The sequence below is a fragment of the Streptomyces sp. TBY4 genome (genome assembly GCF_024213195.1).
Taxonomy (GTDB): domain Bacteria; phylum Actinomycetota; class Actinomycetes; order Streptomycetales; family Streptomycetaceae; genus Streptomyces.
This window is the reverse complement of record NZ_JANAVF010000017.1, coordinates 54961-112148: the sequence shown is the minus strand read 5'-3', so window position 1 is coordinate 112148 and position 57188 is coordinate 54961. Positions and strand designations below refer to the sequence as shown.

Here is a 57188-nt window from a genome sequence, read left to right as displayed (position 1 = left end):
GGCCACCCTCGTCGACCGCTTCGAGGAGCAGGCCCGCATCCGCCCCGATGCCCGCGCACTCGTCTTCGGCGAGGACGAACTCACGTACGCCGAACTCGACGCCCGTTCCAACCGGCTCGCCCATCACCTCGCCGAACGCGGCCTCCGGCGCGGCGACTTGGCCGGTGTGCTCCTCGACCGCGGCGCCGACTTCGCCGTAGCGCTCCTCGCCGTCCTCAAGACCGGCGCCGGATACGCCCTCCTCGACCCCGAGTTCCCCGACGAACGACTGGCAGGTACCGCGCGGGACGCGGGGGTGGGCGTTCTGGTCACCGACTCTCTGCACCACGCCCGGGTGCCCGGACCGTGGGACTGCGTGCTCGTGGACTCCGAGGCCGACGCCATCGGCCGGCAGCCGGCCACCGGCCCGGGTGTCACCCTGACGCCCGCCGATGTGGCCTGCGTGATGTTCACCTCGGGCTCGACCGGACGCCCCAAGGGCATCCTGTCCTCCCACCGCAACCTCGTCTCCACGATCACCGCCCAGACCTACGCGCACTTCGGCCCGGAGGAAACCTTCCTTCAGTGCTCCCCCGTCTCCTGGGACGCCTTCAGCCTCGAGTTCTGGGGAGCCCTCCTCCACGGCGGCACCACCGTCCTCCAACCCGGACAACGACCCGAACCCGCACTCATCGCCGCACTGTCGCAACGTCACGCCGTGACCATGCTCCAGCTGTCCTCCAGCCTCTTCAACTACCTCACCGACGAACACCCGGACACCTTCGCCACCACACGGATCGTCTACACCGGAGGCGAGCCCGCCTCCCCCACCCACGTCCACCGCCTCCACACCCGCCATCCCCAGCTCACCATCACCAACGGCTACGGCCCCGCCGAATCCATGGGCTTCACCACCACCCACCCCATCCCGGCCACGGACGAACCGGCGGGCACGGTCTCCATCGGCCGGCCGCTGACCAACAAGCACGCCTACGTACTGGACACCCGACTGCGGCCCACGCCCCCCGGCACGATCGGCGAGCTCTACCTCACCGGCGACGGCCTCGCCCACGGCTACCTCGCCCAACCCACCACCACAGCAACAAGCTTCGTCCCCAACCCCTACGGACCCCCCGGCACCCGCCTCTACCGCACCGGCGACCAAGCCCACTGGGACGGCGAAGGCAACCTCCACTACGCCGGCCGCACCGACACCCAGATCAAGATCCGCGGCTTCCGCGTGGAGACGACGGAGATCGAGACCGTCCTCACCAGTCACCCGGAGATCGCCCAGGCCACCCTCTCCACCCACCCCGACCACCACAACACGCCCCAGCTCGCGGCCTATCTCGTCACGACCGCGCCCGGTCTCTCCGGCCAGGACGTCCGGCTCTGGCTGCGCACGCTGCTGCCGGACCACATGGTCCCGGCGTTCGTGGTCCTGCTGGACCGGCTGCCCCTCACCCCGAACGGGAAGATCGACAAGCGGGCGCTGCCCGTCCCCGAGGCGGCCGCCGTCGTCGGCGGGCGCGCCCCGCGCACCGAGCTGGAGGCGGCGCTCCTCGCCCTCTTCGTCGATGCCCTGGGCACGGCGGCTCCGCTCTCCATCGACGACGACTTCTTCGACCACGGCGGCCACTCCCTGCTCGCCGCCCGCCTCACCCACCGGATCGGCGCCTCCCTCGACGTCCCCCTCACCCTCCGCGACGTCTTCCAGCACCCGACGCCCGCCACCCTCGCGCAGCACATCGAAAGACTGCGCGGATCCGTGCCGGCGGCGCCCCGCCGGGCTCGGCCCGCGCTGCGCCGCCGCACTCCCGACCAGGAACGGACTTCCTCATGAGCAACGACACGTACCCAGACTTCACGCCCGCGCCCGACGACGTGGTGTGGGACCTGCCGGGTGACGGCCCGCAGCGGACCTCGCTTCTGGTCCTGCCGCACGCCGGCGGAAACGCCCACGCGTACGCCGAATGGCGCCAGTACCTCCCCGCCGACGTCCGGCTGCTGATCGGCCAGTACCCGGGCCGGGGCGCCCGCTTCGCGGAGGACCTGCCCCGTACCATCGCCGACCTGGCCGGTCCCGTCGTGGCCTCGCTCCCGGCGGGAACCACCGACGACCTCGTGGTGCTCGGGCACAGCATGGGCTCGCTCGTCGCCTTCGAGGTGGTACGGGCACTGCAGGCGACGGGCCGGACCCCGCGGGCCCTGGTCGCGTCGGCCTGCCGGGCCCCCTTCCTCGCCAACCCGTGTGCCGTGCACCCGGAACGCCTTGACGACGACGAGCTGGTGGCCGCCATCAAGGAGCGAGGGGGCACCGACGACGGCATCCTCGACGAGCCGGAGCTGCGGGAGATCATCATCCCGCCCATCCGCGCCGACTTCGCGATCGACGACGTCTACCGCTGCGAGGAGTCCGAGGCCCGCGTGGACTGCCCGCTGACGGTGATCGGCGGGGACGCCGACCCGGTCGCGCCGGCCGCCTCGCTGGACCGCTGGGCCCGGATCACCGACCACTCCTTCGCCTCGTTCGTGCTGCCCGGCGGCCACTTCTACTTCCAGCAGCAGCTGCCCGAGTTCTTCGCCGTTCTCGACTCCGTCCTCGGCTCCGCCGTCGACGGCCGGGCCACGGCGGGATCGGCCGCCTGATCCGCCTGCCCTTCCCTCCTTCTCAACTCCGCACCGTTTTAAGGACTTTCCATGACCACGTTCGCAGACGCTCCCACCGAGACCGGCATCCGCCCGATCCGCGAGGCGGGCAAGCCCGTCGTCGTCCAGACCCCGGCCGGCGCCGACCTGGAGACGGCCGTCGCCTGGCTCAACGCCCACCGGGCCGACATCCAGGCCGAGTTGCACCGCTCGGGTGCGGTGCTGCTGCGCGGGCTGCCCGTCTCGGACGCGACGACCTTCGCCGCCGCCCGTGACGCCCTGATCCAGCAGCGCGCCGGCTACAAGGAGAAGGCGACCCCGCGCACCGACTTCGGCGAGGGCGTCTTCTCCTCCACCGACCTGCCGGCCGTGCAGCCGATCCGCCTCCACAACGAGAACAGCTACACCCTCGACTTCCCCGGCGTGCTGCTGTTCGGCTGCGTCATCGCCCCCGAGGAGGGCGGCGCCACCACGGTCGGCGACATGCGGGAGGCGCTGCGCCTGCTGCCGCCGGAGCTGGTGGAGCGCTTCGCCCGGGCCGGCTGGCTGCTCGTGCGCAACTACTCGGAGCTCGCGGGCCTGCCCTGGTACAAGACGTTCGCCACCGAGGACAAGTCCGTCGCGGAGGCCTACTGCGAGGAGAACACGGTCGGCTACGAGTGGGTCGAGGAGGACGACTCGATGATCACCCGGCAGCGCCGGTCGGCCATCGTCACCCACCCCGTCACCGGCGAGAAGACCTGGTTCAACCACTTCGCCTTCTGGAACAGCCGCACCCTCGACCCCGACATCCGCGAGGTGCTCGTGGAGACGTACGGCGAGGACGGGCTGCCCTTCAACACCTACCTGGGCGACGGGACGCGCCTGACCGACGCCGAGGTCGACGCGATCAACGAGGTGTACGACCGGGTCACGGTCCGCGAGACCTGGCAGCAGGGCGACCTGATGCTCGTCGACAACATCCTGTGCGCCCACGGCCGCGAGGCCTACAAGGGCGACCGCAAGATCCTGGTCGCCATGGGAGAGCCGGTCGCCCTGGCCGACTGCGCTCCCGCCACCCAGCCGTCCACCACCGTCTTCGTCGGGGAGTGACCGTCATGACCGCCGTGCTTCCCGAGCGTCCCCGTACCTTCGAGTCCCTGCCGGACGAGGCCCCCACCGCGGCGGCGGACCTGCTGGACCGGCTCGCGCTGGTCCCCGCCGCCCGGACCGCCGTCGTCGCGGCGGACGGCGAGCTGACCTTCGGCGCGCTGCGCGCGGAGGCCATGCGGATCGCCTCCCGTCTCGCGGCCCGCGGCATCGGGCCCGAGAGCGTGGTCGCCCTCGCCCTGCCGCGCGGCGCCGGTCTCGTGGCCGCGCTGATCGGCACCCTGACGGCAGGAGCCGCCTACCTCCCGGTCGACCCGAAGCTGCCCGCCGAGCGGCGCCGCTACCTGGTCGAGGACTCCGGCGCCGACCTCGTCGTGACGGCCGGCCCGGACACCGAGCACCTCGCCGCCGGTGCGGCGCACCTGTCCCTGGACGAGCTGACCGCGCCGGACGGAGCCTCCGACGCCGCGTACGCCCCGGTGGCCGTGTCCGCCGGGACGCTCGCCTACGTGATCTACACCTCCGGTTCCACGGGCCGCCCCAAGGGCGTGGAGATCGGCCGGGGCGCCGCCTCCGCGCTGCTCGCCGAGTTGGAGGGCGCGGACATCGCGGTCACCGACGGCGGCCGGGTCGGCTGGAACGCCTCGCCGTCCTTCGACGCCTCCGTGCAGCAGTGGGTGCGGATCTGCCGCGGCGACACCCTGGTGATGATCGACGAGGAGACCCGCGCCGACCCCGCGCTGCTGGCCCGCTTCATCGACGAGCAGGCCCTGACCGACCTGGACATCACCCCCTCCCACGCCGAGCCGCTCCTCGACCTGCTGAGCACGCACGGCGGGCCCCGGCCGCTGACACTCCTCATCGGCGGCGAGGCGATCGGCCCGGAGCTGTGGCGGCGCCTCGCACAGAAGGGGGCGCAGGGCGTCCTGCGCACGGTGAACCTCTACGGGCCCACCGAGTGCACGGTGGACTCCACAGCGGGCTGGATCGACGGCTCCGACGAGCCGCACATCGGCAGCGTGCTGCCCGGCCTGCGCATGCGGGTCCTCGACGAGAAGCTGAACCCGGTCGCCGAGGGCGGCAGCGGGGAGCTGTACCTGGCCGGCCCCCGCGTGGGCCGGGGCTACCGGCGACGGCCCGCCCTGACGGCGGAGCGGTTCACCGCCGACTCGGGCCGAGAGGCCTCGTACGGCGGGCGGATGTACCGCACCGGCGACCTGGTGCGTCTGCTGCCGGGCGGCCGGCTCGGGTATCTGGGCCGGGCCGACGGGCAGGTCAAGCTGCGCGGGCACCGCATCGAACTCCCGGAGATCGAGGCCGCGCTGACGGCGGTCGACGGGGTCGCGGAGGCGGCCGTCCTGCTCCTCGACGAGGTACACGGGGCGCCCGGGCTCGTGGCGTACTACCGCACCGCGTCCAGTGCGGCCGGCGCGGTCACCGAGGGCGTGCTGCGCGAGCACCTGGGGGTGAACCTGCCCGCCTACATGCTCCCGGCGGCCTTCGTCGCCCTGGACCGCTTCCCGACCACCACCAACGGCAAGCTGGACCGGGCCGCGCTGCCCGCTCCGGCCGCCGGCTCCCCGGCGCAGGCCCCGGTCACCGAGGGGCTGACCCGGTCGCAGTCCCTGATCGCGGGTGTGTGGGCGGCGGTGCTCGGCGCCCCCCGCATCGGGCCCGACGACAACTTCTTCAAGCTGGGCGGGCATTCCCTCCTCGCGATCAAGTTGGTGTCGCGGGTGCGCGCCGAGCTGGGCGTCGCCCTGCCGGTGAAGGCGGTCTACGCCAACCCCCGCCTGCGGGACCTCGCCGCCCATCTCGACACGCTCGTCACGGCGACCGCCGGGGCGGCCTCCGACGCCACCCCCGACGCGGCCTCCGCGCGCCAGGACAGTTAGGACAGCCAGGACATGACCGAGATCCCGTTGTCGTTCGCCCAGCGCAGGCTGTGGTTCCTGGGCCGCCTGCACGGTCCGTCCGCCACCTACAACGCCCCCGTGGTCGTGCACCTGGACGCGGTTCCCGACTCCGCTGCCCTCGCCGCGGCGCTGGCCGACGTAGTGGAGCGGCACGAGGTGCTGCGGACCGTGCTGCGGACCGGGGCCGACGCGGAGCCGTACCAGCAGGTGCTGGAGCCGGCCGCCGTGCCCGGGCTGACCACCGCGGACTGCCCGCCCGGTGGACTGGACGCGGCCGTAGCCGCCTTCACCCGGCAGGCGATCGACATCACCGCCGAACCGCCGCTGCGCGCCCGGCTGCTGCTCCCGGGCGACGGGACCTCGGTACTCGTCCTGCTCATCCACCACGTGGCCACCGACGGGTGGTCGCTGCGCCCGCTGCTGCGCGACCTGTCCGAGGCCTACGCGGCCCGCCTCGCGGGGCGGGCACCGGACCGGGAGCCGCTGCCGGTCCAGTACACGGACTACAGCCAGTGGCAGCACGAGCTGCTCGGCGACCCCGCCGACCCGGAGAGCCTCGCCCACGAGCAGGCGGAGCACTGGCGGGCGGTCCTGGCCGGGGCCCCGCCTGTCCTCGCTCTGCCCGCCGACCGGCCCCGCCCGGCGGAACCCTCGGGCCGGGGTGCCGTCGTAACCTCCCGGCTGGACGCGTCCGGCCACCGCGGGCTCCTCGCCCTGGCCCGCGGCCACCGGGCGAGCCTGACGATGGCGGCGCGCACCGCACTGGCGGCGGCCCTGTCGGCCACCGGGGCGGGCGACGACGTCGTGATCGGGACCCCCGTGGCAGGCCGGCCCGACGAGGACCTGTACGACCTGGTCGGATTCTTCGTCAACTCCCTCGCCCTGCGCACGGACCTGTCCGGGGACCCCTCGGTCGGCGAACTGCTGGGGCGGGTGCGGGACGCCGACCTGGCGGCCTACGAGAACCAGGAACTGCCCTTCGACCTGCTGGTGGAGCAGCTCGCACCGGAACGGGCCCTGGGCCACCACCCGGTCTTCCAGGTGATGCTGACCGTGGACTCGGGTTCCGGGGCGTCCGGGGCGTCCGGGCGGGTGGAGCTGGCCGGCGGGATCGGCGGCCGGCTGGAGGACGTCGGTCTGGACACGGCCAAGTTCGACCTCACCTGGTACTGCGCGGAGCGGCACACCGCGGACGGTGCTCCCGACGGCATCGACGTCTCCCTGCAGTACGCGACGGACCTCTTCGACGCGGACACGGCGCAACTGCTGCTGGACGTGTACGTGCGGGCCCTCGCCGCCTTCGCCGCCTCGGCACAGGACCCCGGCCGGCTGCTGGGCCGGCTGGACCTGGTGACGGCCGGGGAGTCCCGGGCGCTGGCCGCCCGGCACGCCGCGGCCGCCCCGGAAGCGGGTGCTCCGGCGCCGGCCGGGCCGGTGCGCCGCGACGTCCTGTCTCCGCGCGAGGAGATCCTGTGCGGACTGTTCGCCGAGGTGCTGGGCCGCGAAGCCCTCGACGCCGAGGCCAACTTCTTCAAATCGGGCGGGCACTCGCTGCTGGCGAGCAAGCTGGTCAACCGGATCAGGGGGGCGCTCGGCCTGGAGCTCGGCATCCGCGACCTCTTCCTCGCTCCGACCCCGACCGCGCTCCACCGCCGCCTCGCCGAACTGGACGGCGAGGTCAGGAGCAGGCCCGCCCTGACGGCCGCGGCCCGCCGGCCCGAGCGGCTCCCGCTGTCGGCGGCGCAGCGGGCGCTGTGGCTGCTGGACCGGATGGAGGGGCCGTCCGCTACCTACAACGCCCCGCTGGTGCTGCGGCTGGCGGAGGTCCCGGACCGGGCGGCCCTCGCCGCCGCGCTGGGAGACGTGGTGGGACGGCACGAGGTGCTGCGCACCGTGTACGGCTCCGAGGGCGGTGACCCGTACCAGCGGGTGCTGGGCACGGACGGGACCGTACTGGAGACGGCGGCCCTGGAGGTCGCGCCGTGCGCTCCGGAGGAGCTGGAGAGGCTGGTCGCCGGCTTCGGCCGGGAGCCCTTCGACCTGGCGCTGCGCCCGCCGCTGCGGGCCCGGCTGTTCCTGCCGGGGGACGGCACCGCGGTCCTGGTGCTGCTGGTGCACCACATCGCCACCGACGGGTGGTCGATCGCCCCGCTGCTGCGGGACCTGGGCGAGGCGTACGAGGCCCGGCGCGCGGGCCGGGCCCCGCAGTGGCGGGCGCTGCCGGTCCAGTACGCCGACTACACGCTGTGGCAGCGGGAGCTGCTGGCGGATCCGGCGGCGCTGCTCGGGTTCTGGAGGACGGCGCTGGAAGGGCTGCCCGCCCGGACCGTCCTCCCCGCGGACCGGCCCCGGCCGGCCGAACCCTCGGGGCGGGCGGTGACGGTGTCGGCCGGGCTGGACGCCGCCGCGCACCGCGGGCTGCTCTCCCTGGCCCGCGACCGCCGGGCCAGCCTGTTCATGGTGGCCCGCTCCGCACTGGCGGCGGCCCTGTCGGCGGCGGGTGCCGGGGAGGACCTGGCGATCGGCACCCCGGTGGCGGGCCGGCCCGACCAGGACCTGCACGACCTGGTGGGCTGCTTCGTCAACTCCCTGGTGCTGCGCACCGATCTGTCCGGGGACCCGGCCGTCGGAGCGTTCGTCGAGCGGGTACGCGACGCCGACCTGGCCGCCTTCGACCACCAGGACCTGCCCTTCGACGTCCTGGTGGAGCAGCTGGCCGAACCGGGGCGGGCGCTCGGCGAACACCCCTTCTTCCAGGTGATGCTGACCGTGCAGGAGGCCGCGGACGACGCGGTGCTGCTCGGCGGTGTCCGGGGCCGGGCCACAAGCACCGATCTCGGCGCCGCGAAGTTCGACCTCTCCTTCCACTGCGCGGCGCGCCGGAGCGCGGACGGCACGCCGGACGGGCTGGACGTGCACGTGCAGTACGCCGAGGACCTCTTCGACGGGGAGACGGCGCGGCTGCTGCTGGAGGTGTACGTACGGGCGCTCCGTGCGTTCGCGGGGTCCCCGCAGGCCCGGCTGGGCGCGCTGGAACTGGTGACGGCCGAGGAGGAGGCGGGCCTCGTCCGGCGGCGCGAGCAGCTCGCAGCGGCCGCCGCGGCGGCGGCCGACCGGCCCGCTGCTGCGGCGCCTACGGCGCTTTCGCCCCGGGAGGAGATCCTCTGCGGGCTGTTCGCCGAGGTGCTGGGCCTTGAGGAGATCGGCGCCGACGCCAACTTCTTCAAGTCGGGCGGGCACTCGCTGCTCGCCAGCAAGCTCGTGAACCGGATGCGAGCGGTGCTGGGGGTGGAGGCGGGCATCCGGGACCTGTTCCTGGCGCCCACGCCCGCGGGCCTGCACCGGCGGCTGGCCGCGGCGGGTCCGGCGGGCGCCCGGGCGGCCCTGGCTCCCGCGGAGCGGCGGCCCGAGCGGCTTCCCCTGTCGTCCGCGCAGCGCCGGCTGTGGTTCGTGGACCAGCTGGAGGGCCCGTCCCCGGCCTACAACATCGCCCTGGTGCGGCGCCTGGACCGGCCGCTGGACCCGGCGGCGCTCGCCGACGCCCTGGCCGACGTGGTGTCCCGGCACGAGGTACTGCGCACGGTGTACGGGGCCGAGGGCGGAGAACCGTACCAGCGCGTGCTGGAGCGGGCGCGGCCGCAGCTGGAGCTGGCGCGGCCCCAGGACGTCGGGGCCGCCGTGGACGAGGCGGCCGGGCACGTCTTCGACCTGGCCCGCGATCTGCCGCTGCGGGCCTGGCTGTTCCTGCCGGACGGGGAAGGGCCGCAGACGCTGGTCCTCCTGCTGCACCACATTGCGGCCGACGGCTGGTCCACGGGGCCGCTGCTCGCGGACCTGGCCGCGGCGTACGAGGCGCGGAGGGCCGGCCGGGCCCCGGAGTGGCCGGCGCTGCCGGTCCAGTACGCCGACTACACCCTGTGGCAGCGGGAGCTGCTCGCCGACGCCCGGCCCGAACTGGACTTCTGGCAGCGGACCTTGGCCGGCATGCCGCCGCTGATCGATCTGCCGACCGACCGGCACCGGCCGGCCGAGCCCTCCGGGCACGGCGCGCTCACCGCCTTCTCGGTGTCCGCGGACACCCACGCCCGGCTGACCCGCTTCGCGCACGGCCAGGGCGCCACGCTCTTCATGGTGGTGCAGGCGGCGCTCGCCGCGGCCCTGACCCGGCTCGGCGCGGGCACGGACCTCGCCCTGGGCACGACGGTCGCCGGGCGCGGCGACGACGCCCTGTCGGGACTGGTCGGCTTCTTCGTGAACACCCTGGTCCTGCGCACGGACACGAGCGGCGACCCCACCTTCGCGGAGCTCCTCGGGCGGGTCCGGGAGGCGGGCCTGGCGGCGTACGCGCACCAGGAACTCCCCTTCGACCTGCTGGTGGAGCACCTGAACCCGCTCCGGTCCGCGGCCCACCACCCGCTGGTGCAGGTGATGCTCCAGGTCAACCGGGCCGACGGGGGCGCGGACGCCGCCGCCGGGGGGCCGCTGGCGGGTGCGGAGCTGCCGTACGGCTCGGCGACCGCCAAGTCCGACCTGACGTTCGCCCTGACGGAACGCGCCGACGGCGGCCTGTCGGGCGTGCTGGAGTACGCCACCGACCTGTACGGGGAGGCCGGGGCCCAGCGCCTGGCCGGGCTGCTCGTAGCCGCGCTGGAGCTGTTCGGCGCCGACCCGGGCCGACGGGTCGGGGACCTCCCGGCTCCGGCGGACCGGCGGGGGGCTCGGCCCTTGGCCGGCGGCTACCGGATCGACCTGGACCACGTCGCGGCGGTGCTCGCGGAGCATCCCGCGGTGGCGGGGGCGCGGGTCCGCGTGGTGGAGGACCGGCTGGTCGCGGAGGTGCTGGACCGGGAGGATCCCGTGGCCGCGCAGCTGACGGAGGCGGCCCTGCAGGAGTGGGCGGCGGAGCGCCTGCCGGAGTACGCCGTCCCCTCCGCGGTGCACCTCCTGTCGGGGGCGGGGCCGGCGTCCTCGCCGGGACCGGTCCCTGCCCCGGATGCGGGCCCCGCGCGGCCCGCGTCCGAGTCCGGGTCCGCGGCACGGGCTTCGGCGGACCGGAACCGGGCTTCGGACCGGGACCGGGGCGCCGCCGGGCGGGCTGACGGCCCGGCACCCGCCGCGGACGGCACCGGCGGGCTGGCTCCTGCACTGCTGCGGCTGTTCGCCGAGGTGCTGGAGCGGGGGCAGCTCGGTCCGGACGACAACTTCTTCAAGTCCGGCGGGCATTCCCTGCTGGCGGTCCGCCTGGTCAACCGGATCAGGGCGGAGCTGGGCCGGGAGCTGACCCTGCGCGAGGTGTTCCGGCACCCGACCCCGGCCCGGCTGGCGGCGCTGCTCGCGTCGGCGCCCCCGGTCCCGCCGACCCCGCCGCCGGCCCTGCGCCGGCGCACCCGCGCCGGCTCCCGGGTCCACCAGCCGTAGCGAGGCGCCTGCCCCGGAACCTCCCCCGAAGGCCCTCCCCGACGCCCCGTCGGGGAGGGCCTCCGGGGCGTGCGGACCGGTCCGGGCCCCGCGCGACCACACACGGCCATGACGCCGGGCCGAACGGGCGGCCGTGAAGCTGCGCGCGGCCGACCGCGGAGCGGAGTGCGGGACGCCCCAGAGCGGCAACCGCCCCGCCGTGAAGCGGCGCGCGGGACGACCGCACTACCGGCCTGACGGCCGCGGCGCGACTCTGCCGGACGCGACGCAACCCCGGGGGCCGGGCCACGGCCCACTGGGGTGCCCCAGCCCGGGGACCGGCAGTTCGGAGCGGCAGTACGGGTGCCGGGGAGCTGCCGCGGGGACTGCCCGGCGGAGTGGGGCGGGGTGCATAGCGTGGGGCCACGGACTCCGCTCCGCACCCCATCCCCCGCCTGGAGGCTCCCGCGATGCCCTCGACCGCCCCCTCCGCCTCCGCCGTCCTGGACGGCGGCCCGGCGATCACCCCGGCGCCCCGCGTGCTCGACCGGATCGACGCCCGGGTCGCCGACGGCGCCGAGCGGCTCGCGCTGGTGCACGGCGAGCGCCGGATGACGTACGGGCAGCTCGCCCTCGCCGTGGCTTTCCGCGCCGAGGAGCTGGCCGCCGAAGGTGCCGGGCCCGGGCGCCTGGTGGCCGTGCACCGGCCGCGCGGGATCGACGCGATCGTGGGGCTGCTGGCGGCCCTGCGGACCGGCGCCGCCTACCTGCCCCTGGACCCCGGCGCCCCGGAAGCCCGTACGGCCGCGATCCTCGCGGACTGCGCCGGGCAGGAAGTGCGCGCGGCGGAGGGCGAGTTCGTCCTGCCCGGCCCCGGTGTCCCGCAGGACGCCGCATACGTGATCTACACCTCCGGGTCGACCGGAACCCCCAACGGGGTGGTGGTCGGGCAGGACGCCCTGGCCCACTTCACCGCCGGGGCGACCGTCCGCTACGGCATCACCGCCGAGGACCGGGTGCTGCAGTTCGCGCCGCTCCACTTCGACGCGAGCGTCGAGGAGGTGTTCCTGACGCTGGGGGCCGGTGCCACCCTCGTCCTGCGCGACGAGGAGATGCTGGACGTCCCCGGGCTGCTCGCGGGGTGCGCCGCGCACGGCGTGACCGTACTGGACCTGCCCACGGCCTACTGGCACGAGCTGACCCACGCACTCGCCACCGGGATCGCGGAACTCCCGGCCTCCGTGCGCACGGTGGTCATCGGCGGCGAGGCCGCGCTGCCCGAACGGGTCGCGCAGTGGTGCGGGGCCGTCGACCCGGACCGGGTGCGGCTGCTGAACACCTACGGGCCGACCGAGGCCACCGTCGTCGCCACCGTCGCCGACCTCTCCCGGCACCCGGGCGGCCCGGTGCCGATCGGGGAGCCGCTGCCGGGGGTGCGCGCGGCCGTCGTGGACGGCGAGCTGTGGCTGCTCGGCGGAGGTCTGGCCCTCGGCTACCTCGGCCGGCCCGAACTGACCGGGCGGCGCTTCGCGGCGCTGGGCACCGAGCGCGCGTACCGGACCGGTGACGTGGTGTTCGTACGGGAGGACGGGCAGCTGGGCTTCCGGGGGCGGGCCGACGACGAGGTCAAGATCAACGGCCACCGGGTGGACCCGGCGTCCGTGGAATCGGTGCTCACCGCCCACCCGGGGGTCCGCGAGGCCGCCGTGGTGCCGCAGGAGACCGCGGACGGCGTGAAGCGGCTGGCCGCCTTCGTCGTCGCCGATCCGGGGGTGGACGCCGACGCGCTGCGCGCCCGCGCCCGGGCGCAACTGCCCGCCGCCGCCGTGCCGTCGGTGGTGGCGCTGGTGGAGGCCCTGCCCCGGACCTCCTCGGGGAAGATCGACCGCAAGGTGCTGCGCTCCGCGACCGCCGGGGAACGGCTGCCCGTCGAGGCGGTGTTCGACGGGTCGGTGCTGCCCGCCGAGGACCGGATCCCGCTGTCCTTCGCGCAGCGCCGGCTGTGGTTCCTGGCCGGGCTGGAGGGCCCCTCGACGACCTACAACCTGCCGCTGGTGCTGCGGCTGGACGCCGTCCCCGACCGGGATGCGCTGACCGCGGCCCTCGCAGACCTGGTGGAGCGCCACGAGGTGCTGCGCACGGTGTACCCGGCCGTCGATTCCGAGCCGTACCAGCACGTCCTGGATCCGCTTCCGGTCCCGCTGACGGCGCATGAGTGCGGTCCCGATCAACTCGACGCGCTCGTAGCGCGGTTCACCGGCGGAACCTTCGACCTGTCCTGCGAACTCCCGATCCGCGCCCGGCTGTTCACCACGGGCGACGGCGGCGCCACCCTCGCCCTGCTGACCCACCACATCGCCACCGACGGCTGGTCGGTGGGCCCGCTCCTGGCCGACCTGGACCGGGCGTACGCGGCGAGGCTGGCCGGCGCCGGGCCCGACTGGGAGCCGCTGCCGGTGCAGTACGCGGACTACACCCTGTGGCAGCACGAGCTCCTGGAAGATCCGACCGGGCTGCTGGACCACTGGCGGGCCGCCCTGGACGGGATGCCGACCGTACTGGACCTTCCCACGGACCGGCCGCGGCCCGCCGAGCCGACCGGACGGGGCGGCGATCTCGTGGCACGGCTCGACGCCGATGCGTTCGGGCGGCTCACCGCGCTGGGCGCGGAGCGCGGTGCCAGTCTCCTGATGGTCCTGCAGCCTGCCCTTGCCCAGGCGTTGGCCGCCGTCGGCGCGGGAACGGACATCGCGATCGGCACCCCGGTCGCGGGCCGCGGCGACGAGGCCCTCGACGGCCTCGTGGGCTTCTTCGTGAACACTCTGGTGCTGCGCACCGACGTGTCGGGGGACGTCCCGTACGCGGAGCTCGTGGACCGGGCCCGGGACGCCGACCTGGCCGCCTACGCCCACCAGGAACTGCCCTTCGACCTGCTGGTGGAACACCTCGCCCCGGACCGCGCACTCGCCGTCAACCCGTTCTTCCAGGTGATGCTGACGGCCCAGGAGCAGGAGGCACAGCCCCCGGAGCCGGCCGGTGCGCTCACCGGACGCTTCGTGGAACCGGGCCTGAGCGCAGCCAAGTTCGACCTCAGTGCCGCCTGCGTCGCCGCTGCGGACGGCACCCTGGAAGTGTGGTGGCAGTACGCGGCGGACCTCTTCGACGAGGAGACGGCCCGGCTGCTGCTGGACGTGTTCGTACGGGCCCTGGCGCGCGCGGCCGCCGATCCCGACGGGCTTCCCTCCGCGAGCCCGCTGCTGGACGGGGCGGAGCTGCGGGGGCTCGCCGAACGCCGGGCCCGTGTCGCCCTCGCCCGGGCCGCCGAGGCCGAGGCCGAGGCAGTGCGGGCCGTGCAGGCCCGGCCCGCCGGGGGCTCCGCGCCGGTAGAGACGCTCTGCTCCCTGTTCGCCGAGGTCATCGGCATCGACCGGGTGGCCCCGGACGACAACTTCTTCTCGGTCGGCGGCCATTCGATGATGGGCGTGCGGCTGGTGAACCGGATCCGTGCCGTGCTCGGCCTGGAGGCCCGCATCCGCGACCTGTTCCTCGCCCCGACCCCCGGCGGGCTGGCCCTGCGCCTCACCCGGGCCGGCGCGGGCACCGGACGGGCGCCACTGCTCCCGGTCGCGGACGCCGACCGGCCGGAGCGGGTACCGCTGTCGTACGCACAGCGCCGGCTGTGGTTCGTCGACCAGCTGGAGGGCCCGAGCCGCTCCTACACCATCCCGTTCGCCCTGCGGCTGGACCGGCCGCTGGACCCGGCCGTACTGGCCGAGGCCCTCGCCGACGTGGCGGGGCGGCACGAGGTGCTGCGGACGGTGTACCCGGCGGTGGACGGGCAGCCGTACCAGCGCGTGCTGGATTCGGTGCGGCCGGTGCTGGAGCAGGTTTCGGCTCCGCCGGGCGGGCTGGAGACGGCCGTCGACGCGGCGGCCGGGCACGTCTTCGACCTGTCGGCCGAACTCCCCTTCCGGGCCGCGCTGATCGATCCCGCGGACGGAGAGGCCGACGGGGACGGGCAGGTGCTGGTGCTGCTCGTGCACCACATCGCCGCCGACGGCTGGTCGACCGGCCCGCTCCTGGCCGATCTGGCCGCCGCCTACGCGGCCCGACGGGACGGGCGCGCTCCGGGCTGGCAGCCGCTGCCCGTGCAGTACGCCGACTACACCCTGTGGGAGCGGGCCGCCCTCGACGGCGAGGCCGCCGCCGCGCACATCGCCCACTGGAAGCAGGCCCTGGCCGGCGCGCCCCCGGTCCTGGAGCTGACGGCTGCCCGCACCCGGCCCGCGGAGGCCACGCACCGGGGCGCGGCGACCCCACTCGCCCTGGACTCCGGGACGCACGCCCGGCTGGAGCGCCTCGCCCTTGAGCACGGCGCCTCGGTGTTCATGGTGGTCCAGGCGGCGCTGGCGGCGACGCTGACCCGGCACGGCGCCGGCAGCGACCTGCCGCTGGGCACGGTCGTGGCCGGGCGCGACGACGAGGCGCTGAACGACCTGGTCGGCTTCTTCGTCAACACGCTGGTACTGCGCTGCGACACCTCCGGCAACCCCTCGTTCGCGGAACTCCTCGAGCGGGTCAGGGAGACCGACCTCGCCGCGTACGCCCATCAGGACCTCCCCTTCGACCTGGTGGTGGAGCAGCTCAACCCGGCGCGCACCACCGCCCACCACCCGCTCGTGCAGGTCGTGGTCCAGGTCCATCCCGCCGAGGCGCCGAATCCGGCGGACGCGGCGCTGGCCGGGACCCCGCTGGGGACGGCCTCCGGGTTCACGAAGTTCGACCTGACCGTGTCGCTGCGCGAGACGCGCACGGCGGACGGCGCCCCGGACGGGCTGGAGGGCGTACTGGAGTACGCGACGGACCTCTTCGACGAGGGGACGGCGGCCCAGCTGGCCGCGCACCTGGCCCGCACGCTGCGGGCGGTCGCCGAGGACCCCGGGCAGCGCATCGGGGACATCTCCCTGCTCTCCGCCGAGGAGGAGTTCCGCCTGGTCACCGAGTACAACGACACGGCGACCCCGAGTGCGGCCTGCGGGCTGGTCCACGAGCGGTTCGCCGCCCAGGCCCGCCGTACCCCGGACCGGATCGCGGTCTCCTACGAGGACGAGACGCTGACCTACGCGGCCCTCGACGCACGTGCCAACGCGCTCGCGCACCGGCTGCTGGCGGCCGGCGTGGCCCGGGACGGTGCGGTCGGCGTGCTGATGGACCGTACGCCGGACCTGCTGGTGGCGGCGCTGGCCGTGCTCAAGTGCGGGGCCGCCTACGTACCGCTGGACCCGCGGCTGCCCGACGCGCGGGTGCGCATGGTCATGGAGGACGTGGCGGCGCGGGTGCTCCTGACGCAGGAGTCGCACCTGGAGCGGCCCGCCGTGCTCCAGGAGGCGGCGGCCGGGATCAGGGTGATGGCGACGGACCGGGCACCGGACGCGGACGGCAGCTCCGATCCGGGGATCGCGGTCGGCGAGGACGCCCTGATGTACGTGATGTTCACCTCCGGCTCGACCGGCCGCCCCAAGGGCGTCGGGGTGACCCACCGCAACGTGGTGGAGCTGGTCACGGACCGCTGCTGGAACCTGGCCAACCACCGGCGGATGCTGGTCCATTCGGCGATCGGCTTCGACGCCTCCACCTACGAGCTGTGGGTGCCGCTGCTGAACGGCGGGCAGCTGGTCATCGCGCCCGGCGACGGCACCGACGTCGCCGAGCTCGACCACACGGTCCGCACCTACGGCGTGAGCGCGGCCTACTTCACCATGGGCCTCTTCCACATCATGGCCGACGAGGGCCTGGACACCCTCAAACTCCTCGACGAGGTCTGGACCGGCGGGGACGTGGCCTCCCCGAGCGCCCTCCAGCGGGTCCTCGACCACTGCCCGGACACCGTGCTGGTCCACTCGTACGGCCCGACCGAGACCACCTTCGCCTCCCACCAGCAGCGGATCCCGGCGGGACGGCGCACGCTGCCCGGCGTGTTCCTGGGTGCGGCCCTGGACAACACCCGGGTGCACGTCCTCGACGAACGTCTGCGCCCGGTCCCCATCGGGGTCGCCGGCGAGATGTACATCGCCGGCACCCAGGTGGCCCGCGGATACCTCGGCCGGCCGGGGCTCACGGCCGAGCGGTTCGTCGCCGACCCGTTCGCCGCCGACGGCGGCCGCATGTACCGCACGGGGGACCTCGTGCACTGGACCCCGGAGGGCGAACTGCGGTTCGTGGGGCGGGCCGACGGCCAGATCAAGCTGCGCGGCTTCCGCATCGAGCCCGGGGAGATCGAGGCGACCCTGGCCCGGCACCCGGGGGTCGGACAGGTCGCGGTGGTCGTCTTCGAGGACGGCCCCGGCGGGAAACGGCTCGTCGCGTACGCCGTGCCGCGCGCCGGCCACGGCCTCGACGCCGAGGGGCTGCTGCGCTGGGCGGCGGACGAACTGCCCGAGCACATGGTCCCTTCGGCGGCGGTGCTGCTCGACTCCATCCCGCTCACCGTCAACGGCAAGCCGGACCGCAAGGCCCTGCCGGCGCCCGCCCCCGCCGTACGTCCCTCCGGGCGGGCCCCGCGCAACCCGCGCGAGGAGATCCTGTGCGGCCTGTTCGCCGAGGTCCTGGGCGTGGAGGGGGTGGGCATCGACGACAACTTCTTCGGCCTGGGCGGGCATTCGCTGCTCGGGGTGCGCCTGGTGAGCCGGATGCGCACCGTGCTCGGGCTGGAGCGGGGGGTCCGCGACCTGTTCCGCACCCCGACGGTCGCCGGGCTGCTGGGCGACGAACCCAGCGGCTTCGACCCGATGGGCGTGGTGCTCCCGCTGAGCACGCGCGGGAGCCGGCCACCGCTGTTCTGCATCCACCCGGGAACCGGCGTCGGCTGGCCGTACGCGGGCCTGGCCCAGCACCTGGGCCCGGACCAGCCGCTGTACGCGATCCAGGCCAGGGCCCTGAGCGAGCTGGGCCACTCCCCCGCCTCCGTGGAGGAGATGGTGGAGGACTACCTCCCGCTGATCCGCGAGGTCCAGCCGCACGGCCCGTACCGCTTCCTGGGCTGGTCCTTCGGCGGAACGGTCGCCCACGCCCTCGCCGTGCGGCTGGCCGACCTCGGGGAGCGCACCGAGCTGCTGGCGATGATGGACGTCCACCTGCTGCCCACCGAACCGGTGCGGCGGGCGATGACCCCCGCGCAGAAGCGGGACATGCTGGTCGGAGACGCCTCGGACGAGCCGGCCGACGCGCCGTTCGACGTGGACGCGCTGATCGGCCTGGTACGGCTGAAGGACCCGGTGCTCGGGGCCTTCTCGGACGGGGAGATCCGCTCCGTGATCGGAGCGTCCATCAACCACGCCGAAATCATGAACCTGTACGCCCCGCGCCCCGTCGCCACCGACATGCTGTTCCTGGCGGCCATCGAGGACGGGGAAACGGAGAACACTCTCGCGCAGCACTGGATTCCCTACGTGGAAGGCAGCGTCGAGAATCACATCATCGGGGTCCCGCACACCAGAATGGGCGAACCCGAACCGCTTGCACTCATCGGCCGTATCCTTTCCGAGAAATTGAGGAGCCTGTCATGACCAATCCTTTCGACGACACCGAGGGCACGTTCCACGTCGTGGTCAACGCCGAGGGACAGCACGCCCTGTGGCCCACATTTGCAAGCGTTCCCGCAGGCTGGGACGTGGTCTGGGGTGCCGGCCCGAGGGCGGAGGCCCTCGCCTACGTGGAGCAGAACTGGACGGACATCCGGCCCAAGAGCCTGGTCGCCCAGTACGCCTGACCCCTTTCGGAAAGCCCAGGAAAACCGTGTCCCGCACCGCGGGGCGCGGTTTTCCGTTTCCCCCGGGCACATTCCTCCGGCATTCCCACTGCCTGGCATACTGCCGGTCCAACTTCCCCTCGGCGCACCCGTCCCTTCCTATATTCGTCCGTATGCGACGACGGAATGCGAAAATCCTTCTCACGGGTACGGCTTCTGATTCCCACACATGGAACCTGGTCTATCTGCAGCTGCTCCTGGAGGAGCTCGGCCACCCGGTCCGCAATCTGGGTCCCTGTGTGACGGACGAGCTGCTGACGGCGGCCTGCGCGGCCGAGGAACCCGGCCTCGTGGTCATCAGCAGCGTCAACGGGCACGGCTACCGGGACGGGCTGAGCGCCGTGCGCGCCGTCCGCCGGACCGGCCTGACCCTCCCCGTCGTCATCGGCGGCAAGCTGGGCGTGGCCGGCGCGGCCGACCCGGAGCAGCGGGCACGGCTCCTCGACGCGGGCTGCGACGCCGTCTTCGACGACGGTGACGTCGGCGCCCTGAAGGCCTTCCTCGCCTCCCTCGGGACCCCGCGGGCCACCCGTCTGGCCGTCGTGTGAACGCCGCCACGCTCGCCGCACCGGACGTGGCCGCCTCCTCCGCTCCCTCCGTTTCCTTCGGCTCGTTCGTCGCGGGCGCCGCCGCCTCCGGACAGCTCGTCGTCCAGCCGCGGATGGGTTTCGGCGATCCGCACCGCATGCGGGGCGGCCTGGAACGCACCAAGTCCGCCGTGGCCACCACGGTCGGCACCCTCACCATCGACAGTTACACCCGGGTCGGCGACCACGCCGCGGCCCGCGACGCCCTCGCCGAGGGCACCCCGCTCAACGGCTACCCGATCACCACCCACTCCGCCGAGCTCACCCGCGGCCTGCTCGCGGGCGTGCTCGACGCCGGCTTCCCCGTCCAGGTGCGCCACGGCTCGTCCCGGCCGGAGCCGATCGTCCGGGCGCTCGCCGCCGCCGGGCTGGACGCCACCGAGGGGGGACCGGTCTCGTACTGCCTGCCCTACGGGCGCACCCCGCTCGCCGAGTCCGTGGAGAACTGGGCGCACTGCTGCGAACTGCTCGCCTCGCTCGTCCCGGCGCCGCGGGTGGCGCACGTGGAGAGCTTCGGCGGCTGCATGCTGGGCCAGCTCTGCCCGCCGGGGCTACTGGTCGCCATCAGCCTGCTGGAGGGCCTGTTCTTCGTCCGGCACGGCATCCGCAGCGTGTCCCTCAGCTACGCGCAGCAGACCGACCCCGGGCAGGACGCGGAGGCGGTCCGGGCACTGCACCGGCTCGCCGCGGAGTTCCTGCCGCCGGAGGTGGACCGGCACGTCGTCCTCTACACCTACATGGGCGTCTTCCCGCACACCGGGCGCGGGGCCACCCGGCTGCTGGAGGCCTCGGCGCGGCTGGCCGTGACCTCGGGGGCGCAGCGGCTGATCGTCAAGACGGCCGCCGAGGCGCACCGGATCCCCACCGTGCTGGAGAACGTCCGCGCCCTGGAGACGGCCGCGGCGACGGCGGCGCTGACCGGGCCGCCGCGCGAGGCGGCGGAGCCCGCGGACAGCGAGGTGTACCGGGAGGCCCGGGCCTTCGTGGAGGCCGTCCTCGACTTCGGCGACGACCTCGGGAAGGCCCTGCGGACCGCTTTCGCGCGGGGAGTCCTGGACGTCCCGTACTGCCTGCACCCCGACAACGCCGGGCGCTCACGGAGCTTCATCGACGCGGGCGGACGGCTGCGCTGGTCCGAGACCGGCTCGATGCCGGTCGCTCCCCGTCGCGCGACGGGTCGCCGTGCGCCGCGGTCCGCGGGGTCCATGACCTCGGACGGGCTGCTGGCGGCTCTGGGCCGGGTGGCATCCCAGTACGACGGCCCGCCGACGACCGGCTCCCGGGGAGCGATCGGAGCCCGGCCCGGGGCCCGGGCCGTCCGGGCCCCCGCGTGAACACCCGTACCCCACGAACACGACCACGACGCCGTCCACGAAGAGCAACAGGAACAGGAACCGACATGGACCTCTCGACCCCTCCCCCGCTGGGTGAGCACCTGCGCTCCCCACAGCTGCGGTCCGCGATGCTCGTCCAGCAGGAAGCCCTCCACGCGGCGCGGCAGTTCCTGCGCGGCGAGGGCTTCGTGGAGCTGCTGCCGCCGCTGGTGGGCCCGGTCACCGACCCGGGCGGGCGCGGCGCGAAGGCGCTGGACGTCGACTACTACGGACAGCCGTACAAGCTGATGACGAGCGCGATCCTCTACAAGCAGGCCTCCCTCAAGGGCTTTCCGCGCCTCTTCTACATCGCCCCGAACGTCAGGGTGGAACCCCCCGAGACCGCGGGCACGGGCCGCCACCTCGTGGAGTTCCACCAGATCGACGTGGAGATGGCGGGCGGCAGCCGGGCCGACGTCCAAGAGATCGCGGCCGGGCTGCTGACCAGCGTGGTCGAGCACGTGTGGACGGCGGTCCCCGAGGTGCTGCGCGAACTGGGCCGCGAAGAGCTGGACTTCGCCGAGCTGCGGTCCGGGAAGTTCGACTCCTGCACGCACGAGGAGGCGGTGGCCCGGCTCATCGGGCAGGGCCACCCGCAGAGTCCTGACGCGGAGATCGACTGGGAGGGCGAGAAGGTGCTCTCCCTGGAGGCCGACCGGCCGTTCTTCATCGAGGACTACCCCAAGGGATCGCGCGGCTTCTACGACCGCGAGGACCCCGAACGGCCGGGCGTACTGCGCAACTTCGACCTGATCGCACACGGCGGATACGGCGAGCTGGTCAGCGGCAGCGAGCGGGAGTCGGGCTACGCGGCCATCGTGACCCGGATGCGGGAGAGCGGCGAGAACCCGGCCAAGTACGCCTGGTACCTGGAGCTGGCCCGCGAGGGCATCGAGCCCAGCGCCGGCTTCGGCATGGGGCTGCAGCGACTGGTGCGCTACCTGACCGGGCTCGACGCCCTCTGGCAGGTCAGCGCCTACCCGAAGCTGCCGGGGGTGATCGCGCCGTGAGCGCACTGGGTGCTCCGGGCTTCCCGGAGCGGGCGGTACGGGCGAGAGCCCGGGCGGGCACGGCGGAGGTGTTCCCGGCGGCGGACGCCTACGGGGCAGAGCTCTTCGGGGCCGGGTATGCCGCAGGCAGCGGCGGCACGCCCGAAACGCCCGATGCCCTGGACGCGCTGCGGATCGTGCCGCCGGTGTTCATGCCGCGGCGGCTCGAGAAGCTGATCGACCTGGGCCGCGAGCCCTCGTACGAGGACGTGGCCCTGGACACGTCGATCGGCGGATTCACGGCCCGACTGCCGCTTTACCTCTCGGCGTTCGGATCCACCCGGGCCGGCAGCGGCGACCTCGGGGTGGCGGCCGGGCGGCAGGCGGCGCGGCTCGGCATCCCGATGGTGATCGGCGAGAACATGGTGCCGGTGCACGGGTACGCCCGTGGCGGCGACGGCGGGGCCACCCGCTCGGCCCTGCTGGAGCGGGTGGCCGCCTACGCGGAGTCCCTTCCGGACGGGGTCGGCGGCGTGGTCGTCCAGCAGTCCACCGAGGACGCCGACTCCGAGGTCTGGAACCTGCTCTACAGCGATCCGGGGACCCGGGCGCTGCGCGACTCGGGGCGGCTCGGCTTCGAACTGAAGGTGGGCCAGGGCGCCAAGCCCGGACTCGGCGGCATGACGGTGGTGGGCGCGGCCGAAGCCGACCGGCTGGCCGGGCAGTTCGCCGTACGGGACCTCCTGGGCGACCCCGACGGGAGGCTGCTGCGGTGCGCGACGCCCGGCACCTTCACCGAGGAGATCGTCCGCCAGCAGCTGCGGTTCATGCGGAACAACTTCCCGCTGGCCCGTACCTGGGTGAAGTTCCACCCGGGCCGGGACATCGCCCAGGCCTCTGCCACTGCGTGGGTGGCCGGCGCCGACGCGGTCACGGTGGACGGCGCCGAGGGCGGCACCGGCTGGGCGCCGCGGGTGTTCCTCGACCAGGTGGGGCTGCCGCTCGGGGAGTGCCTGCGCCGGATCGGCCGCCCGGGCGGGGACCTGCTCGCGACGGGCCGGATCTGGGAGGGCGGCCGGGCCGCGCGGGCCCTGGCCCTGGGCGCGACCGCGGTGGGCCTGGGCCGGGCGGCCCTGCTCGCGGTGGACGAGGACCCCGAGGCGGGGCTGGTCCGGCTGGTCGAGGCCCTGGCCCTGGAGCTGCGGCTGCTGGTCAGCGCCCTGGGGAAGTACAGCGTCACCGATCTGGATCCGGCGGACCTGTGGTCGCCGGACACCCCGGTGGCGGGAGCCGTAGCAGCCGTTGCGCTCGGGACCCCCTCATGAGGGCCGCAGGCCCGGACCGGCGCGCCGCCCGCGCCGTCGCCACCGTCGGTCCGGGGCCCGGGCGGCCCGCCCCGCGGTCCGGGCCGGACGGCCGGCTCACGGGCCCGCCCGGGCACCACCGGCGGGCGGCGTGCGTCCGGGGGCGGTTCCGGCTCTCGGAGGTACCGGGGGTCAGCGTGGCCCCCGTCCTTCCGGCGGGCCCGGCGGCCACCGCCGCCGCGACCATCGCCGCCTACCGGGCGCTCGGAGCGGCCGGACTCGGACACCTCGGGGGCCGCCTGGACCTGCGGACGTACGGCGGCGCCCTCCGCGGCTCCGACCTGGCGCGCGCCGCGCGCCGGGCCGTGGCCACCGCCCTCGCCGGCCCCCGCCACCGCGGTGACCGCCGGCAGTGAACGACCCCGCCCTTCCCGCCCTTCCCTCAGCTCTCCCAGTCCACACAGAGAACAGGTGCACCATGGACACCCCCGTACAGCAGACCCCGCAGCCCGGACAACCGGTCCAGTGGGGCCGGGTCGGCTCCCTCGTCGGCGGCCAGGCCGCCGTGCAGCTCGGCAGCTTCGCCCTCCTGATCGCCATGAACTGGACCGCCGTCGAGCTGGGCGGGACCGGTGCGGTCACCCTGCTGATGCTCGCCGCCACCGTGCCCCGCGCCCTGATGCTGATCTTCGGCGGGGCGGTGGCCGACACCCTCGGGCCGCGTTTCATCCTCCTGCGCACCACGGCCGCCCGCGTCGTCCTGCTCGCCGCGGGGGCCGTGGTCACCGCCACCGCGCACGAGCTGTGGCCGCTGGTGGTGATCGCGTTGATCGAGGGGGTCCTGCTGGGCCTCGCCGGACCGGCTTCCGGTGTCCTGCTGCCGATGTTCGCCCGCGGCGACCAGCTGGCCCGCGCCAACTCCCTCTACTCGATGGTGCTGCGCGTCGCGCCCATCCTCGGCGCCCCGGCCGGAGCGTTCCTGATCACCGTCGGGGAGCTGTGGCTGGCGATGCTGGTCGGAGCCGTCACCGGGGCGATCTGGCTCGGCTGCCTGCTCCACGTCACCCACGGGTTCGTCCGCCCGAAGCCGGAGCCCGGCGTCTCCCTGGTCAAGCGCTCCGGCGACGGCTTCCGCCTGCTCGCCGCCCACCCCCGGCTGCGCTGGATGTTCGTCGCCGCCCTCTGCCTCGACCTGGCGTTCAGCTGGCCTGCGGAGGTGGCGCTGCCGCTGCTGGTGTCCGAGCGCGGCTGGGGCGTGAGCGCCGTGGGCGTGGTGCTGGCGGCCTTCAGCGTGGGCGCGCTCGGCTCCAGCGCGGTGGGCGCCGCGATGGCGCACCGCATCCCGATGTTCGTGCGCCTCGTCGTCACCGGCGCCGGTCTCGCCGCCGGGATCCTCGTGATGGCCCTGATGCCGTCCGTGGTCTCGCTCACCGCCGTAGCCGCCGGGGTCGGGCTGCTGTCCGGCCTCAACGGCCCCGCGATCGTCACCCTGTACCAGGAATCGGCCCCCGAGGACCGGATGGGCGCGGCGATGTCCACCCTCGCCCTGGCCGGGATCGGCACCGCCCCCATCTCCATCGCCGTCTTCAGCTCGCTCTCCCTCGTCCTGGGCGTCCAGACCACGTGGCTGCTGTGCGGTGCGATCGCCTTCGTCTCCCCGGTGGCGGCGGTACTCGCCCTGCGCCACCCCGCGCGGGCCGAGGAGCCGGCGCCGGTGGAGCAGCTCCCCGTCCCCGCTGCCGCCTGAGGAGGCACCCATGTCCGTACTCACCCAGCAACTCCTGGTCCCGGAGAGGCTGTCGGACGCCGGTCCGGCAGAGGCCGTACTGGTGGCCGCGAGCCCGCAGCTGTGGCTCGTGGACACCACGGAGTACCGCGTGCACGCCGCGCGGCACGCGCCCGGCACGCTGGACGCCCAGGAGCTGGCCCGCGCGGCCGAGTTCGTACAGGCCGCCGACCGGGACGCGTACGTCTGCGCGCACGTCGCGCTGCGGCGGCTGCTCGGCGCGTACCTGGGCATCGTCCCGCGCGAGGTGACCGTCGAGCGGGCTCCGTGTGCACACTGCGACGAGCCGCACGGGCGTCCCGTACTCCCGGGCGGCGCCCTGCACTTCTCGCTCTCCCACTGCACCGACATCAGTCTGCTGGCCTTCGCGACCGCCCCGGTCGGGGTGGACGTGGAGGAGCTGGTGGCGCCGCGGACCATCCCGGAGCTGGCCGACGTCCTGCACCCGCGGGAGGCCGCCGAACTGGCGGCCCTCCCGCCCGGGGACCGTTCGGCGGCCTTCACCCGGGTCTGGACCCGCAAGGAGGCCTACCTCAAGGGCCTGGGCGTCGGGCTGTCGGAAAACCCGGCCGCGGACTACGTCGGCTCGGGCACCGTACCGGCCCGGCTGCCGGGGTGGAGCCTGAGCGACGTCCTGGTCCCGGCCGGCCACTGCGCGGCCCTCGCCCTGCACACACCGTGACCCGACCGGCCGGGCGGTGGATCAGAAGCTGTCGGGGTCGGTCGCGCAGGTGGCCCGGCGCCGGCCGATGACCAGGAGCGCCTCCTGCAGGGCGTCGGCGTCACCGCGGCGGATGTGGTGGATGGAGCCGTCGACGGCGGACAGCTCGGGCTCGATCGGATGGCTGAGCTCCGTACGCCGCAGGATGATCCCGGTCGGCGGGTCGAAGGCTCTGAGAGCCTGCACCAGGGACCGTCTGCCCTGGTCCCCGAGGGGACCGGGGCGGTCACGGGTGACCACGGCGATGTCGGGCAGGAGCACGCGGGCCTGCGCCAGCGCGGTGTCGGGACGCTGCGCATGTCCGATCACCCGGAAGTGCGGACTGCTCTGTACGCGCTGCCGCACGGCCAGCAGCTCGGGACCTTCCGGCAGGCCTACCAACAACACGGTCATCATTTGTATACTTTTGCTCGGTTTTTCGGAAAACGGAAGGGCGTCCCTCGGTGCACGGCGAGTACAAGGTTCCAGGCGGCAAACTCGTCGTCGTCGATCTGGAGCGGGCGCAGGAGGTACTGCGCGGCGTGCGGGTCTCGGGCGACTTCTTCCTTGAACCCGACGAGGCCCTCGACGCGGTCGACAGGGCCCTCGAAGGAGCTCCGGTCGACGCCGATGCCGCTTCCCTCGCCGCCCGGATCACCGCGGCGCTGCCGCCCGGGACTCAGATGTTCGGGGTGAGCGCGGAGGGCATCGCCATCGCGGTGCGCCGCGCGCTGGCGCAGGCCACCGAGTGGTCCGCGCACGACTGGCGGCTGATCCGCATGCCCCCGCAGGACCCCGCCCTGCACATGGCGCTGGACGAGGTCCTCACCCACGAGGTCGCCGCCGGGAACCGGCCGCCGACCCTGCGGGTGTGGGAGTGGGGTGCGCCGGCCGTGGTCATCGGCAGCTTCCAGTCCCTGCGCAACGAGGTGGACCCCGAGGGGGCCGGGCGGCACGGCATGACGGTGGTGCGCAGGATCTCCGGCGGCGGGGCCATGTTCATCGAGCCCGGCAACACCATCACGTACTCGCTCTCGGTACCGGAGTCCCTGGTCTCGGGACTGTCCTTCGCCGACTCGTACGCCTATCTCGACGACTGGGTCCTCGGCGCGCTGGGCGAGATGGGCGTGAAGGCCTGGTACCAGCCCCTGAACGACATCGCCACCGAGGCGGGGAAGATCGCGGGCGCGGCGCAGAAGCGGTTCGTGGCCGGCGGGGGCGCCGTGCTGCACCACGTGACGATGGCCTACGACATCGACGCCGACAAGATGACCGAGGTGCTCCGGATCGGCCGCGAGAAGCTCTCGGACAAGGGGACGAAGAGCGCCAAGAAGCGCGTGGACCCGCTGCGCCGGCAGACCGGTCTCTCCCGCGAGGAGGTCATCGAGCGCATGGTCGGGGTCTTCCGCGCGCGCTACGGGCTGGCGGAGGACACCGTGACGGAGCAGGAGCTGGCCCGGGCCCGCGAGCTGGCGAGGACGAAGTTCTCCACCGAGGAGTGGACCGCCCGCGTCCCGTGAGCGAGAGCGGTCCTGTCCGTGTCGGCCCGTTGCCCGGGTGAGGCAGGCGTGGATGCACGGGGCGCCGCAGGCGCCCTTGTGCAGGACGGCCTCCGCGATCGACTGCCAGTGGGGCAGCGGGGTCAGCGTGAGGTCGTCGCTGCTCCTGCTCGGGCCGGTCCGCTGTGTGCTGAGGGCGGTGTTCATGGTTCCTCCCGTTGGGGTGGGGGTCCGTCCCGTCCAGCACACCATCACGCCGTAGGGCCGGCTGTTGGGAACCTCCGGGACCGGCTCAGCCAGGCCGACTTCGGCAGCGCGCACTTCGGCCTGCGCGACGGCTCCTTCGCCTTCCACCTGACGGAGGCCAAACCGGCCGGGATCCCCTTCGACCCGAACGCCTGACACTCCTCCGCTCCCCGCGCCTACTGCGCCTGCCCCGCCTCGTTGCGCAGGACGGTGTAGGCCACCATGGCCGAGTCAAGGTAGGCCCGCACTTCCACGATGGTGTCGCCGTCGAAGCGGCACACCCAGCAGTGGCGGTTGGCGAACGGGGCGCCTTCGTTCGTGGTCGAGGTCGAGTACAGCTCGGCGACGGCGATGTCCCCGTCGACGTGTACGCGCTCCACCTCTACGGGGCATGGCCGCGGCGGACGGCAATTTCTGCCGAGTCGAGGCTCATGAACGCGGCGAGGACACGACCGGATGTCACCGAACGTGTTTATAGGCGTGCATTTCGGTAACAAGAAGTAGCGACAGGCAGTCCGAACCCGACGGAAGGCAGGAACATGACCCTCGTCACCACGCTCATCCTCGTCGCGGTCGCCGCTCTCGTCGGCCTGCTGGCCCTGGCTCCCAGCGCGCCCGCGCGGCGCAACCCCTTCCCCGGCCGACGCCGACGGGCCACGCACCGGCGTACTGCCGCACCGCGGCCGAACAACCTCCCCGGCCAGCGGGGACTCCACCACCACACCCGCTGACACCACCTCAGAGGCGCGCAGCGCACCCCCACGGGCCCTGCCCCCCTCTCAGCACTCATGGGCAGAAGAGTGTTTGAGGCAGGGAGGGCGGGACAGACGCGTGGATGCCGGAAGCGAACACCTCGCCGGTGGGCGCCTTCCGGAGCGGGCTCTGCCGCATGCCAGTCCTCCCCCCGGCGGCATGCGGCAGGCCCGCCCGCACGACGGGCTGCTGCTACCTGCGGGCGACGGAGGCCGGATGGGGGCGCTGGGGCGAAGCCGCCGGTACCGTGGCAACAGCCGGTACGAGGAGGGGACATGATCCGACGCAAGAGCGCGGCCGAGGTCTTTGACGCGCTGGGTGAGCGATACGACGACCTGTTCGGTTCCGTGCCCGAGCAGTTGAAGGCCCTGGACTGGCTCGTGGGGCGGCTGCCCGCCGGAGCTCAGGTGCTGGACGTGGGCAGCGGCACCGGCAGGCCCACGGCGGAGGTGCTCTCCCGCGCCGGGCATGCCGTGACCGGGATCGACGTTTCGGCGGCCATGGTCGAGACGGCCCGCGTCCGAGTGCCAGGGGCACGTTTCGAGCAGGCCGATGTCCGCACGTACGTCCCCCCGGTGGCCGGTTTCGACGCCGTGTGCTCCTTCTTCCCCCTCCTGGTCATGGACCAGGAGGACGTCGCGGCCGCCCTCGACCGGATGGCCTCCTGGATCGCGCCCGGCGGGCACCTCGTGCTGGCCACGGTCCCGGGGGACATCCGGGAGCTGGACATCGAGTGGATGGGCCATCCGGTGACCGTCAGCAGCCTGTCCGCGGACCAGCACCTGCGGCAGCTGACCGCGGCCGGCCTCGAAGTGCTCCACCACCACACGTCGTCCTTCGTACCCGCGGACCCCCTCGCGGGGCCCGAGGAGCACTTCTTCTGCTACGCGACACGACCCGCCTGACGGGTGGAGCCGTCGATCTCCACCCCCTTCTCCACCCCTGGGTCCAGGCGTCGTGGGCCGCCGCACAGCAGGCTTGAGGGCATGACGACGACCGAGTGGATCACCGACATCGCCCTCCTCCTGATCGTGTTCCGGCAGCTCCGGGAGGGCCGGCTCGAGCTCAGGACCTTCCTGCTCCCGCTGGGGATCGTGGCCTTCGTGGCGTACTCCTACCTGGACACCATTCCCACCGCCGGCAACGACCTGGTGCTGATCGGCGTCCTGGTTGCCGTGGGCGCCGCACTCGGCATCGCGGGCGGCGTCTACACCCGTGTCCGTACCGACGGGGAGCACATCCTGATCAAGGCCGGTGCGGTGGCGGCGGTCCTGTGGGTCGTGGGCATGGGAGCCCGGATGGGCTTCCAGCTGTGGGTCGAGCACGGCGGCGGCTCCGCCGATGTCGCCCGGTTCAGCGCCGCGCACCAGATCACCAGCGACAAGGCCTGGGTGGCTGCGTTCGTGCTGATGGCCCTCACCGAAGTGGTCACGCGGCTGGCGACGATCTTCATCCGGAGCCGCAGCCACGCGGTGGCCCGCCCCGCGCCCGTGCTCAGCCGTACGGTGTGACCTTGCAGTATGTTCGGCGCATGCCCCCGACGAAGATCCCTCCGCCTCCGGGAACGGCACCGTCCCCGGAGGCGGAGTCGCGTCCGGTTCCCGGACAGGACCCGAGGGTCCGGTGGGCACTGACCCTGGCGGTCGTCGCCGTCGGAGCCGTGACGATCCGGCCCATGGGCCTCAGCGGCCGGGGGCTCGCCGTCGCCGTCCTCTTCGTGGTCAGCGCGGCCGCCCTGCTGGCCCGCGGCCTGCCCGAGAACGCGGCGACCCAGCGGTTCGCCCCCGCCTGGCTGGCCGGCGGTGTCGTCGCCGCGGCCGCCCTGATCGGCCTCAGCAGCGGCACGGGGTACCTCTTCGCGTTCTTCCTGTCCGGTCACATCGGACACCGGCTGGAGACCAAGCGGGCCCTGGCGCTCGCGGGACTCTGCAGCGTGCTCTGCGCCGGCGCCATCTATTTCGATCTGGGGCCGGGGCACCATCAGCTGCCGTGGCTGCTCGGCCTCGCCACCGGCGCTCCCGTCCTGGTCGGCATCCTCAACCGCAGCCAGCGCCAGGCGGTGCGGGCCGTGATCGAGGCATCCGAGTCCGCCGAACGCGCCGCCCGGGCCGAGGCGCGGACGGCCGTGCTGAGCGAACGCGGGCGGATCGCCCGGGACGTGCACGACGTACTGGCGCACTCGCTGGCCGGGATCAACATGCAGCTGGAACTGGTCGACGCGCTGATCGACACCGGCGACCTGGAGAAGGTCCGGGAAGCCAATGCCAAAGCCCACGCCCTGGTCAAAGAGAGCCTGAAGCAGGCGCAGTGGACCGTACACGCGCTGCGCGAGGACGCGTTGCCGCTCGTGGAGAGCCTGACCGCGATGGTCGAATCCGCGGGACGCCACGTCGGCCTCACCGTGACCGGCACCGCCCGCGAACTCCCCACCCGGGTGACCCAGAACCTCCTGAGGATCGCCCAGGAGGCGCTCACCAACGCCGCCCGGCACGCGCCGGGGGGCTCCGTCCGCGTGGAGCTGGGATTCGCCGCCTCATCGACGACGCTGAGGATCCGCAACGGTCCCGGCACGCGCCCGGCGGACACGGGGCCCGGCAGCGGGATGGGCCTGATCGGAATGCGCGAACGCGTCGCACTACTGGATGGAACCGTCACCGCCGGCCCCGTCACCGAAGGGCCGGACCGGGGCGGATGGCACGTGGAGGCAGTGATCCCGGGATGAGCGAACCGACCGAGGAGCTCCGTAGGTTGAGGGTGATCGTCGCCGATGACCAAGCCGCGGTCCGGGAACCGCTCGCCGCGGTACTGGGCCTCGCCGAGGACATCGACGTCGTGGCGGCCGCCGCCGACGGCACGGAGGTGCTGGCGGCCGTCGCCGCCGGTCCGGTGGACGTCGTACTGATGGACTTGAGGATGCCCGTCATGGACGGGATCGAGACGACCCGCAGACTGTGCGAGCAGTACCCGCAGGTGGCGGTGGTCGTGCTCACCACCTTCGCCGACGACGACTCGATCCTGGGCGCACTGGGCGCGGGAGCCCGCGGCTACCTGACGAAGAACGCGGGGCGCAAGGACATCACCCGCGCCATCCGGGCGGCCGCCGCCGGGCAGTCCGTACTCGACCGCGAAGTACAGGACCGGCTGCTCGCCACCGTCCGGAACACGGCCCCGGCCACGCATGCGGCCGTGCCGGGATCCGCCGCCCTGCCCGAGGACCTCACGCGCCGCGAACGCGAAGTCCTCGCGCTGATCGGCCAGGGCCTGCCCAACCGGGGAATCGCCGAGAAGCTCTTCGTCAGCGAGGCCACCGTGAAGACCCACATCAACAACCTGTTCGCCAAAGCCGGCATCCCGGACCGGGCGGCCGCCGTCCGGCGGGCCATCGAAGCCGGCCTGGCCTGACCCCAGCGGCCTCCGCGTGGTGGGCGGCCACTGCCGAGCAGGGCGTTCTACTGTGACCGCATGGAACCGCGCATCACCCTGGTCACTTTGGGAGTCTCCGACCTCGCTCGTGCCAAGGGTTTCTACGAGGCCCTGGGCTGGCGCGGACAGGAGGTCGAGGAAACGGTCTTCTTCCAGGCCGGCGGGCTCGCGCTGGTGCTGTGGGATCGGGAGAAGCTCGCCCGCGACTGCGGCCTGGAGCCCGGACCGGCCGCGGGGTTCGGTGGGATCGCCCTGGCTCACAACGTCCGCTCCGAGGCCGAGGTGGACGCGCTGCTCGACGCCGTACGAGGGGCCGGCGGCAGGATCACCAAGCCCGCGGCCGTCAATGCGATCGGGTTCTACTCCAGTGCTTTCGTGGACCCGGACGGCCACGCCTGGGAGATCGCGTACAACCCGGGCTTCCCCCTCGCCTCGGACGGTTCGGTCACCCTGCCCGATTTCGGCGACTCGCAGGACTGATCCAGGGGCTCCAGCCTCTCTCCGGGGGCACCGGCGCGGGTCGGGCAGGGGTGGTGGTCGCGCCGGTCAGCGGCGGTAGAGCCGGCCGGCGACGGCGTGACCGATGACGAGGTAGGCGACCGCTGCGATGCCGTAGCCGACCACCACCTGGATCCATTCGCGGTCGAAGGTGAACAGGTCGTAGGACCAGCCGGCCAGCCAGCTCGCCGCGTCGTGGATGAAGTCCACCAGGGAGTTGGCCTGGTTGGCCTCCAGCAGGTACAGCAGGATCCACAGGCCGATGACGAAGGCCATGACGTCAGCCACGACCGCGACGACGCGGCCCGCTCGGCTGCTTCCTCTGGAATGCACTCGCGTGTGTGTGGGCATGCCGCTCGTCTTGCCGCTTCCCGGCGGGGTAAACCCGTGGATCGCCGCCCCGGGGACGACCTCGGCGAACGGTCCACGGCAACGGAATGAAGACGGGCGCGGGCAGCAATCCGTGACGTCCTCCTGGCCGCGCCGACGGCAGAGCCCTCCTCGTCGAACTCCTCGACCCACGCCAGGGACAGGAACAGGAACAGGAACAGGAACAGCTTCTCCAAGACGCCCGGATTCCAGGCTGCAGAAGAGACGTTTCGTCGACCAGCGAGACTGCGCGGCGGGGGCGCGAACGCTTTTGCTTCCTCCGACAAGTACGGGGTGAGGTCGTGACGTGCACGGCTGGTGAGAGGTGGCTTGGTGGATACGGAGACGGAGACGGACGACAGATTGTTGGGCCGCTCGGCCAAGGACGCCCGGGCGTTCGAAGTGCTGGTGGTCAGGATGTCGGGCGTGCTGCACGGCTACCTGGCGCGCCGCGCGCCGGCCGCGGCCGATGATCTGCTCGCGGAGGTGTGGCTGCAGGCGTTCAGCAGCCGCAAGAGCTTCGACCCCGAGTTGGGCACGGCCAGGACCTGGCTGTTCGGTGTGGCCCGGAACGTGCTCGCCGCCCACTGGCGCCGCATCGACCGGGAACAGCAGCTGCCCGCCTCGAACGAGCGGGCCAGCGACCCTTGGCACGCTGTCGACCGGCGGCTCGACGCTGCCGCCGTCGGACCGCTGCTGCGGCGGACGATGGCCGGGCTTCCCCATGTCGAGCGGGAACTCCTGCTGCTCGTCGCGTGGGAGCAGCTGACCCCCACCGAGGCCGCCGCTGTGGTCGGCATTCCGCCGGGCACCGCCCGGTCCCGGCTGCACCGGGCCAGGACCCGGGTGCGGGCCGTCATGCAGCAGGTTGCGTACACCCGACGTCTGACAGGAGATCCCGTATGACCGAGCACGACGTACTCGACTTCCCCGGCGCGGACGGGGTACGAGCTGCAAGGGACGTGGCTCCGCCGAGCGCACGGGCCGTGGACGCTGCGCTGGCAGCGGTACGTGCGGCCGTCGCCGCGGAGGCCGGGGAGGCCACGGAGGTGGGGAGCGTGGTGGAAGCCGCCCCGCACCGGGCCGCTGTACGCCGCCGCCGCTTCCGGCGCCTGCTCGTGTCGGCTGCCGCCGTCGCGGTCATCGCCACTGGTGTCGCCGTCTACCCGGTGGTCGGGCGCGGTCCCGCCGCGACCGCCACGGCGGCCGAGTTCCTGCGGGAAGTCGCGGCGACCGCGAACGAGCGCTCGCTGCCGCAGGCCCCCTATTGGAAGGTGCGCGCCCGGATCGAACCCTCCTCGCAGATCACGACCTCCTGGATCGGGCGCAACCGCAGCGTCCACCAAGGCAGGGAAGACGGCCCGGTGATGGAGTTCGCCCCTCCGGAGGTCTTCTCGTGGCGGGTCGGCGAGAAGGACATCACCTGGGACGACCTCCCCTCCCTGCCGACGAACGCACAGGAGCTCCGGACCCGCCTGACAGGTGGCGACGCGATCGCGCCGGACCTCTTCTTCAACGGTGCCGCAAACCTGCTGTCGCGGGCACCACTCGAACCGGCCGTACGCGGCGCGCTCTTCGAAGCACTCGCCGACACCCCGGGCATCACGCTCGTGGGACCGGTCAAGGACGCCGCCGGGCGCACCGGAACGGCCGTGGAGATGCGGAGCGACACACGGAGCTGGAGGCTCGTCCTCGACCCGGCGACCGGCGTGCTCCTGGAGTACCGGGTCAACGAACTCGGCGGGCCCGAAGGCGACCGTCTCGCGTTCAGCGACACCTACCTCTCGGCAGAACCCGCGTGGAGCATCCCCCCCACCGTTTCCATGGTCCCTCCGACCCTCACTCCACCCGTGCTCAAGTCCCCCCAACCCGTGAAACAGCCCAATCCGTCGGGACAGCAGGGTTAGCACGTGGCGACGGCTCGGAGGGTCATGAATCGGCCGCGAGGACGAAGGCGTGGCCCGCCGGGTCGCTGAACCGGCGCAGCGTCGTGCGGTGGTCCAGCTGACTGCCGTCGTCCTCGGCCGCCACCGGCCGGGCTCCGAGAGCAACGGCCTCGCGTTCGGCCTCGTCGAGGGAATCGGGTGACACCAGGATCCGCAGATGGGCCTGTTGGGAGTCCTGCGGTGCGGGCCAGCTCGGGGGTGCGTGGTTCGGGTCGCGGCGGATCCCAAGGACCGCTCCGGAGCTGCCGGTGACGAGGAACAGGTCCCCGTCCCCGGTGGCCGGGCCGGCCGTGGCTCCGAGCAGTTCGGCGTAGAACCGGGCCAGGGGCTCCGGTTCGGCGCTGTCGAGGACGAGGACGGTTGTCTTCAGTACGGTCATGGCCCTCGTGTGCCCTGGGTCCTCGTCCGTACGCGCACCGTACCGGCCGGCCGGCGCCGCTCGGGCCGCGCATGGGGATCCCGGGTGGGGGTAGCCGCGTCTGCGAATGTCCGGCGGCAGGTCCCGCACCGCGGGGTGCGGGCCGCCGATCACAGGGAAGGGGTAGGTGCACATGTCGCACGTCGAGGAGTACGTAGAGGTCAACGTCCCCGTACGGACGGCCTACAACCAGTGGACGCAGTTCGAGGAGTTCCCCGCCTTCATGGAGGGGGTCGAGCGCATCGTCCAGCGCACGGACACGCTCACCCACTGGGTGACGAACGTGAACGGAGTGCAGCGCGAGTTCGACGCGCAGATCACCGAGCAGCTCCCGGACCGCCGCGTCGCATGGATCACGGTCGACGGGGAGCCCCGCCAGGCCGGGCTCGTCACCTTCCAGCCGCTCGACGCGGGAACCACGAAGGTCGTCCTGCACATGAGCTGGGTGCCCGACGGTCTGGCCGAGGCGGCCGCGGACAAGCTCGGCTTCGTCAAGCGTCAGGTCGCGGGTGACCTGACGCGGTTCAAGCTCTTCATCGAATCGCGCGGGGTCGCCACGGGCGCCTGGCGCGGCGAGATCTGACCCGCGGTGGGAACCGGGCTCGCGCGCGAGGGCGCCCGTACCGCTTCCCGGGGCGGCCGGGGCCGGGAGGTCACGGCACGCTGCGGCCTGGTGGCGCGCGGGGTGCTGTACGTACTGATCGGGATGCTGGCCGTACGCGTCGCCCTGGGTGGCGGCGGAGCGGAGGCCGACCGGCAGGGCGCCCTCCAGGAACTCTCCGGGAAGCCCTTCGGCGGCTTCCTCGTCTGGGCCGTGGGCGTCGGGCTCGTGGGCATGGCGCTGTGGCGCCTGTCGGAAGCCGTGTTCGGGGCGGCGGGGCCCGGCGGGGACAAGCCGGTGAAGCGGCTGTCCTCGGCGGGCAGATCCGTGTTCTACGCCGTCGTGGCCTTCTCCGTGCTCCGCTTCTCGGCGGGCGGCGGACGCTCCGGGGACGAGCAGTCGCGCGATGTGACGGCCACGGCCCTGCAACTGCCCGCCGGCCAGTGGCTGGTGGGCGCCGCCGGGCTGGGGATCGCCGTGGCGGGGGTGGTCATCGCGGTGCAGGCGGCCCGGCGCACCTTCCGCAAGCACCTCGCCATGGGCGGGGCCTCGGCGCGGTGGCGGAAGACCGTCGACTTCCTCGGAGTGAGCGGCGGGCTGGCCCGGGGGACGGTGTGGACCGCGGCCGGCGGCTTCGTCGTGTACGCGGCGCTGCGCCACGACGCCTCGCAGGCGAAGGGGCTCGACGACACCCTGAGGTCGTTCACCCGTACCGGGGCGGGTCCTTGGCTGCTGGTGGCGGTCGCCGTCGGGCTGGTTCTCTTCGGGCTGTTCTCCTGGGTGATGGCCCGCCGGCGCAAGGTCTGACCCCGGCCCCGGCGACGGTCGGGGCGGGAGGGAACCGGTCTTCAAGGGGGTTCCCCGCCTAAGGGAAGCCCGAATTCCGCGGTGTCTCGGCCAACTTGCCCGCGCGCCCCCGCGCGCCCCCCGCGGTGACGTTCCATCTCCACCGTACGGGGGCAGCCGCGTGGTGCCGTTGGTTCGTCTACCGAGGAGACCACACGATGACGAAGGTCCTCGTCCTGCACAGTGTCAGCCTGGTCCGGTCGGCACTGGCCGCGCTGCTGAGATCGGAAGGCCCCTTCGAGGTCACGTCGGCGGGCTGGCGCACGGCGGTGCGCCAGGCCGAATCCTTACGACCAGACGTCACGGTCGTCGACCTCGACTGTCCGGGGACGACGGCCGCACTGGCGGACGGAGGACGCGCGGACCGTCAGGTCCTCGCGTCGTCGTCCGCGGTACTGGTCCTCGCGTCGACCGCCGCCCCCGGTTCCCTGCACCGCGCGTTCGGGGCCGAGGCCCGCGGCTACGTCGACAAGGACGGCTCTCCGGGGCGGCTCGTCCGGGCGGTCCGCAAGCTCGCGTCCGGGGAGCGGTTCATCGACGCCTCGCTGGCCTCCGCCTTCATGGAGGCCGATCCCGTGCCGCTGAGCCCGCGCGAGCTCAGTGTGCTGGCCCGGGCCGCGGAGGGCGACTCCATCGCAGAGATCGCGCGTACGCTGCACCTGGCGAGCGGAACGGTACGCAACTACATCGCCGCGGCGACCCGGAAGACCGGTGGGCGCAACCTCATCGACGCGATCCGGATATCCCAGGGGGCGGGCTGGGTGTGATCAGCGGCGGTCGCGTCGTTCGGCGTCATGCCTCCGCGGTCCCGTGCCAGCCGCCCACCAGATCTCGGTAGAGCGGCGAGAGCTCCGGGAGTTCCGCATGCGTCCCGCACACGGCTCGGGTCCCGTCGAGGACGAGGACCCGGTCGGCGCGGGCCGCGGACGAGACGCGGTGGGCCACGACGACCAGGGTGCCCGGACGCTCGGCGAGGGCGCGCTCGGCGCGCTCCTCCGTCCGCGGATCCAAGTGACAGGTGGCCTCGTCGAGCAGCAGCAGCGGAGCCGGGGAGAGGTAGGCGGCGGCGAGCGCGACGTGCTGGCACTCTCCCCGGGACAGCACCCGGGGGGACACCTCGCCGTCCAGGCCGCCCAGCCGCTCGACGAGGCCCTCGAGCCCCAGGGAGCCTACGACGCGCAGCAGTTCGGCGTCCTGGGGCACCGATCCGTCCGGGCCCGAGGACAGGTGAGTCAGGTTCTCCCGCACGGTACCGGTGAACACGTAGGCCTGCTGCGGCAGCAGGGTCCGCCGCGAGTCCGGGCCCGTGGCCCCCGGCTCCCGGAGGGCGGTGGCGCCGGCGACGAGGACCGTCCCCGCTCCGGGTGGCAGCATTCCTGCCAGCAGGGCGGTGAGCGTGGACTTGCCGATGCCGCTCGGCCCGACCACCGCGAGGTGCTCCCCCACCCGCACCTCCAGGTCTAGGCCGTCGAGCACGGGTGCCGCCGCAGGGCCGTAGGCGAAGGTGACGCCCCGGAACTCGGCCGCCGGGTCGGGCTCCCCCGGTCCTACCGGTTCCACCGGCTCCCCCGGCTCCGCGGCCCCGCCCGTGCGGCGGGCGTCGGGGGGCTCCGGCGGAGGTTCACAGAAGCGCTCGAGGACCACCAGCAGCCGGGTGCCGGCCGAACCCAGCGCGGTCATCAGGGTGTTGAGGGCGGGCAGCAGCGCCTGCACCACGTAGGTGAGGCCGCCGGCCAGCGCCCCGGTGGTGACCCCCTGCCCGAGCAGCCAGGGCGTCGCGGCGAGCAGCGCGATCACCGGTAGCCGGCCGGCCGCGCCGAGCGCCAGGGTGCGCAGGGCGGCCCAGCGCGCGAGGGTGCGCGCCAGCCGCTCCTGGGCAGCGATCAGCGGCTCCACGCGGGCTCGCGCCTCCGTTTGCCCACCGCAGGCCACGATGTCCCGCAGCCCCTCCCCCAGCGCGCCCAGCCGGTCGGCCAGCGCCTCGTCGGTGTCCAGGGACCGGCGCTGTACGGAGGCCATGGGACGGAGCGTGGCCAGGAAGGCCGCCACGCCCAGCAGCAGGGGCGGCAGCACGACGAGGAGCAGTACCGGAGCCAGGGCCGCCATGCCCGCGAAGGCGCCCACGGCGGTGAAGACGAAGGAACGGACCGTCAGTACCAGCCCGGCGAAGGAGTCCCGGGCCATTTCCGTCTGCTGGGTCAGCCGGGACACCGCGCCCGCGTCGGGTGCGCGCGCAGGGTCGGCCACCGCGCGGTCCAGCGCCTGCCGTACCGCCCGCCGCACCAGGCCGTCCCGCAGCGGTTCCACGAGGTCCGCGAGTCCGGCGAACACGCCGCGCAGCGCGAACCCGCCGATCAGTGCACCGGCTCCCGCCGCGGCCAGCCAGGCGAGGCCGGTGCCGGTGCGGCCGGCGAGGAAGCCGTCGTCGAGGGCGCGGGCCACTCCGTAGCCGCCGAGGAAGGTCTGCGCCGATTCGAGGAGGGACCATCCCGCCAGCCTCGCCAGGGCGCGCTCGTGGCTGCGCAGGAACCGGCGGCCCTCGGGCGCCACCCGGCGCCAGGTCTCCCCCTCGGTCATGTTGCGACCTCCGTCCTCGTCCTCGTCCCCGTCCCGGCGGCGAAGACGGCCCGGTAGTCGGGGTCGTGCTCCCACAGCTCCTCGTGGAGGCCTGCCGCCCGCACCCGGCCGTCCTCGAGCCATACGACGAGGTCGGCGCGGAGGGCCGAGGACAGGCGGTGCGCCACCACGATCCGGGTGCCGGGCCGGACCTCGTGCGCGAGTGCCCTCTCGACCTCGCGGGCCGTGACGGTGTCGAGGCTGGAGGTGGCGTCGTCCAGTACGAGGAGCCGGCCCGCGTGACAGAACGCCCGCGCCAGCCCCAGGCGTTGGACCTCACCACCGGACATCGGGGCATCGGCGAGGTGCGTGCCGTACCCGTGGGGCAGGCGCCGTACGAACGCATCGGCGCCCGCGGCGCGCGCCCCGGCCCGGACGGCTCCACGGCCGGGGTCGGGACCCGCTCCGAAGCCGATGGCGTCGCCGACCGTGTCCCCGAACAGCGCGGGGCGGTCGAAGGCGTGGCCCACCTCTCGGCGGAGCGCTTCGGCGGTCAGCTCCCGCAGGGGTACGCCGTCCAGCAGCACCTGGCCCGCGTCCGGGTCGGTGAGCCGGCCGGCCACGGCGGCGAGCAGCGTCTTGCCGGAGCCGGACCTGCCCACCACGGCCACCGTGGTGCCGCCGGGGATCACCAGGTCGATGTCGTGCAGGACCACCGCGCCGTCGCGCACGACCCGGACACCGCGCAGTTCCAGGGTGCCCGCGCCGCCTTCCGGCAGTTCCGCCCAGCCGTGCTCGAAGGCCGGCAGGTCCAGGAGTGCGGCGGTCCGCCGGACGGCCGCACGGCCGCGGACGACGGCCGCCAGTGCGCCGGTCACCCCGCCGACACCGGCCGCGAGTCCCGCGTACCGCATGGCGGCGAGCAGTTCGCCGACCCCGATGGCCCCGGCCGCCAGCCGGATGCCCCCGACCGCGAGGACCGCGTACAGGAGCATCGGCATGAGGGCCGCGGACCGGGCCGTCGTACTCCCGTAGGCCCGCCACATCCGCCTGCCCTCGGCGGCGAGCTCGGGCAGCCGTGCGAGGATCCGGGCGCGTTCGCGTTCCGCGGTGCCCGCGGCGGCGATCGTGCGCGCCCCGGCCAGCGCCTCCACGAGCAGGCCGGCGGTCGCGAGCTGCACCTGCTGGTAGCGGGCGACGCTGGTGAGGGTGGAGCGGGCGAAGGTCCTCAGCAGGAGCACGAGCAGCGGAACGCCCGCGAGGAAGACGAGCGCGGTCCACACGTCGATGAGGAAGAGCGCCGCCACCGCGCCGATCGGCGGCAGCAGCGAGGCGACGGCGTGGGCGACCGCGGCCGGGACCTTGCCCGCCTCGGTGGCGTGCGCGGTCAGCCGCGCGGCCGTGTCTCCAGGTGCGTGGCGGGCCGCGTGGTGCGGGGCCGTCCCCAGCAGCCGGACGGTGCCGAGCCTGCGCAGCCAGGCGGTGGAGCGGCCGTCCACCGAGCCGGTCAGGGCCGCGGCTGCGGCGTCCAGCGCCACCTCGGCGGCGATGACCGCGGCGCACAGCAGGATCCAGACGGGGCCCGAGGGGTCCCGGCGGAGCAGCAGGTCGAGGGTGTGGCCCAGGACCGCCGGTTCGGCGAGCGCCGCCGCGGCGGCCGCCACCGCGCATCCGAGGACGGCGGCGGTACGACCGGCGCTGTGCCGGGCCGCCGCCACCAGTGCCCTGTCGGCGTCGCGCACCTCGGCGGGCGCCCTGTCCGGGCCGGCCGCCGCGTCGGGTGGGCTCATCGTCGGACGCCTCCAAGAAGGTGGTGCGGGCCCGGGCGGTGCACCGCCCGGGCCCGGAGTGACCTGGTCAGTTACAGGTCGTGATGCTCAGGCTGCTGTCGCCGCAGAGCAGCAGGCTGGCCCGGCTGCCGCCACCGCCGCCGCCGTGCATCTCGGTGATCTCTTCCTTCGGGGTCTCCATCGACTGCAGGTCAAGAAGGGTCATGTCGGTTCCTCTTCTTCTCTCGGGTGGTGCGATGGGTCACGGGCCCGGACGGGACCGGCTCTGGGGCCGCCGCGCGTTCGCGGAGCGGCGGGAGGAACGGCAGGTGCGCGCGCCCGCCGGGCGCGGCGCTGCCGAGGGCGAGGAGAGCGCCGGCCGTGCCCGTGGAGAGGTCCATGGACAGGCGCATCATCTGCTCGCCGGGGAAGGCCAGATGCCCCTGGTAGGGCACGGCGTGCCGGGCCAGTGCGTCGATCTGGCGGGCGACGGCCGCGGGTCCGGTGCCCGGGCCGGGTGTGGTGGTCCGGGCCAGGTGGAGGATCATCCCGGCGGCGCCGCGCATCAGCCCGGGCTGGGCGTAGAAGGTCGCCTGGGCCGCCCGTACGATCTCACGCCGGGCCTGCTCGAAGCGCTCGTCCGGGCCGTGCTCCAGCCAGTCGTCGAGCACCATGCCGATGCCGACGCTGCCCTCGCCGAGGTACGGCATCGTGCGCCATCCCTCGTTCACCTGGAGGGTGCCGAACGCGCTGGTGACGCAGCGGTCGAGGTCGCGGTGGAGCGCCTGGGCGGCCTGGACCAGCAGTTCCTTGTCACCGGTGCGCTCGTACAGTCGTACGAGGAACAGGGCGGGGCCGGAGTTGCCGTACAGCAGTCCCGCGCGGGCCGGGCGGTGTCCGGGCCGGGCGATCAGCTCGGCGCAGCGCAGGGCCGCGGTGCGCAGTTCGCTCTCTCCGGTCGCCGCGGCGAGGGCGTCCAGGGCGAGGCCGATGCCGGCGAGGCCGCCGTGCAGGTCGGGGCCCGCGCTCTCCCAGGGCTGGTGCAGCAGCTGGTCGGCGAGGGCGAGGGCCCGGTCGTGGTGCCCGAGCCGGTGCAGGGTCCAGGCCGTGCCGGCCAGGCCGTCGTAGAAGCCGAGCGGGGTGCCGGAGAGCGGCTCCCGGGTCCGGTCGAGGAGCCATTCCTCGGCCTCGGGCCAAGGGCCGGCACCCGTCTCGGCGAGGGCGTGGAGCACGCCGGCGATCCCGTGGCCGAAGCAGGTGCCTCCACCCGGGTTGGCGAACTGGGCGATGTCGCCCGGGACGAGGCGGTCCTCGCGGTCCGGGGTCGCGCTCGCACGGATCGCCGCGCTCATCGAAGCACGGGCGGCGGGCCAGTCCCGCGGCTCGACCGGCAGGTACGGTACGGCCGGTGCGGGCCGACGGCCACCCTGTGCGCCCTGCGGAGCGCCTTGCGGAGCGTCGGAGAGGATCTCCTCGACGGCCTCGTCGAGGAACTGCCGCGGTACGGGGAACTGTTCGGCGACCACGGCGGCCAGATGTGCGGCCTTGGCCCGGTCGAGGACGAGCAGGCTGGTCAAGGGGAGGAAGAGCGCGAGCCGGAGGCAGGCGAGGGCGTAGCGGTCGACGGAGAACCCGCGCCGCTCGGCCGGGGCGACGAAGGCGGGGTTGGCCACGGTCTGCCGCAGTCCCTCGTCGACGTGCGCGGCCGCCTCGAAGTCCAGTAGGGAGACGGCGGGTTCGCCCGCCCCGTCCTCGGCCACCATGATGTTGAAGAGGTGGAGGTCGTTGAAGACCACGCCGCGGTCGTGCACGGCGTCGAGGGCCTCCGTCACCTTCCGGTGGATGGTGAGGGCCCACTCGGTGTACGCGGCGAGCTCCGCAGGCTCGGGGTCCGCCTCGATCAGCGGGTGGCGGCGGGCGAAGTACGTGTTGAGCGGTTTGCCCGCGAGGTGCTCCAGCACCAGGAAGTGGTGGTCGCCGACCGTGAACGTGCCGAGGACCGACGGGACGCAGTCCAGGCCCTCCAGCCGCTCCAGCGCAGCCCGTTCGCGGTGCAGCCGGGTCACGGCATCGGCTCCGTCGGCGGCGAGGCCCGCGTACGGCCGGGCCTCCTTGAGGACCACGGTCCCTCCGGTGCGGGTGTCCTTGCCGACGTACACACCGCCGCCGTTGGAGAAGTGCAGTGCCCGCTCCACGGTGAAGGGAACCCCGGCCAGGGTGAGCGCGGAGCGCGCTTCGAGGTGCGGCTTCAGGAATCCGGGCAGTTCGAGCCACTCGGGCGGCTGGAAGACCGGTCCGCGGCGGTCCGGTACGAGTCGCCCTTCGGGGGTCTCGATCGCCGGGACCAGCTCGCCGTGCTCGCCGTAGCAGTGGCGCAGGGTGAAGCTGCCGTAGCGCAGGTGGACCGGTCCTGCGCCCCAGCGCAGATCACTGAGGATGTACGGGCCGGCCGCCCCCTCCAGCGCGGCGTCGAGGTCCTCCGCGATGCGGCGGCACTGCCCTTCGTCCGCGGGGTACACGGTGATGAACTTCCCGCTCGCGGCGCGGTCGGCGTACTTGGCGTTGCGCAGGTGCAGCAGGTAGCGGCTCGGTACGAACTTGAAGGCGATGCGTCGTGCCGTGCAGTACTCGTACACCGTCGTCAGCAGCGACTCGGCGTTGTCGAGCGTGGCCGAGACGTGGATCTTCCAGCCCTGCGCGGGCAGTTCGGCGTCATGGGGACGCAGCGCCAGCCAGTCGCCGCTCCGGTGCGAGCTCCATCCAGGAGGGACGGGGGCGAGGGCGATCGGATAGCTCTCGCCGGCCCGCCGGTACGGTGCGTCGTAGAACCATCGGTCCGCGTCGCAGAATGCTGCGTACCCCTTGTTCACACCTGCTCCCTCGGTCGGTTGCAGGACCGACCGTGTCACGCGCGGGGCGGGCGCCGACAGTCACGGCTGTCACGGAGGGGGTGTGCAGTACTCACGCGTCACAAAGCTCCGCTTCGGGGGCGGAAGAGGGCGGGACGGGCGAGGGTGGCAGCGGGGGGCAGCTCCGGCGGGGCGGGTGCCGATGCCGCATTGCGCACCCGTGCGGGACCTCGCGGGCGCATGCGCGGGGCTCAGCCGGGCACGCGCCGGGCATGAGCGACATCACCCGCGCAGCAGTACGTCGAGGCCGTCCACGCGTCATGGCCCTCGCGGCGCGCACCCGCGCCGAGCTGCGGCGTACGGCCGTCCGCGTCTGGACCGACAACCTAGCCGACCAAGCGGCCTCCCTCACCTACTACGCCGTACTGGCACTCCTGCCCGCGCTCGTCATCGCCGTCTCCCTCGTGGGGCTGCTCGGCGAGGCGACGAGGGTACGACTGATCGGTGGGCTCACCTCCTACGCGCCCCCTCAATCGGCGCGGGTCCTGAGCGAGGCGCTCGACGGCCTGGCGGCTGAACAGTCCTCGGTGTGGGCCCTGTTGATCAGCGGTGTGCTCAGTGCCCTGTGGTCGGCGTGCGGATACCTGGCGGTGTTCCGGCGCACCCTGCACGCGATGCACGGGGTACCCGACACGCGGCCACCGCTTCGCGCGGCCCACACCCTGATCGTCAATGCCTTGGTACTGCTGGTCCTGCTCGTCGTCGGCGCCCTGGGACTGGTCGTTTCCGGACCTTTGGCCCGCCGCGCTGCCCGGGCCGCCGGTGGAGCCGGACCGGAGGGGATCGCGCTCCTGCGCTGGCCCGTGCTCCTGGTGGTGGTCGTCCTCCTGGTACTGATCCTGTTCCGCACCGGCCCGGCACAGAGCCGGGGCACCCGCCGGGGCCTGCCCGGCGGCGTACTGGCGGCCCTGCTCTGGCTGGCCGCCTCGGGGCTCTTCACCCTGTACACGGAGCTCAACACCTACGGCATGCTCTACGGTCCGCTGGCCGGCAGCGTCGTCTTCCTCGTCTGGCTCTGGTTCGCCAACCTGGCGCTGCTCACCGGCGCCCGTTTCAACGCCGAACGGGTCCGCGGTCCGGACGCCCGCACCTAGCTTCCGCGGCCCGGGGTCGCGGCCCGCGGGCCCGGCCGCCCGGCGGCCGAGCGGAAGGGCTCGACCTCCACCCAGCCGCGGTGGATTCCCGGCGGGGAGGGTTCTACCGTGAAAGGAGCACCTGGAGCGGCCATGCCCATCACCTCACCCCCGGCCTACCCGTCCTGGTCACCGCACCTTCCTCCGACGTCCCTTCGCGCACGCCTCGGAGCCGGCCGGAGCAGCGGTGGCGGCAGGCCGGGCGTGCACCGGTGAGATGACCGGGCCCGGTAGGACCCGCCGGCTGTCGCCCTTCGGGCGGCTGCGCAGTGCGGGCCGCCGCGCGCGGGCCGGACGCCGCTGGGTGCACATCCGGGGCGTAGACCTGTGGCCACGCTCCCTCGGATTCGCGGCGCTCGGATTCCTGACCCTGGTACCCCTGCTCATCGTGGTGTCCGCCGCGGACACCCGCAGCGGACAGGGGTTCGCGCAGTGGCTGGGAGACGGGCTCGGCGTATCGCCGGCCGCCAAGGCCGAGATCGAGCGGCTCTTCGCCCTTCCCGGCCAGGCCTGGCGGACCACGACGGCCTTCGGCCTCGCCCTGCTCGCCGTGCTCGGCCTGTCCTTCGGCACCATGCTGCAGAGCGGCTACGAGCAGGTCTGGGACCTGCCTCCGTCCCGCTGGTGGGCCCGGTGGCGTCACGTGCTGTGGCTCGGCGTGCTGGTCGGGGTGCTCTTCCTCTCGGCGATCGCCCTGCCGTGGCGCGAGTCCCCGGCCCGGGGCTTCGTCACGGTGGCCATCGGCACCCTCTTCTTCTGGTGGTCCCAGCGCCTGCTGCTCGGCGGCCGGGTCCCCTGGGCCGCCCTGCTCCCCGGGGCGGTGGCCACCATGTTGGGGCTGCTCGGGCTGCGGGTCTTCTCCCGGCTCGTCTTCTCGCCACTGATCGCATCCAGCGCCGTTACCTACGGCCCCTTCGGAACCGTCCTCGTCATCCAGACCTGGCTCGTCGGCATCGGAGTGGTCGTGTTCGGGGGCGCGCTCGTCGGCCGGCTCCTCCACGACGAGCTGCTGCGTCGGCCACCGCCCCGACGGCGTGCGGGCACCATCGAGTGAGGGCCGGATCACGCGGCCAGGGGCCGGGCCGTGACCCCCTGAGCCGGTTCCTGGCCGGCCCCGGTGGCCAGCACGCGCACTTCCGACCGGTCGCTGATCTCCGCCCGGATGATGCCGGTGGCGTCCTCGTAGACCGGGTGGCCTCCCGGCCCCGTCCGGTCCGTGGCGGTTACCCGCACGACGTCCCGGCCACCCTCGGCCGCGCCGGGGAACACCAACTCGTACGCTCGCCGTACCTCGGCTCCCGGCTCGTCCGCCACCGGATCCGTTCGTCCCATCCGTCCCATCACTCTCTCCCCTCTGCGCCGGTGCCGGCGCGGGACAGGCGCAATGAGTCCTTCCGTTTCATCCTCCCCCTGTAGGGCCGACGGCGCCGATCGTGGACGGGAGAGTCCGACACGGCCGCGGCCGCATCAGGCCGGGCTACGGGCTACGGGCTGCTCGGCGCGGGATGCCGCACACGGGGCTGCCGGAGTGGAGCGCCGGCGTGGTGGAGGCTGGCGAGGGTCTGCCGGTAGGAGTTGATCAGGCTGGTCTCCAGGTAGTCGACCCCGAGCTCCTGGCAGTGGCTGCGGACGATGGCCTGGGCCCTGCGCAGGTGCGGGCTGGGCATGCTCGGGAAGAGGTGGTGCTCGATCTGGTAGTTCAGGCCGCCGAGCACGATGTCGGTGAACCGGCCGCCCCGCACGTCTCGGGAGGTCAGTACCTGGCGACGCAGGAAGTCCGGACGGTCCGCGCCTCGCAGGGTCGGCATGCCCTTGTGGTTCGGGGCGAAGATGGATCCGAGATAGACCCCGAAGAGACACTGGTGGACCACCAGGAACGCGATCGCCTTCCCGGGCGGAAGCACCAGGACCAGCGCGCCGAGATAGGCCGCGATGTGCGTGAAGAGGAGGATGCCCTCCCACATCCGGTTCTTCAGGGTGCTGTCGGCCAGCGACCGGATCCCGGATACGTGCAGGTTAAAGCCTTCCAGTGTGAGCAGCGGGAAGAAGAGGAACGCCTGGGAGCGCCCCAGGAGCCGCGGTAGCCCCTTCGCGGCCCGGGCCTGGTCCTGTGTCCAGACGAGGATGTCCGGATCGAGGTCGGGGTCGAGGTCCTCGTGGTTGGGGTTGGCGTGGTGCCTGCTGTGCTTGTCCTGCCACCAGCCGTAGCCCATCCCGATGCCGAGGTTCCCGGCGAGGCGTCCGGACAGTTCACTGGACTTGCGCAGGCGGAAGACCTGCCGGTGCGCGACGTCGTGCGCCAGGAGTGCCACCTGCCCGAAGACGACGGCCAGGAATCCGGCGGCGAGCAGGGTCCACCAGCTGTCCCCGATCAGCACGAAGGCCGTGCAACCCAGGGCGTACAGGGTCGTCACGGCGGTCATGCGCAGTGCGTAGTAGCCAGGGCGCCGGCCCATCAGTCCGGCCGCCTGGATCTTCTTGGAGAGACGGGCGAAGTCGCTCCCCGCTTCGGCCCCTGCGGGCGGGGGTCGCACCTTCTCCGAAGAGTTCATGATCGGACGTCGCTTTCCGTGGCCTCCGCGTGTTTCCCCTCCACACCCAGGTCAGGTGGGTCCCGGAACTGGAGCAGGGCGGTCGGCCGGTTACCAGTCGTGGCGTGATCAGTGGTGGCGTTACCAGTAGTGGCGTCGTCCGCCGACCGCGTGCCCGACCGAGCCCAGGATCCAGAGCACCGCGCCCACCACGAGAAGAATGATCCCGATGGTCCACAGGATGGAGATCCCGGTCAGGAATCCGATGAGCAGGAGGATGAGTCCGGCGAAAATCATGGTGGCCTCGTTCTCGTGTCGGAAATTCGGCGAAACGGTTGATCCGCCGGGGTGCTAAATCGCGTGTACCCGCGAATTTCGTTATTAGCTGTCGATCGATCCTGAAATTCGATCGACCTCCAGCCCGTGACCCGAAGCCCGCAAGGTGGCGGGACGGGCCCCCACGGAGTCCCTACGAGGGGAAAGGGTCAGGCTGCCCCGTGAGGGGGTATATCGCCATCGGGAAGACGACGACGGTTCCCCGCTGCGCCTACCGGCGGCAGCCCCAACCGTCAGAGGTTTCACATGTCACCCCTGACCCGCGGCACCGCGGACCTCCTCCATACCGAGCCCTTGGCGGACTCCCTCGGCATCCCCGGGCATCTGGTCGACGTGAACACCACAAACGCCCGGACCATGTCCACCGCGCTCTTCCGGCGTCTGGGCACCCTGGAGGAGGGCACTCCCGAGTACTCGTACGTGCGCAACACCCTCGTCGAACTGAACCTCACCCTGGTGAAGTACGCCGCGCGCCGCTATCGCACGCGCCAGGAACCGCTGGAGGACATCATCCAGGTCGGCACGATCGGCCTCATCAAGGCCATCAACCGGTATGACGTGGAGCGCGGGGTCGAGTTCACCACGTTCGCGATCCCCACGATCACCGGTGAGATCAAACGGTTCTTCCGTGACACCAGCTGGTCGGTGAAGGTCCCCAGGCGCCTGCAGGAGCTCCGGCTCGACATTGCCAGGACCTACGACGCCCTCGAACAGCGGCTGGGCCGCCGGCCGTCCGAACACGAGCTGGCGCAACGCCTCGGAATCACCGACGCCGAGCTGACCGAGGGGCTCCGGGCCACCAACGGCTACACCGCCGGCTCCCTCGACGCACCGCCCGGCAAGAACACGAACGCGTCGCCGCTGACGTCTTCGCTCGGCGTCGAGGAAGCGGCGTACGACCGCATCGAATGCCTGGAAGCGCTCAAACCCCTGCTGAAGACCCTCAGTGACCGCGATCGCCAGATCCTGGCCCTGCGCTTCGGCGAGGAACTCACCCAGTCCGAGATCGGCGACCGGCTCGGCCTCTCCCAGATGCACGTCTCCCGGCTGCTGAGCCGGATCACGGCAGGGCTGAGGACGGGCCTCCTGACCGACGACGGCGTCGCTGACGACTCCGCCGCTTCCTAGGCCCGGTCCACCCGGACGGACACTGCCGCAGAGGGCCCCGGGGCACGGTGCTGCGGTCGGCGAAGCACAGCGCGCACACCTCTTTCGCAGCCCCGTCCCGCCGTTCGCGGTCCGCGCCCTGCTCGCCCCGGGGTGGAACAGCGGGTCACGGGGAGGCGCCCGGGGCGCGGAGGACCAGGCGGACGGGCGCCGTCGCCAGCGGCGCGGGCAGGCTCCGGCCCGCCGCGCCGGGTGTGAGCGAGCCGAGGACGCTCGGGTGCCGGGCGCCGGTGCAGGACGGGAGGCTCGCGGGCAGTCCGTGCACGGTGAGCCAGCCCAGGACGGCGAAGGCGTACGCCTCCTTCGCGCCGGACGGCAGTCCGAGCTCGTCCGACGTCCGCAGCGGTACGCCCCCGCCCAGTTCTTCTCGCAGCCATCGCATCAGCACCGGGTTGCGGGTGCCGCCGCCCGACGCGATCACCTCCGTCGCCCCGAAGGGCCGGACGGCGTCGGCGACCGTCCGTGCGGTGAGCCGGGTCAGGGTGGCGACGACGTCCTCGGCGGACAGCGGCCCGCAGGTGTCCAGCGCCGCGCGCAGATAGGGCAGGTGGAACAGTTCCTTGCCCGTCGTCTTCGGTGCGGGCAGGGCGTAGTACGGCTCGTCCAGCAGTTTCCGCAGGAGCCCCGGGTGCACGGTTCCGCGGGCGGCGAGCACGCCGTCCACGTCCATGGACCGCGCCCCGCCCGGGGCGGCGCCCTCCGCGAGCTCTCGTACCGCCGCGTCGATCAGTGCGTTGGCGGGTCCCGTGTCGAACGCCAGCGGTGCGCCGCCCGCCCCGTCCGCGACCACCGTCACGTTGGCGATGCCGCCCAGGTTGAGCGCCACGGGGACGCCCAGCCGCCCGCGCAGCCACATGACGTCGAAGACGCTCACCAGGGGCGCGCCCTGTCCCCCGGCGGCCACGTCCCGCGTGCGGAAGCCCGAGACGACGGGCCGGCCCGTGGCTTCGGCGATCCAGGCCGGCTCGCCGATCTGGAGCGTGCCGTACACCCGGCCGGACCCGGCCCAGTGGTAGACCGTCTGCCCGTGCGAGGCCGTCAGATCGCTCCGGCCGTCGCACAGTTCGAGGTCGGCCCGTACGGCCGCCGCGGCGAAGGCCTGGCCGATGCGCGTGTCGAGCCTGCACACCGTGGCCAGATCCGTCGCGGCGGGAGGCAACGCTCCGGCCAGCTCCGCCCGCAGACCCTTCTCGTACGCGGTACTGATCATGCCGAGCGGCGTGAGCACCAGCGTGTCCCCGTCCAGGGCGAGGTCCGCGGCGGCCGCGTCGATGGCGTCGTACGAGGTGCCCGACATCAGCCCGACCACGCGCAGGGCGCCCGCCCTGCGGACGTCCGCCGGCGGGCCGCTCACCGGAGCGTCCGCTCGTGGTCGTCGCCGCGCAGGGTCAGCAGCGCGGCGACGCTGACCGCGCAGGCGGTCGCGGCGTAGTAGGCGGGGACGTCGGAGTTCCCGGTCCACGCGACGGCCCTGGTGATGATCAGCCCCGCGCATCCCGAGAACACGGCGTTGGACAGCGCGTACGCCAGTCCCAGCCCCGTGTAGCGCACCGTGGTCGGGAACATCTCGGACAGCATCGCAGGGCCGGGTCCGGCCATCAGCCCGACGGCTGCCCCCGCGGCGAGGAGCGCGGCCCCCTTCGCGTACGCCGGCGTGCCCGGGTCCTGGACCAGGTTCAACAGCGGCAGTGCGAGCACGGCCACCAACAGCGCTCCGGCCAGCATCACCGCCCGCCGCCCGAGCCGGTCGCTGATCGCGCCGGCGGGCAGGATGGTCGCCGCGAACCCCAGGTTCGCCAGCACGGTCGCCACGAGGGCCTGCTGGAACGTCGCGTTCAGCGTGTTCTGGAGGTAGGAGGGCAGGACCACCAGGAAGGTGTACCCGGCCGCCGACCAGCCCATGACCCGCCCGGCGCCCAGCGCGACGGCCCTGACCGTCTCCCCGGCGGGCGGTCGTCGCGGGGGTCCGCCCGCCGGGGAGACGGCCGCGACGAAGGCGGGCGTCTCGTCCAGGCGCACGCGCAGCCACAGGGCGGCGAGCCCGAGCGGCAGCGTCAGCAGGAAGGGCACCCGCCAGCCCCAGGCGTTCAGCTCCGAGGGGGTCAGTACGGTCGCCAGGAGCGCCGTCGTTCCGGCGCCGGCGAGCAGGCCGAGCGCGACCGTGAACGACTGCCACGCCCCGTACCACCCCCGGCGGCCCGGCGGAGCGCTCTCCGTCATGACCGCGACCGCCCCGCCGAACTCCCCGCCCGCCGAAAGCCCTTGCACGATCCGCAGCAGGGTCAGGAGCCACGGCGCGGCCGCGCCGATGGTCGCGTACGTCGGGAGCATCCCGATGAGCGTCGTGGCTCCGGTCATCAGGCAGATGACCAGGACGAGCGTCGGCCGCCTGCCGATCCGGTCACCGAGCCGCCCGAACACCGCCGCCCCGACGGGGCGGAAGAAGAACGCGAGGGCGAAGGAGGCGTACGTCCTGACGAGCCCCTCCACCTCGCTGCCGCCCTCGGGAGTGAAGAAGTGCGCCGCGAGGACCGTGGCGAGGTAGCCGTAGACGCCGAACTCGTACCACTCGATGAAATTGCCGACGCAGCCGCCGAGCAGCGCCCGGCGGGAGCGGGCCCGCCGGGCCCCTGCCACAGGGGAGCGGACCGGTCCGGGGGCGGGTGGGAGCATGGGGCAAGCCTGCTGAGCGCGTGGCAGCTCCACAAGTTCCGTCCGCCATCTGCCGTACAGGGCGGTGGGACGGAGAGTCATACGTGACACGAACCGCCGTATCCGAGCGGGTCGGGTTGACGGCGGCCGGCACCGGCGCCGGCGTCCGGCACCCCTCCGGCGGCGGGCCGGTCCGGTACCGCCGCCACCTCGGCCGGGCACGGAACCGCCCCCGGCCTTCCTTCTTGGCCGGGTCCGGTCGGGCCTTCGCGGCGGGGGCGTGTCAGGCCCGAGGCACAACCAGCCTGGTCCGGTGGGACGCCCCGCGCCGCCGGAAGGCCGACTCGGGTCGCCGGTGGAGGGTACGGGTCCTCACGCCAGCAGGTTCACTGCCTGCTGGAACAGGCCGGGGAAGCGGGCCGCGGCTGGGGGGATCAGGGGAGCCAGTCGAGGCTGGTTGCGGGCCCACAGCAGGGACTTGGTCAGCAGCCGGTAGTTGCGGGACAGCCTGCGCCACGCGTCTTCGTAGGCCTGGGGGCGGCCTTCGCGCAAGCAGCGCACGAGTTCGGCGGCGGCCGTCAGGGCGAGGGCAAGTCCCTCGCCCGTCAGCGCGTCGACGTACCCGGCCGCGTCCCCCACGAACAGGACCCGCCCGGCCACCCGGGAGCGGGCCCGCTGGCGGAGCGGGCCCGCGCCCCGGACCGGAGTCCGGACCGCAGTACCCAGCTGGGACACCAGCAGCGGAAACCGGGCCAGCTGGGCTTCGTACGGAAGGTGTTCGGACGTGAGGACGGCGATTCCGACCTGCTGCGGGCCCAGCGGGGTGACGTAGGCCTCACAGCCGGCCGACCAGTGCACCTCCACCAGGTCGCTCCACGGCTCGACCGAGTAGTGGCGCCGCAATCCGTACCGCGGCGGCCGGCGCCCGGCTCCCGGGCGCTCGTCCAGGCCCAGCGCCCGCCGGGTCGGGGAGTGCAGCCCGTCCGCTGCCACGAGGTACCGGGCGGCCATCCCGTCCGCCGTGACGTGGTCGGTGGACTGGCTGATTTGGCGAACCCGGCGGGGCAGGATCGGGATGCCGAGCTGCACGGCCCGGTCGGTGAGGACCGCGTGGAGCAGGGTGCGGCGCGCTCCGAGGCCGTGGCCCGTCCGGAACAGGGCCTCGGCGCGCCGTTCGCCTACGGCGTCCAGGTAGCGGATGCCGCGCAGGGGATGGCCCGGCACCTTGACGCCGAGTCCGTCCAGGGCCCGGACCGCGCCCGGCATCAGGCCCTCTCCGCAGGCCTTGTCGACGGGAGCGGGACGTGGTTCGGCGACCACGACGTCGAACCCGGCGAGCGCTCCGTGGATCGCGGTGGCCAGGCCCGCGGGGCCGCCTCCCACCACCAGGAGGTCGATCACGGAGCCGCACCCAGGGCGGGCAACGGTCGTGCGAGCGCCAGTGCGTCGTCCTCGCAGCGGATGCGTACGGTCAGCAGGGCGGCGTTCAGCAGCGTGAAGCCGAGGGCGGTCATCCACGCGCTGTGCACCAGGGGAAGGGCCACGCCCTCGACGACGACGGCCAGGTAGTTGGGGTGACGCAGGTGCCGGTAGGGGCCGCGCGTGATCAGCGGAAGGCCGGGGACGATCAGCACGCGGGTGTTCCAGCGGGGGCCCAGGGCGCCGATGCACCACCACCGCAGCCCCTGGGCGGCCAGCACGAGGACGAGGGCGGGCCAGCCGAGCAGGGGCAGGAAGGGCCGGTCGGCCGCCCACGGCTCCACGAGGCAGCCGAGCAGCAGCGCCGTGTGCAGGGCGACCATCGCCGGGTAGTGCCCGGCTCCGTATTCGAGCCCGCCCCTGGCCCGGCTCCAGGCGGCGTTGCGACGCGCCACGGCGAGTTCCGCGAACCGTTCCGCGATGACCAGCAAGATCAGCAAGGTGTACGGCGTCATGGGGCCTTCACCAGGCCAGCAGGACGAGTTCGGAGGAGAAGCCCGGCCCGAAGGCGATCATCAGACCTGCCGATCCCGGCGGCGGCGCCGCGGCACGGGTGTCGCGCAGGATCTGCAGCACCGACGCGGAGGACAGGTTCCCCGTGGCGGCCAGCGCTCGGCGGGAGGAGCCCAGGGCGGAGTCCGGCAGGCCGAGCTCGTCGGCGAGCGCGTCCAGGATCTTCGGGCCGCCCGGATGGCAGATCCAGGCCGTGACGTCCCCGGGCTTGAGGTCGTGAACGGCGAGGAAGGACTCGATCTCCTCCGCCACGTGCAGCCGGACGAGCTCGGGGATCTCCCGGCCGAGAACCATGCGAAAGCCCCAGTCGCCGATGTCCCAGCCCAGCAGGTGCTCGGTCCCCGGGTACAGGCGGCTGCGCGTCGCCACGACCACCGGTCCGGACGTGCCGGCCGCGGACGCTCCCGCGGAAGCGCGCGCGTCACCGACCGCCACCAGAGCGGCGGCCCCGTCGCCGAACAGGCTTCCCGCCACCAGGTTCGCCATCGAGGTGTCCGCCGGCTGCAGGGTCAGCGAGCACAGTTCGGTGGCCAGCAAGAGCGCCGTACCGTCCGGATGGCCGGCGAGGAAGTCGTGGACCCGGGCCAGCCCCGCCGCACCGGCGGAGCAGCCGAGTCCGAACATCGGGACCCGCTTCACGTCGGGCCGCAGGCCGACTTGCGCGGCCAGCCGGGCCTCCAGGGAGGGCGCCGCGATGCCGGTCACGGTCGTCGAGACGACCAGGTCGATCTCCTCGGCGCGCACCCCCGCCTCGTCGAGTGCCCGCTCGACGGCTTCGGCGCCCAGAGCGACGGCGAGTTCGACGAAGAGGCGGTTGGTGTGGCCGAAGCCGCCGAGCTTCCCGTACACGTCCAGGGGGAGCGCGAGGTGACGCGTCTCCACCTGAGCAGCCCCGTGCAGCCGGCGCAGGAGCGCGTTGTCGGCGCCGGGCGGCAGACAGGAGGCGAGGACGTCGGTGATCTCCTGCTGCATGTAGCGATGCGGCGGGAAGGCCGTGCTCACCGCGAGGACCCGTGTCATTGGTCCAACATAGGGACAGCGGAGCGCAGGCACGCTGAACACGGCCGCCACGGGCGCGCCGGACCCATAGCGTGGTGCGGTGCCCATCATCATGACCACCGCCGACGAAGGTGCAACCGTGCCCGCGGGGGCGACGGCCCGGCGGCCCGGCCGCGGGGGCTTCCTGGGGGTCCTGAAGGCCGGCCACCCCGTGCCTGCAGCCGGCGTCACCCTCCTCACGGCGCTGCTGGCCGCGGCCGTCGGGCTCGGGCCCGTCGCCGGAACCACGGCGGTGGCCGCGGTCGCGGCAGGCCAGCTGTCGATCGGCTGGTGCAACGACCGGCTGGACATGCGGCGCGACGTGGCAGCCGCCCGCCTCGACAAGCCGCTCGCCACGGGGGAGGTACGGCCCGGAGCGGTGACCGCGGCCGCCTGTGCGGCCCTGCTCGCCTGCGTACCGCTGTCGCTGGCCTGCGGCGCCCGGGCCGGCTGGGTGCACGTCGGCTGCGTCGCCGCAGCCTGGTCGTACAACCTGTGGCTGAAGCACACCCCCGCCTCCTGGCTCCCGTACACCGTCGCCTTCGGGCTGCTACCCGCCTTCCTCACGCTGACGTCGACCTTGACCTCGCCGTCGGCCGGATGGCCCCCGGTATGGCTCACAGCGGCAGCGGCTCTGCTGGGGACCAGTGCCCACTTCGCCAACGCCCTGCCCGACATCGACGAGGACATCGCGGGCGGCGTGCTGGGGCTCCCCCAGCGGCTGGGGCGACGCGCGTCCATCGCGATGGCGGCGGCTCTCGCCTTCGCCTCCTGCACGGTGGTGACGCTCGGCCCGCCCGGCCCGGTGACACTTGCCGGCCGGCTGCTGCTGGGCGTGACGCTGGCCCTGTGCCTGGCGGCACCGGCTGCGCCGCCCGCCCTCGCCCGCGGCCGGATGCCCTTCCTGATGATCCTGGCTCTGGCCGCAGCCGACGCCGTACTGCTGGTCCTGGCCGGACACACCCTGGCCGTCGGCTGACTGCGTCCTCCGGGTGGATTCCGGGCACAGGGTCGCCCTGGAGCACTCAGTCGGACTGCGCACCGCTGGTGATCAGTCCGATCAGCGCCGGCAACCCGCCGTCGGACACGGCGCGGCGCTGGCGGTCTGCCGGGGTGCCTTCCTGCAGCAGCCGGTGCGCGAGGGCACTGACCTCCCGGAGGTCACCGGCGTCTTCCAGGGCCGGTGTGATGTGGCGGATGAGAGAGCACAGGACGTCGCCGCTGCTTCCGGGGCGGCCGTCCGGCCTCATGAGGGTGCCGTTCAATCCGTATCGGGCCGCGTGCCAGCTCGAGGCCCGGAGGAATTCCGAGTCCGCCGCAGCGGCTGGCGGGATGCCCTCCTTCTCCTCGGCGATCGCCGTGGCGACCAGGGCGCGGACGATGCCGGCGAGCATCACGGCGTCGTCCGGCCTCAGTTGTACGTCCGGGCAGCGCACCTCCACGGTCGGGTAGCGGTCGGACAGCCTCGCCTGCCAGTAGACCTGTCCCCGGTCGGCGACCACTCCGGAGGCCACCAGCGCCTGCAGCCTTCGCTCGTAGTCGGCGATCCCGTCGAAGTGCGGAGGCATACCGCTGACGGGCCAGCGACTGAAGACGATCGTCCGCCAGCTGGCGAACCCGGTGTCCCGCCCGTCCCACAGCGGCGAGTTCGCCGACATGGCCAGCAGCGTCGGCAGCCACACCCGGATGCGGTTCAGTACGGCGACGCCCGTCTCGGCATCGGGAATCCCCACATGGACGTGCATCCCGCAGATGAGCTGCTCGTCCACCAGTTGACGCGCCTCGTCCTCCATCCTCAAGTACCGGGGAGCAGGGGTGACGGGCACGAGAAGAGGCCCGCGCACGGGCGCCGCGCCGGTCGCCGCGATCCGGCAGCCGCTGGCCTCTGCTGCCGACGCCAGCGCATGGCGCAGCCGCAGGAGGTGTCCCCCGACTTCCTCGAGACTCCAGCAGACGGGAGTGGCCACCTCGATCTGCGCCTGGAGCAGCTCGTCCTGGACTTCGCCCTGTTCCGTGAGGGCTCCGAGACCGGCCCTGCGGCGCACTTCCTCCACCAGTGGAGTCGGTACGGCGGTGGCCGGGTCCAGCAGCAGATACTCTTCCTCGACTCCGAAGGTGATCACCTCCTGCGGCTACCCACGCCTCCCATGATCACCCTCACCTGCCCGGTCAGATCCCGCTACGGGCTGGGACAGGGCCTCGGCACGGCGTGGCCGGGTCCGAGCGCGGCACCGCACCGGACGCAGCGCGGCCGACGCCCCGCACGGGGCGCGCATCCGGGCGGCCGCTGGATCGGGAAGTGGATGGCAGTGTGATTTCTCCGGTTCAGGCGGGAAGGGGTCTTCTGTGACTCGTGGAGGTTGCTGTGGCTCGTGATCGCATCGGGCTGGCTGAGATACTCGCATCGGCGGAGGATGCCGCCCCGGTGCGTTCCCTCGACGTGGTGGCACGCAATCTGCGCGACCGGTTCGGTGCGCTGTCTGTGTCGTTCCTGTTCGTCGACGTCGTCGGCAGACGCCTTCTGCGGGTCCATGACACCGCGCCCGCACACGAGGACAAACGCGCCGAGCAGGTCCCGCTTTCGGGGAGCGGCGTCTACGACGAGGTCCTGCGCAGCCAGCGACTGGTGCTGGCCGCGGACGGCGCACAGGGGCAGCGGGTGCTCGCGCCGGTAACGAACCGCGGTGACGTCATCGGCGTCCTGGAGCTGTTCCTGCCCCAGATCACCCCGGACGTGCTCGAGCAGGTCGAGGGGGCCGCGCACGCACTGGCGTAGATCATCGTCACGGACCGCAGGTTCACCGACCTCTACCACTGGGGCAACCGCACCACCGTGGTCAGCCTGGCCGCGGAGATCCAGCGCCAGCTCCTGCCGTCGGCCGCCTCCTGCGAAGCAGCGGAGTTCACGCTCGCCGGCGCCCTCGTCCCCG

47 protein-coding genes and 1 pseudogene (2 of these 48 only partly in view) are annotated in these 57188 nt (G+C 73.4%); 31 read left to right on the top strand and 17 right to left on the bottom strand.

Annotated features, from left to right (window positions below; all coding sequences use genetic code 11):
• From NLX94_RS31365 to NLX94_RS31300, 14 genes are all read left to right on the top strand, one after another.
• A protein-coding gene (locus NLX94_RS31365; protein ID WP_254386508.1) for a non-ribosomal peptide synthetase crosses the window boundary here: on the top strand, positions 1-1822 show its final stretch. Its footprint begins 4580 nt before the window's first position; 1822 of the gene's 6402 nt are visible here — the last part of the coding sequence; its start codon lies beyond the left edge, outside the window; its stop codon occupies positions 1820-1822.
• Positions 1819-2628 (top strand): thioesterase II family protein, encoded by an 810-nt coding sequence (locus NLX94_RS31360; protein ID WP_254386507.1) that lies wholly within the window; start codon positions 1819-1821, stop codon positions 2626-2628. The genes NLX94_RS31365 and NLX94_RS31360 overlap by 4 nt, the downstream gene beginning before the upstream one ends.
• A gap of 51 nt (positions 2629-2679) precedes the next feature.
• Positions 2680-3720, top strand: coding sequence for a TauD/TfdA family dioxygenase (locus NLX94_RS31355; protein WP_254386506.1), 1041 nt, complete (start codon positions 2680-2682; stop codon positions 3718-3720).
• Positions 3721-3725: 5 nt separating this feature from the next.
• The gene (locus tag NLX94_RS31350) at positions 3726-5612 is read left to right on the top strand and encodes a non-ribosomal peptide synthetase (RefSeq protein ID WP_254386505.1); all 1887 of its coding nucleotides are present in this window, start codon (positions 3726-3728) and stop codon (positions 5610-5612) included.
• A gap of 12 nt (positions 5613-5624) precedes the next feature.
• Positions 5625-11051 carry a condensation domain-containing protein gene (locus NLX94_RS31345; protein ID WP_254386504.1) on the top strand — a complete coding sequence of 1809 codons (5427 nt, stop codon included), beginning with the start codon at positions 5625-5627 and terminating at the stop codon, positions 11049-11051.
• Between the two features lie 449 nt (positions 11052-11500).
• A complete protein-coding gene (locus NLX94_RS31340) occupies positions 11501-18595 on the top strand; it encodes a non-ribosomal peptide synthetase (protein ID WP_254386503.1) in 7095 nt (2364 codons plus the stop codon).
• Positions 18592-18798 (top strand): MbtH family protein, encoded by a 207-nt coding sequence (locus NLX94_RS31335; RefSeq protein ID WP_254386502.1) that lies wholly within the window; start codon positions 18592-18594, stop codon positions 18796-18798. Before NLX94_RS31340 ends, NLX94_RS31335 begins: the two co-directional genes overlap by 4 nt.
• A 152-nt stretch (positions 18799-18950) precedes the next feature.
• Entirely contained in the window at positions 18951-19385 is a 435-nt protein-coding gene (locus NLX94_RS31330; protein ID WP_254386501.1) for a cobalamin B12-binding domain-containing protein, read from the top strand.
• Positions 19382-20758, top strand: coding sequence for a methylaspartate mutase (locus tag NLX94_RS31325; protein ID WP_254386500.1), 1377 nt, complete (start codon positions 19382-19384; stop codon positions 20756-20758). Before NLX94_RS31330 ends, NLX94_RS31325 begins: the two co-directional genes overlap by 4 nt.
• 65 nt (positions 20759-20823) lie before the next feature.
• A complete protein-coding gene (locus tag NLX94_RS31320; protein WP_254386499.1) occupies positions 20824-21807 on the top strand; it encodes an asparagine synthetase A in 984 nt (327 codons plus the stop codon).
• Positions 21804-23111: a glutamate synthase-related protein gene (locus NLX94_RS31315; RefSeq protein WP_254386498.1), complete on the top strand. Its 1308-nt coding sequence runs from the start codon at positions 21804-21806 to the stop codon at positions 23109-23111. The genes NLX94_RS31320 and NLX94_RS31315 overlap by 4 nt, the downstream gene beginning before the upstream one ends.
• A complete protein-coding gene (locus NLX94_RS31310) occupies positions 23108-23506 on the top strand; it encodes a hypothetical protein (protein WP_254386497.1) in 399 nt (132 codons plus the stop codon). Before NLX94_RS31315 ends, NLX94_RS31310 begins: the two co-directional genes overlap by 4 nt.
• A gap of 62 nt (positions 23507-23568) precedes the next feature.
• A complete protein-coding gene (locus NLX94_RS31305; RefSeq protein WP_254386496.1) occupies positions 23569-24837 on the top strand; it encodes an MFS transporter in 1269 nt (422 codons plus the stop codon).
• A 10-nt stretch (positions 24838-24847) separates the two neighbouring features.
• Positions 24848-25558: a 4'-phosphopantetheinyl transferase superfamily protein gene (locus tag NLX94_RS31300; RefSeq protein ID WP_254386495.1), complete on the top strand. Its 711-nt coding sequence runs from the start codon at positions 24848-24850 to the stop codon at positions 25556-25558.
• A 21-nt stretch (positions 25559-25579) separates the two neighbouring features.
• Here the strand turns inward: NLX94_RS31300 and NLX94_RS31295 are convergent, their stop codons facing one another.
• The gene (locus NLX94_RS31295) at positions 25580-25993 is read right to left on the bottom strand and encodes a hypothetical protein (RefSeq protein ID WP_254386494.1); all 414 of its coding nucleotides are present in this window, start codon (positions 25991-25993) and stop codon (positions 25580-25582) included.
• 47 nt (positions 25994-26040) lie between these two features.
• Between NLX94_RS31295 and NLX94_RS31290 the strand changes: the two genes are divergently transcribed.
• Positions 26041-27096 carry a biotin/lipoate A/B protein ligase family protein gene (locus NLX94_RS31290; protein WP_254386493.1) on the top strand — a complete coding sequence of 352 codons (1056 nt, stop codon included), beginning with the start codon at positions 26041-26043 and terminating at the stop codon, positions 27094-27096.
• A gap of 401 nt (positions 27097-27497) precedes the next feature.
• Here NLX94_RS31290 and NLX94_RS31285 read toward each other — a convergent pair whose 3' ends face one another.
• A complete protein-coding gene (locus NLX94_RS31285; RefSeq protein WP_254386492.1) occupies positions 27498-27701 on the bottom strand; it encodes a nuclear transport factor 2 family protein in 204 nt (67 codons plus the stop codon).
• 159 nt (positions 27702-27860) lie between these two features.
• Here NLX94_RS31285 and NLX94_RS31280 point away from each other — a divergent pair, with 159 nt between their 5' ends.
• From NLX94_RS31280 to NLX94_RS31255, 6 genes are all read left to right on the top strand, one after another.
• Positions 27861-28052 carry a hypothetical protein gene (locus NLX94_RS31280; RefSeq protein WP_254386491.1) on the top strand — a complete coding sequence of 64 codons (192 nt, stop codon included), beginning with the start codon at positions 27861-27863 and terminating at the stop codon, positions 28050-28052.
• Positions 28053-28349: 297 nt separating this feature from the next.
• Positions 28350-28979: a bifunctional 2-polyprenyl-6-hydroxyphenol methylase/3-demethylubiquinol 3-O-methyltransferase UbiG gene (locus NLX94_RS31275; protein ID WP_254386490.1), complete on the top strand. Its 630-nt coding sequence runs from the start codon at positions 28350-28352 to the stop codon at positions 28977-28979.
• 81 nt (positions 28980-29060) lie between these two features.
• Positions 29061-29585 carry a hypothetical protein gene (locus NLX94_RS31270; protein ID WP_254386489.1) on the top strand — a complete coding sequence of 175 codons (525 nt, stop codon included), beginning with the start codon at positions 29061-29063 and terminating at the stop codon, positions 29583-29585.
• Between the two features lie 20 nt (positions 29586-29605).
• Complete coding sequence (locus NLX94_RS31265) at positions 29606-30796, top strand: sensor histidine kinase (protein WP_374684049.1); 1191 nt, start codon at positions 29606-29608, stop codon at positions 30794-30796.
• Entirely contained in the window at positions 30793-31476 is a 684-nt protein-coding gene (locus tag NLX94_RS31260) for a response regulator transcription factor (protein ID WP_254386487.1), read from the top strand. The genes NLX94_RS31265 and NLX94_RS31260 overlap by 4 nt, the downstream gene beginning before the upstream one ends.
• 60 nt (positions 31477-31536) lie before the next feature.
• On the top strand, positions 31537-31977 hold the full coding sequence (locus NLX94_RS31255) for a VOC family protein (RefSeq protein ID WP_254386486.1): 441 nt from the start codon (positions 31537-31539) through the stop codon (positions 31975-31977).
• Between the two features lie 66 nt (positions 31978-32043).
• Here the strand turns inward: NLX94_RS31255 and NLX94_RS31250 are convergent, their stop codons facing one another.
• Positions 32044-32346 (bottom strand): hypothetical protein, encoded by a 303-nt coding sequence (locus NLX94_RS31250; protein ID WP_254386485.1) that lies wholly within the window; start codon positions 32344-32346, stop codon positions 32044-32046.
• Between the two features lie 351 nt (positions 32347-32697).
• Here NLX94_RS31250 and NLX94_RS31245 point away from each other — a divergent pair, with 351 nt between their 5' ends.
• Both NLX94_RS31245 and NLX94_RS31240 read left to right on the top strand, forming a co-directional pair.
• Positions 32698-33270, top strand: coding sequence for a sigma-70 family RNA polymerase sigma factor (locus NLX94_RS31245; protein ID WP_254386484.1), 573 nt, complete (start codon positions 32698-32700; stop codon positions 33268-33270).
• Complete coding sequence (locus tag NLX94_RS31240) at positions 33267-34271, top strand: hypothetical protein (protein WP_254386483.1); 1005 nt, start codon at positions 33267-33269, stop codon at positions 34269-34271. The genes NLX94_RS31245 and NLX94_RS31240 overlap by 4 nt, the downstream gene beginning before the upstream one ends.
• 22 nt (positions 34272-34293) lie before the next feature.
• Here NLX94_RS31240 and NLX94_RS31235 read toward each other — a convergent pair whose 3' ends face one another.
• Positions 34294-34689, bottom strand: coding sequence for a VOC family protein (locus NLX94_RS31235; protein ID WP_254386482.1), 396 nt, complete (start codon positions 34687-34689; stop codon positions 34294-34296).
• Between the two features lie 172 nt (positions 34690-34861).
• On the opposite strand from NLX94_RS31235, the gene NLX94_RS31230 reads away from it, so the two are divergent.
• From NLX94_RS31230 to NLX94_RS31220, 3 genes are all read left to right on the top strand, one after another.
• Positions 34862-35311, top strand: coding sequence for an SRPBCC family protein (locus NLX94_RS31230; RefSeq protein WP_254386481.1), 450 nt, complete (start codon positions 34862-34864; stop codon positions 35309-35311).
• A 6-nt stretch (positions 35312-35317) separates the two neighbouring features.
• Positions 35318-36136 carry a DUF1206 domain-containing protein gene (locus tag NLX94_RS31225; RefSeq protein WP_254386480.1) on the top strand — a complete coding sequence of 273 codons (819 nt, stop codon included), beginning with the start codon at positions 35318-35320 and terminating at the stop codon, positions 36134-36136.
• A gap of 197 nt (positions 36137-36333) precedes the next feature.
• Positions 36334-36942: a response regulator transcription factor gene (locus NLX94_RS31220; RefSeq protein ID WP_254386479.1), complete on the top strand. Its 609-nt coding sequence runs from the start codon at positions 36334-36336 to the stop codon at positions 36940-36942.
• A 25-nt stretch (positions 36943-36967) separates the two neighbouring features.
• On the opposite strand, the gene NLX94_RS31215 is transcribed toward NLX94_RS31220, so the two are convergent.
• The 4 genes from NLX94_RS31215 to lanKC all read right to left on the bottom strand — a co-directional run bounded on the left by NLX94_RS31215 (position 36968) and on the right by lanKC (position 43370).
• Positions 36968-38752, bottom strand: a complete 1785-nt coding sequence (locus tag NLX94_RS31215) for an ABC transporter ATP-binding protein (protein WP_254386478.1) — start codon at positions 38750-38752, stop codon at positions 36968-36970.
• On the bottom strand, positions 38749-40521 hold the full coding sequence (locus tag NLX94_RS31210; RefSeq protein ID WP_254386477.1) for an ABC transporter ATP-binding protein: 1773 nt from the start codon (positions 40519-40521) through the stop codon (positions 38749-38751). Before NLX94_RS31210 ends, NLX94_RS31215 begins: the two co-directional genes overlap by 4 nt.
• A gap of 67 nt (positions 40522-40588) precedes the next feature.
• Positions 40589-40726, bottom strand: coding sequence for a SapB/AmfS family lanthipeptide (locus NLX94_RS31205; protein ID WP_254386476.1), 138 nt, complete (start codon positions 40724-40726; stop codon positions 40589-40591).
• Complete coding sequence (gene lanKC, locus NLX94_RS31200) at positions 40713-43370, bottom strand: class III lanthionine synthetase LanKC (RefSeq protein WP_254386475.1); 2658 nt, start codon at positions 43368-43370, stop codon at positions 40713-40715. The genes NLX94_RS31205 and lanKC overlap by 14 nt, the downstream gene beginning before the upstream one ends.
• Before the next feature lie 251 nt (positions 43371-43621).
• On the opposite strand from lanKC, the gene NLX94_RS31195 reads away from it, so the two are divergent.
• On the top strand, positions 43622-44503 hold the full coding sequence (locus tag NLX94_RS31195) for a YihY/virulence factor BrkB family protein (protein ID WP_254386474.1): 882 nt from the start codon (positions 43622-43624) through the stop codon (positions 44501-44503).
• A 256-nt stretch (positions 44504-44759) separates the two neighbouring features.
• Positions 44760-45596 carry a YhjD/YihY/BrkB family envelope integrity protein gene (locus NLX94_RS31190; RefSeq protein WP_254386473.1) on the top strand — a complete coding sequence of 279 codons (837 nt, stop codon included), beginning with the start codon at positions 44760-44762 and terminating at the stop codon, positions 45594-45596.
• A gap of 8 nt (positions 45597-45604) precedes the next feature.
• Here NLX94_RS31190 and NLX94_RS31185 read toward each other — a convergent pair whose 3' ends face one another.
• The 3 genes from NLX94_RS31185 to NLX94_RS31175 all read right to left on the bottom strand — a co-directional run bounded on the left by NLX94_RS31185 (position 45605) and on the right by NLX94_RS31175 (position 47370).
• The gene (locus tag NLX94_RS31185) at positions 45605-45874 is read right to left on the bottom strand and encodes a DUF6296 family protein (protein WP_254386472.1); all 270 of its coding nucleotides are present in this window, start codon (positions 45872-45874) and stop codon (positions 45605-45607) included.
• Positions 45875-46026: 152 nt separating this feature from the next.
• Positions 46027-47094 (bottom strand): acyl-CoA desaturase, encoded by a 1068-nt coding sequence (locus NLX94_RS31180; RefSeq protein WP_254386471.1) that lies wholly within the window; start codon positions 47092-47094, stop codon positions 46027-46029.
• Positions 47095-47214: 120 nt separating this feature from the next.
• A complete protein-coding gene (locus NLX94_RS31175; RefSeq protein ID WP_204357835.1) occupies positions 47215-47370 on the bottom strand; it encodes a DUF6131 family protein in 156 nt (51 codons plus the stop codon).
• A 285-nt stretch (positions 47371-47655) separates the two neighbouring features.
• Here NLX94_RS31175 and NLX94_RS31170 point away from each other — a divergent pair, with 285 nt between their 5' ends.
• The gene (locus NLX94_RS31170) at positions 47656-48537 is read left to right on the top strand and encodes a SigB/SigF/SigG family RNA polymerase sigma factor (protein WP_254386470.1); all 882 of its coding nucleotides are present in this window, start codon (positions 47656-47658) and stop codon (positions 48535-48537) included.
• Positions 48538-48682: 145 nt separating this feature from the next.
• Here the strand turns inward: NLX94_RS31170 and NLX94_RS31165 are convergent, their stop codons facing one another.
• The 5 genes from NLX94_RS31165 to NLX94_RS31145 form a co-directional block, all read right to left on the bottom strand.
• The gene (locus tag NLX94_RS31165; protein ID WP_254386564.1) at positions 48683-49891 is read right to left on the bottom strand and encodes an anhydro-N-acetylmuramic acid kinase; all 1209 of its coding nucleotides are present in this window, start codon (positions 49889-49891) and stop codon (positions 48683-48685) included.
• 35 nt (positions 49892-49926) lie between these two features.
• The gene (locus tag NLX94_RS31160) at positions 49927-51249 is read right to left on the bottom strand and encodes an MFS transporter (RefSeq protein WP_254386469.1); all 1323 of its coding nucleotides are present in this window, start codon (positions 51247-51249) and stop codon (positions 49927-49929) included.
• 351 nt (positions 51250-51600) lie between these two features.
• Positions 51601-52629: an NAD(P)/FAD-dependent oxidoreductase gene (locus tag NLX94_RS31155; RefSeq protein WP_254386468.1), complete on the bottom strand. Its 1029-nt coding sequence runs from the start codon at positions 52627-52629 to the stop codon at positions 51601-51603.
• Positions 52626-53162 carry an isoprenylcysteine carboxyl methyltransferase family protein gene (locus NLX94_RS31150; RefSeq protein WP_254386467.1) on the bottom strand — a complete coding sequence of 179 codons (537 nt, stop codon included), beginning with the start codon at positions 53160-53162 and terminating at the stop codon, positions 52626-52628. Before NLX94_RS31150 ends, NLX94_RS31155 begins: the two co-directional genes overlap by 4 nt.
• 7 nt (positions 53163-53169) lie before the next feature.
• Positions 53170-54240: a type III polyketide synthase gene (locus NLX94_RS31145; RefSeq protein ID WP_254386466.1), complete on the bottom strand. Its 1071-nt coding sequence runs from the start codon at positions 54238-54240 to the stop codon at positions 53170-53172.
• A 79-nt stretch (positions 54241-54319) separates the two neighbouring features.
• On the opposite strand from NLX94_RS31145, the gene NLX94_RS31140 reads away from it, so the two are divergent.
• Positions 54320-55237 (top strand): UbiA family prenyltransferase, encoded by a 918-nt coding sequence (locus NLX94_RS31140; RefSeq protein WP_254386465.1) that lies wholly within the window; start codon positions 54320-54322, stop codon positions 55235-55237.
• Positions 55238-55283: 46 nt separating this feature from the next.
• Here the strand turns inward: NLX94_RS31140 and NLX94_RS31135 are convergent, their stop codons facing one another.
• The gene (locus tag NLX94_RS31135) at positions 55284-56381 is read right to left on the bottom strand and encodes a glutamate--cysteine ligase (protein ID WP_254386464.1); all 1098 of its coding nucleotides are present in this window, start codon (positions 56379-56381) and stop codon (positions 55284-55286) included.
• A 242-nt stretch (positions 56382-56623) separates the two neighbouring features.
• Here NLX94_RS31135 and NLX94_RS31130 point away from each other — a divergent pair.
• Positions 56624-57188 (top strand): annotated as a pseudogene (locus tag NLX94_RS31130) (PP2C family protein-serine/threonine phosphatase) (it continues 650 nt past the right edge of the window).

Excerpts from the sequence above, each read along its gene's own strand:
- NLX94_RS31360 (WP_254386507.1), top strand. The coding sequence starts at position 1,819 with ATGAGCAACGACACGTACCCAGACTTCACGCCCGCGCCCGACGACGTG.
- NLX94_RS31355 (WP_254386506.1), top strand. The coding sequence starts at position 2,680 with ATGACCACGTTCGCAGACGCTCCCACCGAGACCGGCATCCGCCCGATC.
- NLX94_RS31350 (WP_254386505.1), top strand. The coding sequence starts at position 3,726 with ATGACCGCCGTGCTTCCCGAGCGTCCCCGTACCTTCGAGTCCCTGCCG.
- NLX94_RS31345 (WP_254386504.1), top strand. The coding sequence starts at position 5,625 with ATGACCGAGATCCCGTTGTCGTTCGCCCAGCGCAGGCTGTGGTTCCTG.
- NLX94_RS31340 (WP_254386503.1), top strand. The coding sequence starts at position 11,501 with ATGCCCTCGACCGCCCCCTCCGCCTCCGCCGTCCTGGACGGCGGCCCG.
- NLX94_RS31335 (WP_254386502.1), top strand. The coding sequence starts at position 18,592 with ATGACCAATCCTTTCGACGACACCGAGGGCACGTTCCACGTCGTGGTC.
- NLX94_RS31330 (WP_254386501.1), top strand. The coding sequence starts at position 18,951 with ATGCGACGACGGAATGCGAAAATCCTTCTCACGGGTACGGCTTCTGAT.
- NLX94_RS31320 (WP_254386499.1), top strand. The coding sequence starts at position 20,824 with ATGGACCTCTCGACCCCTCCCCCGCTGGGTGAGCACCTGCGCTCCCCA.
- NLX94_RS31310 (WP_254386497.1), top strand. The coding sequence starts at position 23,108 with ATGAGGGCCGCAGGCCCGGACCGGCGCGCCGCCCGCGCCGTCGCCACC.
- NLX94_RS31305 (WP_254386496.1), top strand. The coding sequence starts at position 23,569 with ATGGACACCCCCGTACAGCAGACCCCGCAGCCCGGACAACCGGTCCAG.
- NLX94_RS31300 (WP_254386495.1), top strand. The coding sequence starts at position 24,848 with ATGTCCGTACTCACCCAGCAACTCCTGGTCCCGGAGAGGCTGTCGGAC.
- NLX94_RS31295 (WP_254386494.1), bottom strand. The coding sequence starts at position 25,993 with ATGATGACCGTGTTGTTGGTAGGCCTGCCGGAAGGTCCCGAGCTGCTG.
- NLX94_RS31280 (WP_254386491.1), top strand. The coding sequence starts at position 27,861 with ATGACCCTCGTCACCACGCTCATCCTCGTCGCGGTCGCCGCTCTCGTC.
- NLX94_RS31275 (WP_254386490.1), top strand. The coding sequence starts at position 28,350 with ATGATCCGACGCAAGAGCGCGGCCGAGGTCTTTGACGCGCTGGGTGAG.
- NLX94_RS31270 (WP_254386489.1), top strand. The coding sequence starts at position 29,061 with ATGACGACGACCGAGTGGATCACCGACATCGCCCTCCTCCTGATCGTG.
- NLX94_RS31265 (WP_374684049.1), top strand. The coding sequence starts at position 29,606 with ATGCCCCCGACGAAGATCCCTCCGCCTCCGGGAACGGCACCGTCCCCG.
- NLX94_RS31260 (WP_254386487.1), top strand. The coding sequence starts at position 30,793 with ATGAGCGAACCGACCGAGGAGCTCCGTAGGTTGAGGGTGATCGTCGCC.
- NLX94_RS31255 (WP_254386486.1), top strand. The coding sequence starts at position 31,537 with ATGGAACCGCGCATCACCCTGGTCACTTTGGGAGTCTCCGACCTCGCT.
- NLX94_RS31250 (WP_254386485.1), bottom strand. The coding sequence starts at position 32,346 with ATGCCCACACACACGCGAGTGCATTCCAGAGGAAGCAGCCGAGCGGGC.
- NLX94_RS31240 (WP_254386483.1), top strand. The coding sequence starts at position 33,267 with ATGACCGAGCACGACGTACTCGACTTCCCCGGCGCGGACGGGGTACGA.
- NLX94_RS31235 (WP_254386482.1), bottom strand. The coding sequence starts at position 34,689 with ATGACCGTACTGAAGACAACCGTCCTCGTCCTCGACAGCGCCGAACCG.
- NLX94_RS31230 (WP_254386481.1), top strand. The coding sequence starts at position 34,862 with ATGTCGCACGTCGAGGAGTACGTAGAGGTCAACGTCCCCGTACGGACG.
- NLX94_RS31220 (WP_254386479.1), top strand. The coding sequence starts at position 36,334 with ATGACGAAGGTCCTCGTCCTGCACAGTGTCAGCCTGGTCCGGTCGGCA.
- NLX94_RS31215 (WP_254386478.1), bottom strand. The coding sequence starts at position 38,752 with ATGACCGAGGGGGAGACCTGGCGCCGGGTGGCGCCCGAGGGCCGCCGG.
- NLX94_RS31210 (WP_254386477.1), bottom strand. The coding sequence starts at position 40,521 with ATGAGCCCACCCGACGCGGCGGCCGGCCCGGACAGGGCGCCCGCCGAG.
- NLX94_RS31205 (WP_254386476.1), bottom strand. The coding sequence starts at position 40,726 with ATGACCCTTCTTGACCTGCAGTCGATGGAGACCCCGAAGGAAGAGATC.
- NLX94_RS31195 (WP_254386474.1), top strand. The coding sequence starts at position 43,622 with ATGAGCGACATCACCCGCGCAGCAGTACGTCGAGGCCGTCCACGCGTC.
- NLX94_RS31190 (WP_254386473.1), top strand. The coding sequence starts at position 44,760 with ATGACCGGGCCCGGTAGGACCCGCCGGCTGTCGCCCTTCGGGCGGCTG.
- NLX94_RS31185 (WP_254386472.1), bottom strand. The coding sequence starts at position 45,874 with ATGGGACGAACGGATCCGGTGGCGGACGAGCCGGGAGCCGAGGTACGG.
- NLX94_RS31180 (WP_254386471.1), bottom strand. The coding sequence starts at position 47,094 with ATGAACTCTTCGGAGAAGGTGCGACCCCCGCCCGCAGGGGCCGAAGCG.
- NLX94_RS31175 (WP_204357835.1), bottom strand. The coding sequence starts at position 47,370 with ATGATTTTCGCCGGACTCATCCTCCTGCTCATCGGATTCCTGACCGGG.
- NLX94_RS31170 (WP_254386470.1), top strand. The coding sequence starts at position 47,656 with ATGTCACCCCTGACCCGCGGCACCGCGGACCTCCTCCATACCGAGCCC.
- NLX94_RS31160 (WP_254386469.1), bottom strand. The coding sequence starts at position 51,249 with ATGCTCCCACCCGCCCCCGGACCGGTCCGCTCCCCTGTGGCAGGGGCC.
- NLX94_RS31150 (WP_254386467.1), bottom strand. The coding sequence starts at position 53,162 with ATGACGCCGTACACCTTGCTGATCTTGCTGGTCATCGCGGAACGGTTC.
- NLX94_RS31145 (WP_254386466.1), bottom strand. The coding sequence starts at position 54,240 with ATGACACGGGTCCTCGCGGTGAGCACGGCCTTCCCGCCGCATCGCTAC.